This window comes from Acidobacteriota bacterium (genome assembly GCA_034211275.1).
GTDB lineage: Bacteria > Acidobacteriota > Thermoanaerobaculia > Multivoradales > JAHZIX01 > JAGQSE01.
Genome location: JAXHTF010000004.1, coordinates 1 through 57,472, shown reverse-complemented (window position 1 = coordinate 57,472; position 57,472 = coordinate 1). Strand labels below are relative to the sequence as shown.

At 64.9% G+C, this 57,472-nt stretch carries 48 protein-coding genes (1 of these 48 cut by a window edge); 19 read left to right on the top strand and 29 right to left on the bottom strand.

What is annotated here, in order from left to right:
- The 3 genes in view from SX243_01745 to SX243_01735 are tightly spaced (at most 9 nt apart) and all read left to right on the top strand, a layout consistent with a single transcriptional unit that may run on beyond the window.
- Positions 1-1,345: the 3' portion of a hypothetical protein gene (locus SX243_01745; protein MDY7091674.1), read on the top strand. 2,060 nt of this gene lie to the left of the window's left edge; 1,345 of the gene's 3,405 nt are visible here — the last part of the coding sequence; the start codon falls outside the window, past its left edge; it ends in the stop codon at positions 1,343-1,345.
- A 6-nt stretch (positions 1,346-1,351) separates the two neighbouring features.
- Complete coding sequence (locus tag SX243_01740) at positions 1,352-4,432, top strand: CHAT domain-containing protein (protein MDY7091673.1); 3,081 nt, start codon at positions 1,352-1,354, stop codon at positions 4,430-4,432.
- Between the two features lie 9 nt (positions 4,433-4,441).
- A complete protein-coding gene (locus tag SX243_01735; protein ID MDY7091672.1) occupies positions 4,442-4,699 on the top strand; it encodes a hypothetical protein in 258 nt (85 codons plus the stop codon).
- Between the two features lie 260 nt (positions 4,700-4,959).
- Here the strand turns inward: SX243_01735 and SX243_01730 are convergent, their stop codons facing one another.
- Positions 4,960-5,799: a class I SAM-dependent methyltransferase gene (locus SX243_01730; GenBank protein ID MDY7091671.1), complete on the bottom strand. Its 840-nt coding sequence runs from the start codon at positions 5,797-5,799 to the stop codon at positions 4,960-4,962.
- A 182-nt stretch (positions 5,800-5,981) separates the two neighbouring features.
- Positions 5,982-7,373, bottom strand: coding sequence for a transposase (locus tag SX243_01725; GenBank protein MDY7091670.1), 1,392 nt, complete (start codon positions 7,371-7,373; stop codon positions 5,982-5,984).
- A 573-nt stretch (positions 7,374-7,946) separates the two neighbouring features.
- Between SX243_01725 and SX243_01720 the strand changes: the two genes are divergently transcribed.
- Both SX243_01720 and SX243_01715 read left to right on the top strand, forming a co-directional pair.
- Positions 7,947-8,102, top strand: coding sequence for a hypothetical protein (locus tag SX243_01720; protein ID MDY7091669.1), 156 nt, complete (start codon positions 7,947-7,949; stop codon positions 8,100-8,102).
- 657 nt (positions 8,103-8,759) lie between these two features.
- Positions 8,760-11,000, top strand: coding sequence for a hypothetical protein (locus SX243_01715; protein MDY7091668.1), 2,241 nt, complete (start codon positions 8,760-8,762; stop codon positions 10,998-11,000).
- Positions 11,001-11,062: 62 nt separating this feature from the next.
- Here the strand turns inward: SX243_01715 and SX243_01710 are convergent, their stop codons facing one another.
- A complete protein-coding gene (locus SX243_01710; GenBank protein ID MDY7091667.1) occupies positions 11,063-13,681 on the bottom strand; it encodes a protein kinase in 2,619 nt (872 codons plus the stop codon).
- Between the two features lie 204 nt (positions 13,682-13,885).
- On the opposite strand from SX243_01710, the gene SX243_01705 reads away from it, so the two are divergent.
- Positions 13,886-14,743, top strand: a complete 858-nt coding sequence (locus SX243_01705; GenBank protein MDY7091666.1) for a sigma-70 family RNA polymerase sigma factor — start codon at positions 13,886-13,888, stop codon at positions 14,741-14,743.
- On the opposite strand, the gene SX243_01700 is transcribed toward SX243_01705, so the two are convergent.
- From SX243_01700 to SX243_01645, 12 genes are read right to left on the bottom strand one after another with little or no spacing between them, the layout of a single operon-like run.
- Positions 14,740-15,375 carry a hypothetical protein gene (locus SX243_01700; GenBank protein ID MDY7091665.1) on the bottom strand — a complete coding sequence of 212 codons (636 nt, stop codon included), beginning with the start codon at positions 15,373-15,375 and terminating at the stop codon, positions 14,740-14,742. The two genes, SX243_01705 and SX243_01700, sit on opposite strands and share 4 nt — an antisense overlap.
- A complete protein-coding gene (hypB, locus tag SX243_01695) occupies positions 15,372-16,121 on the bottom strand; it encodes a hydrogenase nickel incorporation protein HypB (GenBank protein MDY7091664.1) in 750 nt (249 codons plus the stop codon). Before hypB ends, SX243_01700 begins: the two co-directional genes overlap by 4 nt.
- Positions 16,114-16,461, bottom strand: a complete 348-nt coding sequence (locus tag SX243_01690; GenBank protein MDY7091663.1) for a hydrogenase maturation nickel metallochaperone HypA — start codon at positions 16,459-16,461, stop codon at positions 16,114-16,116. The genes hypB and SX243_01690 overlap by 8 nt, the downstream gene beginning before the upstream one ends.
- Positions 16,462-16,479: 18 nt before the next feature.
- The gene (hypE, locus tag SX243_01685; protein ID MDY7091662.1) at positions 16,480-17,535 is read right to left on the bottom strand and encodes a hydrogenase expression/formation protein HypE; all 1,056 of its coding nucleotides are present in this window, start codon (positions 17,533-17,535) and stop codon (positions 16,480-16,482) included.
- The gene (gene hypD, locus SX243_01680) at positions 17,532-18,743 is read right to left on the bottom strand and encodes a hydrogenase formation protein HypD (protein MDY7091661.1); all 1,212 of its coding nucleotides are present in this window, start codon (positions 18,741-18,743) and stop codon (positions 17,532-17,534) included. The genes hypE and hypD overlap by 4 nt, the downstream gene beginning before the upstream one ends.
- On the bottom strand, positions 18,740-19,027 hold the full coding sequence (locus SX243_01675) for a HypC/HybG/HupF family hydrogenase formation chaperone (protein MDY7091660.1): 288 nt from the start codon (positions 19,025-19,027) through the stop codon (positions 18,740-18,742). Before SX243_01675 ends, hypD begins: the two co-directional genes overlap by 4 nt.
- Entirely contained in the window at positions 19,018-21,447 is a 2,430-nt protein-coding gene (gene hypF, locus SX243_01670) for a carbamoyltransferase HypF (protein MDY7091659.1), read from the bottom strand. The genes SX243_01675 and hypF overlap by 10 nt, the downstream gene beginning before the upstream one ends.
- A complete protein-coding gene (locus SX243_01665; GenBank protein ID MDY7091658.1) occupies positions 21,444-21,797 on the bottom strand; it encodes a cytochrome c in 354 nt (117 codons plus the stop codon). Before SX243_01665 ends, hypF begins: the two co-directional genes overlap by 4 nt.
- Positions 21,772-22,386, bottom strand: a complete 615-nt coding sequence (locus SX243_01660; protein ID MDY7091657.1) for a hydrogenase maturation protease — start codon at positions 22,384-22,386, stop codon at positions 21,772-21,774. The genes SX243_01665 and SX243_01660 overlap by 26 nt, the downstream gene beginning before the upstream one ends.
- Complete coding sequence (gene cybH, locus SX243_01655; protein MDY7091656.1) at positions 22,383-23,165, bottom strand: Ni/Fe-hydrogenase, b-type cytochrome subunit; 783 nt, start codon at positions 23,163-23,165, stop codon at positions 22,383-22,385. The genes SX243_01660 and cybH overlap by 4 nt, the downstream gene beginning before the upstream one ends.
- Positions 23,162-24,874, bottom strand: a complete 1,713-nt coding sequence (locus SX243_01650) for a nickel-dependent hydrogenase large subunit (GenBank protein MDY7091655.1) — start codon at positions 24,872-24,874, stop codon at positions 23,162-23,164. Before SX243_01650 ends, cybH begins: the two co-directional genes overlap by 4 nt.
- Complete coding sequence (locus SX243_01645; GenBank protein MDY7091654.1) at positions 24,871-26,007, bottom strand: hydrogenase small subunit; 1,137 nt, start codon at positions 26,005-26,007, stop codon at positions 24,871-24,873. Before SX243_01645 ends, SX243_01650 begins: the two co-directional genes overlap by 4 nt.
- Before the next feature lie 340 nt (positions 26,008-26,347).
- Between SX243_01645 and SX243_01640 the strand changes: the two genes are divergently transcribed.
- Positions 26,348-28,573 (top strand): hypothetical protein, encoded by a 2,226-nt coding sequence (locus tag SX243_01640; protein ID MDY7091653.1) that lies wholly within the window; start codon positions 26,348-26,350, stop codon positions 28,571-28,573.
- A gap of 36 nt (positions 28,574-28,609) precedes the next feature.
- On the opposite strand, the gene SX243_01635 is transcribed toward SX243_01640, so the two are convergent.
- From SX243_01635 to SX243_01590, 10 genes are all read right to left on the bottom strand, one after another.
- On the bottom strand, positions 28,610-28,792 hold the full coding sequence (locus tag SX243_01635) for a hypothetical protein (protein ID MDY7091652.1): 183 nt from the start codon (positions 28,790-28,792) through the stop codon (positions 28,610-28,612).
- Positions 28,793-28,839: 47 nt separating this feature from the next.
- Positions 28,840-29,058, bottom strand: a complete 219-nt coding sequence (locus SX243_01630; GenBank protein MDY7091651.1) for a type II toxin-antitoxin system HicB family antitoxin — start codon at positions 29,056-29,058, stop codon at positions 28,840-28,842.
- On the bottom strand, positions 29,048-29,317 hold the full coding sequence (locus SX243_01625) for a type II toxin-antitoxin system HicA family toxin (GenBank protein ID MDY7091650.1): 270 nt from the start codon (positions 29,315-29,317) through the stop codon (positions 29,048-29,050). Before SX243_01625 ends, SX243_01630 begins: the two co-directional genes overlap by 11 nt.
- Positions 29,318-29,577: 260 nt before the next feature.
- The gene (locus tag SX243_01620) at positions 29,578-29,916 is read right to left on the bottom strand and encodes a hypothetical protein (protein ID MDY7091649.1); all 339 of its coding nucleotides are present in this window, start codon (positions 29,914-29,916) and stop codon (positions 29,578-29,580) included.
- A 98-nt stretch (positions 29,917-30,014) separates the two neighbouring features.
- A complete protein-coding gene (locus tag SX243_01615) occupies positions 30,015-30,596 on the bottom strand; it encodes a hypothetical protein (protein ID MDY7091648.1) in 582 nt (193 codons plus the stop codon).
- A gap of 169 nt (positions 30,597-30,765) precedes the next feature.
- Positions 30,766-31,158 carry a hypothetical protein gene (locus SX243_01610; protein ID MDY7091647.1) on the bottom strand — a complete coding sequence of 131 codons (393 nt, stop codon included), beginning with the start codon at positions 31,156-31,158 and terminating at the stop codon, positions 30,766-30,768.
- A 226-nt stretch (positions 31,159-31,384) separates the two neighbouring features.
- Positions 31,385-32,158 carry a hypothetical protein gene (locus SX243_01605; protein ID MDY7091646.1) on the bottom strand — a complete coding sequence of 258 codons (774 nt, stop codon included), beginning with the start codon at positions 32,156-32,158 and terminating at the stop codon, positions 31,385-31,387.
- Between the two features lie 956 nt (positions 32,159-33,114).
- Complete coding sequence (locus tag SX243_01600; protein MDY7091645.1) at positions 33,115-33,960, bottom strand: toll/interleukin-1 receptor domain-containing protein; 846 nt, start codon at positions 33,958-33,960, stop codon at positions 33,115-33,117.
- A 584-nt stretch (positions 33,961-34,544) separates the two neighbouring features.
- Positions 34,545-34,943, bottom strand: coding sequence for a PIN domain-containing protein (locus SX243_01595; protein ID MDY7091644.1), 399 nt, complete (start codon positions 34,941-34,943; stop codon positions 34,545-34,547).
- Positions 34,940-35,143, bottom strand: coding sequence for a type II toxin-antitoxin system VapB family antitoxin (locus SX243_01590; protein ID MDY7091643.1), 204 nt, complete (start codon positions 35,141-35,143; stop codon positions 34,940-34,942). The genes SX243_01595 and SX243_01590 overlap by 4 nt, the downstream gene beginning before the upstream one ends.
- Before the next feature lie 210 nt (positions 35,144-35,353).
- On the opposite strand from SX243_01590, the gene SX243_01585 reads away from it, so the two are divergent.
- Genes SX243_01585 through SX243_01555 form a run of 7 tightly spaced genes read left to right on the top strand, consistent with a single transcriptional unit; the run spans position 35,354 to position 42,864 of the window.
- A complete protein-coding gene (locus SX243_01585; GenBank protein MDY7091642.1) occupies positions 35,354-36,727 on the top strand; it encodes a V-type ATP synthase subunit B in 1,374 nt (457 codons plus the stop codon).
- Entirely contained in the window at positions 36,720-37,325 is a 606-nt protein-coding gene (locus SX243_01580; GenBank protein ID MDY7091641.1) for a V-type ATP synthase subunit D, read from the top strand. Before SX243_01585 ends, SX243_01580 begins: the two co-directional genes overlap by 8 nt.
- Entirely contained in the window at positions 37,322-39,124 is a 1,803-nt protein-coding gene (locus tag SX243_01575; GenBank protein MDY7091640.1) for a V-type ATP synthase subunit I, read from the top strand. Before SX243_01580 ends, SX243_01575 begins: the two co-directional genes overlap by 4 nt.
- Positions 39,112-39,564, top strand: a complete 453-nt coding sequence (locus tag SX243_01570; GenBank protein MDY7091639.1) for an ATP synthase subunit C — start codon at positions 39,112-39,114, stop codon at positions 39,562-39,564. Before SX243_01575 ends, SX243_01570 begins: the two co-directional genes overlap by 13 nt.
- A 12-nt stretch (positions 39,565-39,576) precedes the next feature.
- Positions 39,577-40,275 carry an ATPase gene (locus SX243_01565; protein MDY7091638.1) on the top strand — a complete coding sequence of 233 codons (699 nt, stop codon included), beginning with the start codon at positions 39,577-39,579 and terminating at the stop codon, positions 40,273-40,275.
- A gap of 22 nt (positions 40,276-40,297) precedes the next feature.
- Complete coding sequence (locus tag SX243_01560) at positions 40,298-40,972, top strand: DUF2764 family protein (GenBank protein ID MDY7091637.1); 675 nt, start codon at positions 40,298-40,300, stop codon at positions 40,970-40,972.
- A 53-nt stretch (positions 40,973-41,025) separates the two neighbouring features.
- Positions 41,026-42,864, top strand: a complete 1,839-nt coding sequence (locus SX243_01555; protein ID MDY7091636.1) for a V-type ATP synthase subunit A — start codon at positions 41,026-41,028, stop codon at positions 42,862-42,864.
- A 14-nt stretch (positions 42,865-42,878) separates the two neighbouring features.
- On the opposite strand, the gene SX243_01550 is transcribed toward SX243_01555, so the two are convergent.
- On the bottom strand, positions 42,879-43,247 hold the full coding sequence (locus SX243_01550; protein ID MDY7091635.1) for a cupin domain-containing protein: 369 nt from the start codon (positions 43,245-43,247) through the stop codon (positions 42,879-42,881).
- Between the two features lie 297 nt (positions 43,248-43,544).
- Here SX243_01550 and SX243_01545 point away from each other — a divergent pair, with 297 nt between their 5' ends.
- The 3 genes from SX243_01545 to SX243_01535 all read left to right on the top strand — a co-directional run bounded on the left by SX243_01545 (position 43,545) and on the right by SX243_01535 (position 53,043).
- Positions 43,545-48,236, top strand: a complete 4,692-nt coding sequence (locus tag SX243_01545) for a CHAT domain-containing protein (protein ID MDY7091634.1) — start codon at positions 43,545-43,547, stop codon at positions 48,234-48,236.
- A 177-nt stretch (positions 48,237-48,413) separates the two neighbouring features.
- Positions 48,414-52,028 carry a pyruvate:ferredoxin (flavodoxin) oxidoreductase gene (nifJ, locus tag SX243_01540; protein ID MDY7091633.1) on the top strand — a complete coding sequence of 1,205 codons (3,615 nt, stop codon included), beginning with the start codon at positions 48,414-48,416 and terminating at the stop codon, positions 52,026-52,028.
- 10 nt (positions 52,029-52,038) lie between these two features.
- Positions 52,039-53,043, top strand: a complete 1,005-nt coding sequence (locus SX243_01535; protein ID MDY7091632.1) for a dihydroorotate dehydrogenase-like protein — start codon at positions 52,039-52,041, stop codon at positions 53,041-53,043.
- Between the two features lie 23 nt (positions 53,044-53,066).
- Here the strand turns inward: SX243_01535 and SX243_01530 are convergent, their stop codons facing one another.
- The gene (locus SX243_01530) at positions 53,067-53,879 is read right to left on the bottom strand and encodes an alpha/beta fold hydrolase (GenBank protein MDY7091631.1); all 813 of its coding nucleotides are present in this window, start codon (positions 53,877-53,879) and stop codon (positions 53,067-53,069) included.
- A 26-nt stretch (positions 53,880-53,905) separates the two neighbouring features.
- Entirely contained in the window at positions 53,906-55,687 is a 1,782-nt protein-coding gene (locus SX243_01525) for a PQQ-binding-like beta-propeller repeat protein (GenBank protein MDY7091630.1), read from the bottom strand.
- 269 nt (positions 55,688-55,956) lie between these two features.
- Here SX243_01525 and SX243_01520 point away from each other — a divergent pair, with 269 nt between their 5' ends.
- On the top strand, positions 55,957-56,520 hold the full coding sequence (locus SX243_01520) for a hypothetical protein (GenBank protein MDY7091629.1): 564 nt from the start codon (positions 55,957-55,959) through the stop codon (positions 56,518-56,520).
- Positions 56,521-56,550: 30 nt separating this feature from the next.
- Here the strand turns inward: SX243_01520 and SX243_01515 are convergent, their stop codons facing one another.
- Positions 56,551-56,994 (bottom strand): hypothetical protein, encoded by a 444-nt coding sequence (locus SX243_01515; GenBank protein ID MDY7091628.1) that lies wholly within the window; start codon positions 56,992-56,994, stop codon positions 56,551-56,553.
- A gap of 116 nt (positions 56,995-57,110) precedes the next feature.
- Between SX243_01515 and SX243_01510 the strand changes: the two genes are divergently transcribed.
- Positions 57,111-57,470, top strand: coding sequence for an endonuclease domain-containing protein (locus SX243_01510; GenBank protein ID MDY7091627.1), 360 nt, complete (start codon positions 57,111-57,113; stop codon positions 57,468-57,470).
- Positions 57,471-57,472 lie beyond the last annotated feature (2 nt).

Below are 57,472 nucleotides of genomic sequence, written 5' to 3'. Positions count from 1 at the left end.
GGACGTCGGCGCCGAGGGGCTTCCCCTGGGGCGCTTCGAAGCGGGCCGCACCGCCAACGGATTCCAGGTCGGCTGGGCAGCCCGCGAGCTGGACGCCGGCCAGAGCCTGGCTCGCCGCCTGAGCCGCGCCGAAGATCTATCCCGCGCCCTGCGGAGAGACGCCGCCGTCGATTCGGCGGTGGAGCTCGAAAAAGGCGGCTTCGCCGTCCGGCTGAAGGGCACCGATGGCTGGCTTCGCCTGGTGCCCGAGACAACCCCAAGCCTCGACATCGCCTCCGGCTTTCAGGCCCGGGTGGCAGCTCCCGAAGGTGCCCAGCACACCTTGCAGCTAGCGTCCATCGAGCGGGCTCAGCTCCCTGAGCTCCTCGAGCAGGGCGAGCTTCTCCGCGCCGGCAAGGCCCTGGGACCGGACGGCGAGCTGCTCGACACGGCGCCCCCTCGTGGCCCCCCGACGGCGGTGGCGGAGCTCCCGCAGAGAGACTTCTCGACCACCCCGCAACAGCTGGAAGGGCAGCTGGAGAGCATCGACCGAGCTCTCGCCGAGGGCCGATCGGAGCACGCCCTGGAGGCCATCGACCGGCTCCTCTCCGTAGCGGGCGACCGCCCCTCCTTGAGACTGCGCCGCGGCCTCGCCCTCCTCGACCAACACCGCCTCCGCGAGGCCGCCGAGTCCGTCTCCTCCCGAGCCTGGCGCCACGACCCGGGAGTAGACAGCTTCTTCGACGAGATCAACCGCCGCATCGAGGATCCGCAGCTCAGCCCCCGGCAGCGTGACAGCGCCCGGCGCCTCGCCGAGTACGCTCACTTCAACCTCCGCCGCGCTCTCGGCACCGAGGTCTCTGAGGAGGCAGTGCTCGACGCCGCCGGGAACACCCTCCGACTCCGGATCAACATCCCTCGGGATCTCAGGGCCCAGAAACTCGATGCCGCCGAGCTCCAGGCCCTGGCGAAAGATTCCTCGCGGCAGAAGCCGGGGCTCTTCTACTTCCAAGACTCCCCCTACCTCCAAGACTCTCCCGGTCTCGCCAACCTCGACTGGGCCAGCTCCCCCGTACGAGCGCTTCACGAGATCTCTTCCGGCAGTGCCCTCGCCGACGTCTACCGCCTTCCCGCCAGCGACATCGGCCGCTACAACCCGGCTGAGATCTACGCCCCCGCCGTCTCCCCTGCTCCGCTGCGGCGAGTCGAGAGCGACGAGCCATCCGATTCTCTATGGAGCCTGGATAGCCAACTTCGCCCACCGATTCCGTCCTCAACTCCCGGCGAATGCCCCGATGCCGCCCCGGGCTGCGAGGAGAAGGACGCCCCGGCGGTGTACCTGGTCATCCCCCGGCCGGCGGCCTAGCAGGCCTTGGTCGAGCTGGACACAGCCTTCCGGCGAGCGGAAGCGCTGCGAGCCCAAGGTCGGCACCGGCGGGCGCTGGACGCGTACCGCGACCTGCTGGCGCACCGGCTGGCGGCGGTGGGCAGCGACAAGGAGCGGTTCACCAGCCTCGACCTGGTGCTGATGGAGCGGCTCGCGGAGCTGGCGGTGCTCTTCGGCGCCACCGAACCCGCCGAGGCGCTGCTCCACGGCATGGCCGAGCTCTGCCGGGACGCCGGCAACGTCTTCGGCGCCGATTGGGCCACCGCCAAGCGAATTCAGATCGTCCTCGCCGAGGGCCGGCTGCGGGACGCCGACGAGCTGCTGGGATACCTGGCTCCGACGGTAGGAGATCACCGGGAGGTGGAATTCACCGACGCCGGCCTCCGCCGCTGGGCTGCGGGCTGCCGCTTCGTCCATGCCGATCACCGCCAGGTGCTCCTGCCACTGGTGTGCCTGATCCTGGGCCAGCTGCTGGCGGCCCTGGGGCAGTACAGCGACAGCCTGATGATGCTCGATGCCGGCCTCGGGTTCATCACCGACGGCCATCCGGATCTGGCCCAACGCCTCCGCCGCCCCCTGCGCCTCGCCCGCGCCTCGGCGCTGCTCCAACAAGGAGAGCTATCCTCGGCAGCCCAAGAGCTCGAAGCGCTGGAGTCCGAGACTCTAGGAGACAAGCCGGAGCTCCGGGAGGAACCTGCCCAGGCAGTACGGCGCCGGGAGCTCGCCGCCCAGCTGGCCCTGCTCCAAGGGCGCTACGGCGTCGCTCGCCGCCGGCTCGAGGAAGTGCTCGACCTCTGCCGGCACGGCGACTTCACCGCCGCCCGCCTCACCGCTCAGCTCAACCTCGCCCGCGCCCTGGCGCTGCTCAACCACACCCACCAGGCGGAAGAGCTCCTCGCTGATCTTCCTGCCCAGGCCCGCGACCTCGGGTTTCCCGGGCTGGCGGCGCGGGCGGAGGCCCTGCTGCCCGTCGTCCGAGCCCGCCGCCAATCCCTGGTCCCCGAAGTCCGGGCCGGCAGCCTCGCCATCGCGCCGCCGGTGATCGAAAGCTGGCATCCCACCGCTCCTCCGGCGGCAGCGGCCGAGCCGGCCAAAATACAGCACGTGCCGCCCCCGGAGCTCCTCCAATCCGCCGACTTCCTCACCTGGTATGAAGACCGGGAGCTCGTCTTCCGCTGGACGCTGGCCCATGACCTGGGAACCGCCGCGGAGATGCTCCGCCAGCTGGACACCGTCTTCCGCTGCACCGATTCTTCCTTGATCCATGCCCGCCTCGACGCCGTCCACGGCCTCGTCGCCTACTATCTCGGCCACCTCGACGACGCCGAGGTCTGGCTGGAGAGGGCTCTCACGGGGCTCCGGGCAATGGGTACGCTGCCGGAGCTGTGGCAGACCCAGCGGGCTCTCAGCTGGTGTTGGGCTCGGCGGGGCCGTCCGGAGGAAGAGCAGCGGGCGCTGGCGCGGGAGAACGAGGCCCTGCTCCAGCACCTCGCCGGCTCCCTCCAAGGAGCGGACCGCGCCGTCTATCTGCTCAACAAATGGACCGCCGAGGAGGAAGCGCTGGCCCACCGCATCGACGCCCTCACCGCCCTCTGCGTCCAACCCCTCCAAGGCTCTTGGCCCCGGCGCCTTCTCGCCCGCTGGAAACGGCGCTGGCGCGAGCTCCACCGCCTCCACGAGCTCCTCGACGCCCTCGACCACCACAGCGACCTGCTGGCCCGGGAAGCGCTGGAAGGCGACGCTGCCCCTTCCAGCGACTCCAGCGACTCCAGCGAAGCGCCGCTGCATCCCGGCGAGTCGACGCAGAGCCGCACCAGGCTCTGGCGCCGCCTGCTCACCCACCCCCTCCGCACCATCACCGTGCGCTTTCTGGTGCTGCCGGATCGGGTGGTGACGATGAACCTCGGCTGGTGCCGTCTCGGCTTCGCGGTGGCGCCGGCCACCCGCATCCAGGTCCGCGAGCTGGTCGCCCGCTGGCACCGCTCCATGCTGGCCACTGCCCACACCCGCGATCTGGTCTTCGCGGGCAGCGACGCCGGTCTGGAGTCTGAAGGCTGGGATCCCGACCCGCAGGCCCCGGCGGACACCCCCGAATCCACCGCCACTGCGCTTGCCGAAACCCTCAGGCTCCCCGCTCTCCTCGACTCGCTCCCCCGGCGCACCCGCCGGCTGCGCCTGGTCCTCGACGACAGCCTCCACGGCTTCCCCTTCGCCGCCCTCCGCCACCGCGGCGCCTATCTGGTCGAGCGCTGGGCCCTCTCCACGGCCCTCTCCACAGCCCTCTCCACGGCCGTCTCCGCGGGTCCTTCTCTTGGCTTTTCGAGTGGGTTTTCCCCGGGGCTTTCTACGAATCGTTCTACCCCGCACGCCTCCGCCCCGCCGGGGAACCTCGCCGCCTCCTCCGGCAGCTCGCGGCAGCGCCCGAGGAGTCTCCGCGCCCTGCTGGTCGGCGTCTCCCGCGGCACCGCCGATCCCCCTCTCCCGCCCCTCCCCGGCGTCGCACAGGAAATCACCCTCCTCGAGCAGGATTTCCGAGCCCGCGGCTGGCCGGTCCACCAGCTCACCGACGCCCAAGCCGACCGCCGCACCGTGATCGATGCCCTAGGGCACTGCGACCTGGCCCACCTCGCCTGCCACGGCCTCTTCCGACCCGACCGCCCCGACGCCTCGGGCCTCTTCCTCATCCCCGGCGACGGCCGCAAGGCCCAGCTCCTCAGCCTCCGCGATCTCGCCCGCCTCGACCTCCGGCACCTCCGCCACATCACCCTCTCCGCCTGCTGGTCGGCGGACAATTACATCCTCCCCGGCCGCCGCATCCTCAGCCTCCCCGAAGTCCTCACCCGCGCCGGCACCACCAGCGTCCTCAGCCACCTCTGGCCCCTCGACGACACCACCGCCGTCCCCCTCATGCAACGCTTCTACCACCACCTCCGCACCCTGCCCCGGGACGAGGCGTTGCGGCGAACGCAGCTGGAATGTCTGCGGGAGCGGGAAACTGCGGATCCCTATTTCTGGGCTGGGTTGCGGCTGGGTGGGGAGGGGGGGGCGGCTTTCGGTACGGTTTAAAATGCAGTCATGACCGACAAAGAACGCCTACACAGCCTCGTAGAGAACCTCCCGGACTCGGAGGTTCATGCCGCACTTCGATTTGTGGAGTATCTCCAGCGGGAGGCTTCCGATCCCGTGTCCAAAGCGCTTCAGGAGGCTCCCTACGACGACGAACCCCTGACAGCCGAAGATCTCGCGGAGCTCAAGGCCGCCGAGCGGGATCTCCAAGAGGGCCGTGTGGTGTCTCACGATAAGGCCCGGCGTGACCTGCTCCGAGCCTCGTGACCTGGAATGACCAATAGAGCCGGGTGCGTTGCGGGCAGCTTCGAAGCTGGATCGGCCAACTCGGGAACGAATCTTCCACGGAGTTGAATCCTTCGCAGCCACCGGCCAGGGGGGACGTGAAGCGATTGAAGGGGCAGCTGGACGGTCTCTTTCGGCTCCGAATCGGCGACTGGAGAGTGCTCTTCTCCCAGGAAGGAAGCGTGTAGCGTGACGGTATTCACCTGACACTTCGGTGCAAATCCAAGGCGGTCAGCGCATCTCTAACCTGCCCTCTTAAATAGCCCCCTTATCCAGAACCCCTTTTTGCAAGCACCAAACCTATCGCGAGTCACAGGCACACCGCTATGTTTCTCAAGGCGCGTAATGCCGTACTCACCGATCTTTAGACATGAAAAGCCAAAACCCTCCAGGGCCTTCACCAACGACTCTCTGGTGAAAAAATGAATATGAGGAGTATCACGCCCAGGCAGATCCCAATAGAAGTGCTCCGTATTGGGAACCTCAACGAACAGGTAACCCGAAGGTCTCACCATCCCGCTCAAAACAGACAAGACGCCACCCAAATCAAGGACATGCTCAAGCCAATGACTAGCATGCACATAGTCAAAACGCTCATCCGTCTCAAACGGAAAATAGCTTGCAACCTTCTCAATACCTTGACGTCGATAATAATCCTCCCACTGGTCGCCCGTCTCGCAGACATGAAGGATTGGCAGCCCCCGGCACTTGCTTCTGAGCAACAGCGAAGCATAAGCTGCCCCTGCCCCAATCTCCAAGACTCTAACAATCGAATCGCAAGCCACTCTCTCCATCACAAAATCTACCTGATGAATAGCCCTCGGATTTTTCAAATACGCACTTTCACTACCTGCAGATAGTTCGATCGTAGATGACCTCTGGGACCAATACTCATCTTGGTAATACTCTCGCAGATCATCCTCCCCTGGAGGATTCGACATCTCCCCGTGCCCACAACTACCACAAATATTGACATACCCAGCAAACAGCTTCCTCCTTCCCGAAATCCTCTTCAGCCTTGCCATAAATCCCGGAATAGCAAAGTCAAAACATGAAAGAAGCTTCCTCACCAAACTCTTCACTCTCCAATCCAGCACATGCTCACCATACTTCTTCCTCAGTACTATTTCTGAGCCACAAACACAGCATTGCATCTCTCAGGCACTCGCTTTCTTATAGATCCCAACATCGCTACAACAAAACACGTCCACGACACCTGCAGCTTTGAATACACAGCAAACTGCCCGTGGCAGAAGTCCCTTCCTCAGGCTCCAGCAGCTTCCTGTAGCGGATTGCCCCAGCCCTGCGGAAGGGCCTGGAAAATCTGCCAGCAGGCGCCCAAAAGTCGGAGGAAGGCTCTCAAGGGCTTGATTGGGCTCCCAAAAGCCCTCGAAAGGGCCTCTGCCAAGGCCCGCAGGCCCCGGGGTGTTCCAGCGCCGAACGCCGCGCGCAGGACGAGTCCCAAATTGAAGGCGGCCACGTGTACGACAATCCGCTTGCGGATGTTCTCGCGCCCTCGAAGATAGATTCTTCGCAAGCCACCGGTTTCATAGCAATGAGCAGAGCTCCGTTCGACCCGCTCCGCCCGAAGCCGACCCAGGGTGCGCCCTCGGTTGCCCCGCATACGGCGTCGGTTCGCGTAGACCGCTTGCTGGAGATCAGTCCGGCCTCGCCAGCGACGGCGAGAGCGCTTGGGCTCTGCGATATAGCTCCGGATCCCCAATTTGCGATGCGAATCGATCACCGCATTGCTGTGATACCCACGGTCGGCGACCACTTCTTGCAACAGATCCTCTGTCGACAGCTCCGAGGTGTCGAGCTCTTCTTCCGGCAGATTCGTCAGGCGTTCCGACGCCTCTTCCAGCGTTTCTTCTTGGCTGCTGGTGTCGCCTCGATCAGCCGGTTGGACGGTGACAGCGACCACTGCACCCGTTTCCAGATCTACAGCATGCTCGGCTTTGTGGGCCAGATGCGTTCGACCGTCCTTCATTCGGGTGATCTTCGCGTCGGGATCGTCGGGGCTCTCCCAGTCCTTGTTCGAGGCTTTGTTTTTGCGCGTACGATCCTTGCGGGCCAACTCCCTCCGGCTCAGATCCACGGCGCCATCGGCCTCGGCCAACTGCTGCAAGTACTCCGGATAGCTCTCCCCCGAGTCGCGCCGCACGATGCTGCGCATCGCCGCGTTGGCCTCCAGCGTCGTGGCGTCCACTCCCAGGGTCTTGCCCCGCAGCAGTCCGGCCTTCAACAGCACCGCCAACACCCAATCGAAGACCTTCTGATGGGCCGTGGTGCTCAGCAGGCGGCGGGTGCGCGAAAGCGTCGAGTGGTCCGGCGTCGAGTCCGTCAGCTCGAAGCCGCAAAAGTGACGCAAGGACAGCGAGTCCGCCAGCCGCCGGGCAATTGCTCGCTCCGAGTCCAAGCCTTCGAAGTATCCGATCAGCAACAGCCGAAAGTAGACGCTCGGTGGCATCGACGGCCGCCCCATGGTCTCGGCATAGAACTCAGCTGCCACCTGCTCGACAAAGCCATCGAAGCCGTGCGTTTCCAACAACGAATTCAGCCGGGAGTAGAACGGATGCCCCGGTCCCTCGGCCAGCTGCGACGTCTCGATCCACAACGTCGCTTGCTGCCGCTTCTTGCGTCGTCCCATCGCCATCGCGCGGTCTCCTCTCGTGGTGGACTGAGGCTATCCGGCCAGGGCTCCTGCCTCAAGCTGGAGGGGACTTTCACCACGGGCAGCTAGACCTGATAACGACCCACACGTCACCTATAACAGGCTGGCAAAACGCCACCTACAGCCTCCTGCTCGGGCATCAATCTATTCGCAGCACACTGTCGTCTTGATGGTACGTGATTGAAGTAGCCAGCGTCAGGCATCACCTCCGCCCAATATGCAAGTCAGAGCCAAGCCTGTCGCGTAGTTTCTGTCTATCCAACATCCCCCACCGCCCAACCAACCCAGAAGCAGAGGCAGGCTCCAAAGATCCAGTCTAGTCGACAATCCTGTTGGCTGCCTTTCCAAGGAGCATCCCCGCGATATAGGCAAATAGCCCTCTGCTGTTCGCAAATGCACTGCCGCACAGGACGCCGCCGTCCTGCCTAAGTCGATCCGCAAACCCACACCCACCCCCAACTTTCCCCTCCCCCAACTAACACCCAGAGCCGATGCGGGGATCCAAGTAGATGACCGAAGCAATTTCACTCTCATCGACCAAGGAAGGAGCTCATCATGAGATCCAGTGCCCCTCCAGGCCATGCCATCGCCCAAGCCGCCAGCAAGGGCCGGCTGCGCAAGAACCTGTCTGTGGAAGGAAAGCATCAGGGCGAGAAAGTCCGCTTCACCCCGGCGGAGATGAAAGAGCTGGGGTCGATGGAAGAGCTCTAAGAGGGCCAGTTCGTCGGCCGGCTGGAGAACGATGCGGAAGGGGACGAGAGCGGGCTGCCGCCGGGGCAGTACAACCTTTTCCTCACCCGGGAGAAAGACCGCTGGCACCTCTACGCCGAAGCCGGCGGCGAGGTTCGCGGTGAAGCGGTGCGGGTGGAGGTGGAGCGGTACAAATGGGGGGCCCACAAGGTCGGCAAGCCGCAGTTCCGCGAGAAGGGGTGGTGCCTGATCGACATCTGCTTCCTGTCGGTCTGGGGCTACTGCTTGGTCGGGATCAAGTGGGGTTGTTTCTAATCCCCCCAGGGCGCCTCGCGCCCTCTCCGGCCTTCAACTCCACACCCCCGGCGGAGTACCTGCCGGGGGTGTTGGCGTTTGGGCTTCTAGTTGTCACTAAAACCGATCACCTGGCAACCCTTAAGTCAAATGCCAGACCAAGGGCCGCGGATACACCTATATCTCCATGTGCAATCTTGCCTTTTCAAGAATCAGGTTCCCCTCTCAGAAAATCACCACAATTCTCCGAGATCCCTCACAGGACACTGGGCTAGGTCTCCCCTAGCCTTTTCACGGTACTAGTGGCGCCGTTTGGGGCCGCTTCTTTGCTCCTGCAGGCTTTATCACAAGGAGCGCCCGCAACAACACAATGGGAGGAGAACCATGACTAGAAAAGACAAGGACGCTGGCAAGACCAAGAAAGATACCCCATCCGAAGCTAGAGGGCGACACTCTGCCAAAGATGACAAAGACAAATCATCGAAGCACCACAAGAATCACCGAAGAAAGGACCGCCTCAACAAGGACCTAGACATCAACGACTTATGGCTCTGCGTGCCTAAAAAGTGCAAAATGCTCAGCAAAGAAGATCTACCTGAGGCCTCTTCCAAAGAATGCTTCCTGGGCGGCCCTATAGGCCTAGAAAGATGGAAGAAACGCCGAGAAAGCCTCAGACAGAAATGCGACAAGGACCACGTGCTCCTTTACGGACAGGATGCCATCGATCATGCCAAGAAGGTCCATGAAAAAATCCATCGAAGAGCTCTTCGTTTTTCATATGTCCATGCCGTGGACATCGGATTTGCTGTCCTGGAGCGCAATAAGACTTTCGAGAATGCTCTCGCGATCCGCCTTCACGTCAACAAGAAGTTAGACCCCGATGAACTAAAGAGACTTGGTCTTCCGGACATGACCGATTGCCGCTGGGACCCAAATTTTCGCGAGCATCTCGAGGACAAGCTTAAGAAGCAGTTTTCCGACGACGCAGCTGACATCGACCCTCTTTACGCCCTCGCCAAAAGCCTTCAGGCGCCCGGGTCACAATTCCTCTTGGGCAGTGGCTCGCCAAGGCAGCATCCTTTGGCCGGATACGAGGACATCGAATACCGCCCAACTGTCAATAACTTGACACAAGAAAGTCTAACCAATCCTGATGGCGAGACTCCTCCAAAGATCAAGGAATGCTGTGCCGAAAGTGAAGAACCGAACGGTGATGTGGGATCGTCTGAGGACAAGAAGGAGTGTCGCGTACATATCTGCGGAGTTCCCCTGGACATGATTCAGGCTGAATACTTTCCCACCAGTGGAATCTTCGTAGAACCCCTTCAAACCAGTCAAGAAATGCGAGGTGAGGAACCCCTCCTGACGGGCCGGGACCGGATCAATACCCTAGTCGGAGGAGTCAGCATAGGCAACGAGGCAGGCCAAGCAGGCACTTTGGGTGCTGTTGCCTGGGATCGCACCGACGGCACCCCATGCCTCTTGAGCAACTACCACGTCCTCTCCGGCACATTGCCTTCCAGCGTCGGCCAACGCTGTTACCAGCCCGCTCTCTTCGATGGTGGATCCCAGGATGACGTGGTCGCCAATCTCAAGCGTTGGTTCCTCGATGAGGATGGGGATATGGGCATTGCAGAGCTGAGAACAAACCGCCCTTATGCCTCCGGCGAAATTCTCGGCATGTGGCACCCTATCGCCGGAACTCAAAAACCAGAGCTGAACTTAGTGATCAGGAAATTTGGTCGGACAACAGGATTCTCTCGAGGATTCATCGATGGCATTCATCTCGCGACTAATGTCGACTATGGAAATGGAGTGGTACGCTTCTTCAAAAATCAGATCCACATCGCCCCACTCTTCCGGGACCAACAGATTAGCCAGGTAGGAGACTCAGGTGCGCTAGTGCTTACCAGCAAGCGCCTAGACTGCATGGAGAGGAGGCTCAAAGAATACACAGCTGCTCTCCAACAACTATCTGAAGTCATTCGAATCTTGGAGCGCGATCCGAAGCTATGCGCACAAGGACGCAAACCGTCAGAATACGTCAACATGATTCTAACTATTCTCTGCAAGCTTCAAGAGAGCTGCAAACAGGATCACGAGAAGACACGCGACCACGACTGCCACGGATGCAACATTCGCTCCGCCTGCGAATTACTCCTCAATCGCTCAGAAGAGGAGGAAATCCACCAGTCAGAGACGAAGAATGAAACGCTTGACGCCACCATAAAAAGAGAGGCAATAAAGACCTTAAAGAGTCAACTGAGAGAAATAGGATTCGATGTCACAAAAGCTGTGAACAAGAAACAGCAAGGCAGGTACCGGCAGCGTCGGCGAGTCTACTACGCCGTCGGCATGCTCTTCGCCGGCGATACAGCGGGCTCACCGTTTGGAGAATTTGCCCTTGCCTCCGACATCGAGAAAGTTGTCGAGAAGCTCCAGATCTCACTCCAACCAGTCTTCGAACCGCGCAGTAGCTTCCGTAGGCTGCGGCAAGATCCGGAAGACTTGCGAGCTGGCAGGACGTTCCGCCAGCGTCTGGAGCCCGGGGACGAAAGGTCCGATGACCGGGGAACGGGCCCCCAACCGGACCCCGATCCACTGACTAGTGGCGGACAGGGATAAGTAAGCGGAGGATAGAAGATCTGCCGTCTTTCTCCTGTAGGTAAACACGACCGACGCGTTGCTTACAAAGTAGGGGGGAGACGGCGGGTCTGTGCTAGAACCTGCTGGTACTCGTCATCCTCGCGAAAGTCGATGAATGCCGCGTCATCCTCGAGTCGAGATAGTAATGCGCCCTCCTCGATGGCTCGACGGGCTCGGTCTAGCAGCGTTGATCGATCTCTTTGCACCGCAGAAATTCGGGCTGCATAGAGCCAAATCAGATGAGATCTGGGCGCCTGCTCGAGCAGCCTCTGGATTTCCTGCTCTGCTTCCTCGAAGCGGCCCAACTTGGCCAGACAAGCCGCACGCCTACCGAGGAGATCCAGCTTGACATCTGCCGACTCTGCCCAACGGTCAAATATTTCTAGAGCCTTCTGGAACCAAATCTTCGCCTCTTCAACCCTGCCCATTTCAAGAAGCGTGTCCCCGAGCCCTACTGCCGGGTTGGGCGATGGGTCCGGTTCATTGAGGTTCAACCGATGAGCCTCCTCGAAGAACCGCAACGCATCTTCCCACCGTCGAAGGCCATAGAAGGCAAAACCCAGATTGGAAGCTACGGCTCGATCCTGCACCTTCCTGTACAGAGCTTCAAGCTTAATCTTGGCATCCTTGAAACGGCCCATTTTCAAATAGAGGACTCCGAGATCATTGAGCGCCGTCGTCTGCTCAGCATCAATGGTCAGCAGATCCTCGTATACTGCTGCTGCACGGTCTGGCTGTCGAGCATATTGATACAGCTGAGCTAGCTTCAAGCGGCAGCGAATGTGTCCGGCTCCCTGCTCAATCCCTGTTTCCAAGACTTCAACCCACCTCAGTTCGGGCTCCTTCTGAAGAAAAAGGGCTTCGGCGAGCATCACGTAGGCCAGGTCACAGTCTCCAGATACCTTGGAACACTCTCGCTCTAGCCCCAAAGCCTTTTGAGCTGCCTCCAACGCTTCGGGAATCCTCTTCTCAGTCAACCGCAATCGAGCTAGGGCAGCCCATGCCAATGGGTAGGAGAAAGGATCATATTCGAGAACGCGCGTTATCAGAGTCTCTGCTTCGATTCGCTCCAGCTCTCTTTGGCGCCGCGCGTAAAGATCGGCCTTGAAGAAGGCTAGGAAAGACAATACCTCTGGATGATTTGGCGCGAGGTTTCTTGCGAGACGGAGCTGTCGACTAACCCGCTCCAGCGTAGCCGTATCGTCCCCTGAAAGCCAGTCGGTGCGCGCCTGGACCAGATGGGCCGCAGGTTTATGAGGAAGGGGTTGCGAACGGACAGGTACCGAAATGTCTCCGGCTTGGGGCGGTGGGCCAGGCATCGGAACGGCAGACCAGAATAACCAGTAATAGAGGAACGAAAGCCCTCCGATCACCGCTACCACACCTAGTACGGCGGCCCACCTGCTGCTGTGCTTTGTTCCACTGCGTGGTTTATCGACCTTGGCTGTAGGGAGCCAGGCGCGAGAGTGACTGGTTGACGAGACCCCCACCAGCGCCTCCTCCAACTCCCCCGCCCCCTGGAACCGCTCCCCCGGCTCCTTCGCCATTGCCTTGCAAACGACCCGCCGCACCGCCTCTGGAATGGGCTGTCCGGTTGCGTCCTCCAGGGGTTCAGGGTCTTTGGACAGAATCGAGTGGACCACTGCCTGGTCGAAGTCGCCGTCGAAGGGGCGGCGGCCGGTGAGGAGCTCGAAGAGGACGACGCCAAGGGACCAGATGTCGCTGCGGTGATCGACGGGCTCACCGCGACTTTGTTCGGGGGATTTGTAAGCCGGAGTCCCCAACGATGCACCGGTGCGGGTGAGGTCGGTGCCGCCGAGAAGCTTGGCAATACCGAAATCGGAGATTTTGGGGGTGCCGTGCTCGTCTAGGAGGATATTCGCCGGCTTGATGTCGCGGTGGATGATGTCCCGGCGGTGAGCGGCGGCGAGGCCGGAGGCGAGCTGGCGACCGATTTCTACCGCTTCGTGGACCGGCACCGGCCCGTGAGCCAACCGCTGCTTGAGGCTGCCGCCGGCGTAGAACGGCATCACGATGTATTGCTGCCCGCCGACGGTGGCACCGATGTCGTGGACCGCGGCGAGGTGGGGGTGGTCGAGGGAGGCGGCGAGGCTCGCTTCGCGCTGGAACCGTTGGTTGGCCGATAGGTCGCGGGTCAGTTCTTGGGCGAGAAATTTGATCGCCACGGAGCGGTCCAGGCGACAGTCCCGCGCTCGGAACACCACGCCCATGGAACCATGGCCGAGCTCCTCCTCGATCTCGTAGTGATCGATGCGGGCTCCCACCGCCGGCAGTGCCGAGCCCTGGAGCCTCAGCACCTCCTGCAGCAGGCGATAGCCCTTGCGCGGCACGGTCTGGATGAAGACCGGATTCTTGGCCGAGTCGCCAAGGGCTCGGCGCAGATCCCAAATGGCGTGACTGATCACCTCGTCGCCCACGAAGACCGACTCGCCCCACACCCGCCGGAGCAGCTTCTTTTTCGACACCACCCGCGGAGCGTCCGCCGCCAGGCACACCAACACCGCCATGGAGCGGGCTTCCACTTGCTCCACGGTGTCGCCGTGCTCGAGCTCGTTGCGCTGAGGTCGCACCCACCATTCTCCGACCTTGAAGTCGGGTTCCATGGAGCCGCTCAGCGTGACCGGAGAATCGTGAACCATCCCATCGTCTTCGGAACTCATAGTGACCCCAAGGATTTATTGAATGGATAGTTGATCTTAGCAGCCTATTTCAGACCTCCTGAGAGTCTCTCAGAGTTTCCTCACAGCTCTCAGAGTTCTGCTACAGGACCCGGCCGGCAGGCTCTTCCTAGTCTTCAGCATCGCCACGGAAGTCCCGTGGAGAGGAGAAGAAGGGGGAGCCAGATGATGGATCGTGAAGAAGCGGAAAAACTCTTCTTGGAACGCCTGTCTTGGATCGAAGCGGTGATCCGCAAGACCGCTCAGCGCCGTGGGGTGGGATTGGATGAGATCGAGGAGCTGCGTTCCCGCGCGTTCCTCCACCTCATCGAGGAGGACTACCGGGTGATCCGGGAGTACCGAGGCAAGAGCCGCCTGTCGACCTATCTAGCCACGGTGATTCAACGCCTGTTCATCGACTATTGCTATCGCCGCCACGGCCGCTGGCGGCCTTCGACCGAGGCGCAACGACTGGGAGACATAGCTATGAGCCTCGAGACTCTGGTCTATCGAGACGGCTATTCGTTCGGCGAAGCGCGAAGGATCATCCTCACCGAAGTCGGCTCACGAGTGTCTGGGCGAGAAATCGACGAAACCTGGCTCCGTCTGCCGGCCCGACTCTCCGGGCGCCAGTTCTGCGAGCTTGCCGTAGACCAGCTACCGGCCGCCAGCAGCTCAGAGTCACGAGCGTGTTTGGCGGAGTTAGAGAAATGTCGCGACCAATTGCTCGAGCACTTGCAGGAGATTCTGAGGCAGCTCAGCACCGAGGAGCGTGTCGTGCTCAGGCTTCGTTTTCTGAAGGGCCTGACCGTCCAGAGCATCGGCAAAATGCTAGAACAAGACCCCAGAACCCTATACCGGTGCTGTAACCGGGTGCTGGTACGTCTTCGCCATTGCTTGACCGACGCCGGCCTGGAGTGGGATCAAGTCAAGAGGCTCCTCGGCCAGCCGGATCTCCTTCTCGATCTCGAACGAGATCTCCGGTGGCCGGAACGACTGCCCGCCACCGGAGCCTCGTCGGACCAGCGAGCTCAAGCCCGCTAAATCCCCAACACCATCACCCCCAACCCAACCAGCGCCACCGTCCCGCCGGCCAGCACGTCGGCCCAGCGGCTGAGGAAGGGGGTGCGCCAGGTTTGGAGGCCGCGGTGGGCGGGGGCGACGAGGGCGGTCATGGTGGTGAGGGTGGCGGCGGCGTAGGTCAGGGCGACGGTGGCGACGGCGGTGGGGCCGAGGGTGGCGGCGGCGAAGACCAGGGGGATGAGGGCGACGCAGGGGTCGAGGGCGAAGATCACCAAGAGGCCGCCGGTGGTGAGGGCGGAGGGGTCGTCCTCGGCGGCTTCTTGGAGCCGGCGGGAGGCGACGGTGCGCCAGCGCCAGGCGGCGTAGGTGAGGCCGCCGGCGATGAGCAGCAGGCCGGCGGCGGTGGTCAGGCCGGTGCCGAAGGCGGCGAGGGTTTCGGCGCCGAGCCAGAAGCCACCGAGGGCCAGCAGCGCGGTGGCGGCGAGGTGGCCGAGGCCGCAGAGGAGGGTGACCCGCAGGGTGCGGCCGGTGGACCAGCGGCGGGCGCGGCCGACGGCGGCGAAGGGCACCCAATGATCCGGGGCCAGGGAGTGCAGCGCCCCCAGGGACAGGGCGGCTAGAACGAGACCGGTGAGGGTGGTTTCGGCGGTCATGGGGAATCCTCCTGGGCAACGGCCGGCGCCTCCACGGACGGCGGCCTGAGATGATGGGTCTCCAGCCAGTTGAGCCAACGCTGCATGCCCTCGCCGGTGAAGGCGGAGAGGGCGACGATGTCCGGGTCGGGCATGACCCGGGCCAGGTTGTCGATGATGTTCTCGAGGTTGACCCCGGGCAGATGGGGGAGCAGGTCGATCTTCGACAACACCACCAGATCCGCTTTGCGGAACATCACCGGATACTTGAGCGGCTTGTCCTCCCCTTCCGTCACCGAGAGGACCACCACGTTGGCCTTCTGCCCCAGGTCGTAGATGGCCGGGCAGACGAGATTGCCGACGTTCTCGATGAACAGGAAGTCACTGCGCTGTGCCACCTCCGGTTGCTGATGCTCTAGCTGGTGCATGGCCTCGTGCACCAGCCGGGCATCCAGATGGCAGGCGGAGCCGGTGGTGATGGACACCGACGGGATGCCGGCGGCGCGCAGGCGCTCTGCGTCGCGCTCGGTGGCCAGGTCGCCGCTCATCGCCGCCAGCTCGAAACGGCCGGCGAAGGCACGAGCGGTGGCCTCCAGCAGGGCGGTCTTACCGCAGCCCGGGGAGCCCATGAGATTGATGGCCACCACGCCGTCGCGCTGAAAGTGCTCGCGATTGTGCTGCGCCCGATGATCGTTGTTCGCCAGGATGCTCTCTTGGAGCTCCACCGGCACCACTTCCGGGTCGCCGCAGCCACAGGTCTCACACATCCGGTACCTCCATTTCGATCCGATCCAAGATGATTTCGTCCCCCGCCTGCAAGCGCGCCGGCAGGCCGCAATCCGGACAGCGCAGAAACTGCCCCCGGGGCACCGCCTTGCCGCAGCGGGGGCAGGCCCAGCAGGCCGCCACCGCCTCCACCTCCAGCTCGGCGGCCTGGCACAGGCTGCCCTTGCGGAAGAGGTCGAAGGCAGACTCCAACAGCGGCACCTCGACCCCGGAGAGCTCTCCGATGCGCACCCGCAGCTTGTGCACCGAGGTCGCCCCCCGGGTGTGCGCCACCTCCTCGACGCGGTCGAGGAGGGATTGAACGATGGAGTACTCGTGCACGGCGGGTTCTCCGATCGCTCAACAAATCCTCGGCAGCGGCTCACCTTCCGGCTCCGCGAGCAGCCGGCGGCCGATACCCGTATCGAGGATCACCGAGCCCGGGCGTTCGGCGACGCAGCGGCCGATGACCGCCGCGCGCTGGCCCAGGGGATGACGGCGCAGGGCTTCCAGCACCCGATCCTCGGCCCCGGCCCTCACCGCCAGCACCGCCTTGCCCTCGTTGGCCACGTGCAGGGGGTCGATACCCAGCAGCTCCGCCGCGGCGCGGGCGGGGTCGCTCACCGGCACCGCCGGCTCCTCCACCTCGATGCCCACGGAGCTGCGTCCCGCCAGCTCGTAGAGGGTGCTGGCGACGCCGCCGCGGGTTGGATCCTTGAGCGCCACCACCGCCTCGCCACCGGCCTCCAGGGCGGCCCGCACCAGGCCGTTGATGGGGGCCACGTCGGAGCGCAGATCGCCCTCCAGGCCCAGCTCCTCCCGCGCCGCCAGCACCGCCAGGCCGTGGTCGCCGACGGTGCCGGTGACCAGCAGGCGGTCGCCGGGGCGCAGGCCCGAGTTGCCCACCACCCGCCGGGTGAGAGCCACGCCGGTGGTGTTGAGCACCAGGCCGTCTAGCTCCCCCTTGCCCATGACCTTGGTGTCGCCGGTGACCACCGTCGCCCCGGCCTGCCGGCAGGTGTCCCGCACCGAGGCCTGGACCCGCTCCAGGTCGGCGCGGCGGAAGCCTTCCTCGACGATCACCGCCGAGGTCAGGGCCAGCACCTCCGTCGCTCCCATCATGGCCAGGTCGTTGACCGTGCCGGAGACCGCCAGGCGGCCGATGTCGCCGCCGGGGAAGAAGATGGGATGGATGACGTGGGAGTCGGTGGTGAGTACCAGCCAGCGGCCGTCCCCCAGGGGCAGGGCGGCGCCATCGTCCAGGCTCTCCAGGCCGATACTGGGGTTTTCGGCAGCGTCGCCCGGCGCGGCGAAACCGGCGGTGAAGACGCCCTCGATGAGCCGGCGCATGGCGCTGCCGCCGGCGCCGTGCTTGAGGCCGATGACTTCTTCCAGGGGCGGATGGGAGTAGGTCATGCCGCACCCACCTGGGGCCGGCCGCCGTAGAGCTGCCAGATCTTGCAGGTCCCCTCGCTGGAGACCATGCAGGCCCCTACCGGGCTGTCGGGACGGCATTGCTGGCCGAAGAGGGGACAGTCGGTGGGAGCGGCGATGCCGGCCATGATGTCGCCGCAGATGCATTGGGCCGCCAGCTCCCGGGCGGCTTCCCCGGAGGCTCGGCCGGCAGCTTCCCCGGGGACCTTCCGCGCCCACAGCGCCGGCAAGTCGATGGTAAAGCGCGTGCGGGCGTCCACCGGCGCCCATTCATCCCGCAGGATGAGGTTGCCGCTGGGAATCTCGGCGATGCCCCGCCAGACGCCGCCGGAGGTGCGGAAGACCCGCCAGAGCTGCTCCTGGGCGTTGCGGTTGCCCTCCCGGGTGACGCAGCGGGGGTAAAGGTTTTCGACCGTCGCCTCCCCGTCGCGGATCAGCTCCAGCACCCGCAGCAGGGCGGCGAGGATGTCCAGGGGCTCGAAGCCCGCCACCACCACCGGCACTCCCTGGCGCTCCACCACCGGCTCGAAGACCTCCCAGCCGGTGATGGTGGCGGCGTGACCGGCGGCCAGGTAGCCATCGATGCGGCTGCCGGGCATCTGGGCCACCAGATCCATGGCTGGCGGGATGTATTTGTGCGCCGCGAGGACAGAGAAATTGGCCGGCAGCTCCTCGTCCCGGGCGAGGATCGCCGCGGCGGTGGTGACGGCAGTGGTCTCGAAGCCGGAAGCGAAGAAGACCAGCTCCTCGCTGGCGGGCAGGCCACGGGCCAGGGTCACCGCCTGGGCGATGCTGTAGACCACGTGCACCTTGCCGCCCTCCGCCTGGGCGTCGGCGAGGGAGCGGGAGGAACCGGGAACCCGCAGCATGTCGCCGTAGGTGGCGACGTGGACTCCCTGGAGGGCCAGGGCCACCGCTTCGTCCACCTCCGGGCTGTCGGTGACGCACACCGGGCAGCCGGGCCCCATGAGCACCTCCACTTTCTCCGGCAGCAGGGAACGCAGGCCGAAGCGGGCGATGGCCTGCTCGTGGCTGCCGCAGACGTGCATGACAGTAACGGTGGGAGCTTCGATCTCTTCCGCTACTTCCCGGATGCGCCGCCCCAGGGCCCGGGCGCGCTGGGGATCGCGGAATTGCAGCCGGCGGGCGGCGGCGTCGAGGCGCTGATCGTTGAGATGGGCCTCGCTCATGACGGCACCTCCCCGCCGGCGGCCATCTCCCCGCGCACGTCCTCCGCCATCATGTCCTCCTCCTCCGCCGCCGCCAGCAGCAGCTCATAGAGCTCCAGGGTCTCCTGGATCTCCTCCTCGGGAATCCTCCGGATGGCGTAGCCGGCGTGGTTGAGGACGTAGTCCCCCACCGCCACCGGCTGGTCCACCAGGTCCAGCCGCACTTGGCGCTGGAGGCCGAAGAAGTCGACCTGGGCCACCGCCCCCTCGAGCTCGAGAATCTTGCCGGGCACTCCTAGGCACATGAGCGTCTCCTGGTGAAGGCGTCCGCGATCACCGCTTGCCCCAGGGCCAAACCGCCGTCCCCGGCGGGCACCTGGGAGTGCACCAGCACGGGATGGTTGGCGAGAGCCCGATGGAGGGCGAGAGCACCGCGGACGCGTCGAGTGAGCAGAGCGTTCTGGAAACAGCCGCCGGTGAGCACCACCGGCAGCTCGCCGGCGATTTCCCCAGCCCGGTGGAGGGCGTGGACTCCGGCGGCGGCAAGGGTGTTGTGGAAGCGAGCGGCGAGGAGGGACCGGTGGGTCCCCGCCAGCAGCTCGCCCACCAGCTGGCGCACCGCCGGCCGCAGGTCGATCTCCCACGGCTCGTGGCCGCGCTCCAGCCGCCAGGGGTAGACGCCGGCCTCGGAGGCGTCGGCGCAACTCTCCACCATCATCGCCAGCTGACCTTCGTAAGCAGCCTCGGGATGGGCGAAGAGGAGGGCGCCGACGGCGTCGAAGAGGCGGCCCACGCCGTGGGCCGGCGGCGCGTGAACCCGGCGGCGGATCATCTTGCCCACCACCTGCCACGCAGCCTCGGGGACCTTCCCCAAGACCGCCAGACGCTCCACCGGCGGCGAGCCGTCGAAGGCGTCGTCCACCAGCGCCAGAGCCAGCCGCCAAACCTCCCGCACCGCCAGGTCGCCGCCGGCCAGGGGCAGCGGCCGGAAGGTAGCGAGGCGGCGGCAGTGGTGGCGGTCCGCCCACAGCAGCTCGCCGCCCCAGGCGGTGCCGCCCGGGCCGTTGCCGCCCGGGCCGTAGCCGACACCGTCCCAAGCGAGAGCCAAAGCCGGGCCGTCCGCACCATGCTCCGCCAGAGCGCTAACCACGTGGGCGTGGTGATGCTGCACCTCCACCACCCTCCCCGGCCGCGAGCGGCCATAGCGGCTGGAGAGATACTCAGGGTGGAGGTCCACCGCCGTCACCTCCGGGCGCACCTGCAGCAGGCGCTCCAGGTGCGCCACCGACTCCTCCAGACGCTCCAGCCCCTCCAGGGACTCCAGGTCTCCCACGTGGGGCCCCAAGTAGGCGGCGTCGCCGACGCCGATGCAGAAGGTGTTCTTGAGCTGGCCGCCACAGGCCAGCACCGGCCGGGCCAAAGGCCGGCGGAGGGTGATGGGCCGCGGCACGTAACCCCGGGACCGCCGCAGCAGCAGGGGCGCTCCGTCCACCACCCGCGCCACCGAGTCGTCGCAGGGAGCGGCGATGTCCCGATCGTGGAGCAGGAAGAAATCCGCCACCGACGCCAGGCGATTCAGGGCCTCGTCGTTGCGGTAAATCATCGGCTCGCCGGAGCCGTTGCCGGAGGTCATCACCAGGGGGCCGCAGCCCTGCTCCGCAGCAGCCTCCAGGAGCAGATGATGGAGCGGCGTGTAGGCGAGCATCAAGCCTACCTGGGAGAGATCGGGAGCTACCTCCGGGGCCAGCGGCCGTGCTCCTCTCTTCTGCTCTCGGCGCTCCACCAACACGATGGGCCGCTGGGGGGACGCCAGCAGCGCCTCCTCCGCCTCGCTCAGCCGGGCGTAGCGCCGCGCGGTCTCCAGGTCCGGCACCATCACCGCCAGGGGCTTGGCCTCGCGGCCCTTGCGTCGCCGCAGCCGCTGCACCGCCGGCGAAGACGCAGCGTCGCAGGCAAGGTGGAAGCCTCCCAACCCCTTCACCGCCACGATGCGCCCCGCCGCCAGCTCCTCCCCGGCGCGGTCCAAGGGATCGGTGCACAAGACGGCGGCACCGTCCGCCGTCGTCAGCCACAGCCGCGGGCCGCATTGCGGGCAAGCGTTGGGCTGGGCGTGGAAGCGGCGGTCTTCCGGATCCTCGTACTCCCGGCGGCATTGGGGACAGAGCTCGAAGGAGCTCATGGTGGTCAGCGGCCGGTCGTAGGGAACGCCGGTGGCGAGGGTGAAGCGGGGCCCGCAGTGGGTGCAGTTGGTGAAGGGATAGCGGTAGCGCCGATCCTCGGAGGCCATCGCCTCGTCCAGGCATTGGGGGCAGGTGCCCAGATCGGCGGGGATGGACAGCCGGCGACCTTCCCGGAGGCCTGCTGCCCCCTCGGCGCTGGCGACGATGACGAAATCTCCAGGATCTCCCGAAGGCTGCTCCGCCGCAGGTTGTTCGGCGGCTACGCTGCGCCAGCGGCAGGAGGTCACCTCCGAGGGCGGCGGCGGGGCCTGCAAGCGGCGGGTAAAACGCTCCAAAGCCTCCTCGCTGCCGAAAGCCTCGATGGTGACTCCGGAAGTGTCGTTGCGCACCCAGCCCGCCAGGCCTTCCTCCCGGGCGAGACGATAGACCCAAGGTCGAAAGCCCACTCCCTGCACCGCCCCTCGGAGGACGAAGCGGCGCCCCTGGAGCTCGCCGGTACCACCGAGCCTTCGGGCTCTCGGCAACTTCGGAGCGACGGCGGTCATGGTTCCTCCTCGTCGGCCTTCGGGCTGACGGAGAGCAAGTAGGCGGTGAGATCCCAGATCTGCTCGTCGCGCAGAAAGCCCCAGGCGGGCATGGAGGTACCGGGGCGACCGTTGTGGATCACGTCGAAGATCTCCTCCGGGGTGACGCGCCGGCGCCAGGCGGGATTGGTGAAGTCCTGGGGCTGGGCCGAGAGGGCCTGGCGGCGCAGCCCCTTGCCGTCGGCGGCGACGCCGTGGCAGAAGGCACACTGCTCCAGGTAGAGCGCCCGGCCGCGCTCCTGGGCGCGCTCCGAACGCAGCCGTGGAGGCAGGTCCGAGGCGTTGTCACAGGCGCTCAGCCAAGCGGTCACGCTCAGCGCTCCAAGCAACAGTAGGGACCTCAGAAGAACACGGCGCTGGGCGATCTTGGCTCGTAGCATCATGGGCTCTCCCTTCCCGCTCCTCCCGCGGCGGCAGAGGAAACCCCAAAGCCGCCGCTTCCGCCGCCACCCGCCGCACCAGCCCGGGCAAGGCCGCCGTCACCTCGGGAGACCGCTCCAGCCCCAGGTCGAGGCGGGCGGGAACCACTCCCAGGAGCACCATCACCTGGGGATAGGCGTCGATGAGCCGCAGGCCGTCGAGGAGATCCGACACCCCGACCTGGTGCACCGAGAGGCGCTCCCGCACCGCCGGCGCCACCTCCTCTCCGGCGAGGCGTACCGCCGCCCCGGGAGCGTCGCCGGTGCGCACGGCGTCCACCAGGATCACCCGTGGTGCCTCCGCCAGATAGCCCAGCAGTGAGAGCCCCAGGGTGCCGCCGTCGAGGGCCTGCACCCCCTCCGGCAACCGATAGTCCCGGTGCAGCCGCAGCACCGCTTCGACGCCCAGGCCGTCGTCGGCGCAGAGCACGTTGCCCAGCCCGAGGATCAACAGCTGCGGCGCGGGGAGGGTGATGCTCAAGATTTCTCCTCCTCCTCGTCCTCCGGGGTCGGCTCGCGGAATTTGTAGCCGGAGAAGATGGAATCCATGGTGCCGGTCTTCTCCACCGCCGCCATCAGCCAGGCGCTATAGACGTGATGCACCGCAAAGCCCAGCAGCAGCCACATCACCGCGTGGTGAATCCAGCGCGCCGTCTGGGCGCCGCCGAGCCACGGCAGCAATCCGCCGAAGATGCGCATCCACGAGTCGACGTGGGCACTCATGCCGTAGAGCGCCAGGCCCGTGACGATGGCCGTCAGATAGAGCACGAAGACCAGGCTGTAGGCCAGCCCCGCCAGCGGGTTGTGACCGCGGGTGTCCGGCGGCTTGGTATGAAGGAATATGTAGAAGGTGAAGGTCTCCACCAGCTTTTTGCGCCGCTCTCGGCTCACCGGGATGAATTGATCCCAGCGCGAGTAGCGGTTGCCCAGAAACATCCACAGAATGCGGCTGAGCACCGAGAGGGTGAAGACGATGGCGAAGTAGGAGTGCACCGCCTTCACCGTGCCCATGACGAAGCTGTAGCGCGCCTCGCCGGGAACCACGATGAAGGGGTTGCCGATGTAGAAGCCGGTGGCCGAGAGCACCACGATGGAGATGGCGATGAGCCAGTGGGTGATGCGCACCGGCAGCTGCCAGGTGTAGTAGCGGCGCAGGGCTGGCCGAGCCTGGGTGGCGGAAGCCGCGGTCCGGCCGGCGGAGGCCGGCGTCGGCGCCAGGGGCACCGAGCCGGCGGGACCGGTAGCGGTGGGAGCGCTCATATCGGATTCACCTTGACCTTGGAGAGCTCACGGCGGCGGGAATCCACCACGTGCACGCCACAGGCCATGCAGGGATCGAAGGAGTGCACCGTGCGCAGGATCTCGATGGGCTGCTCCGGATCCGCCACCGGCGTTCCCAACAGCGCTTCCTCGTAGGGGCCGCGCTGGCCGTCGGCGTCCCGTGGTCCGGCGTTCCAGGTGCTCGGGACGATGCATTGGTAGTTCTCGATCTGGCCGTCCACGATGTGCACCCAATGGCCCAGGGAGCCGCGAGGCGCCTCGTGAAAACCGGCCCCGGTGCAGTCCTTGGGCCAGGACGCGGGCTCCCACTTGGAGTTGTCGTGGATGCGCAGCTCGCCGCGGCCCATGTTGTCCTCCAGCTCGCCGACCCAATCCCCCAGCCGTTCGACCAGCAGCTGGGTCTCGAGGCCCCGAGCGGCCACCCGGCCGAGGGTGGAGAAGAGCGCCGGTGCGCCGACCTCCAGCTGGCCCAGGGTGGTGTCCACCAGCTGCCGCACCCGCGGCTGCTCCCGGGCGTAGGCCACCAGGGTGCGGGCCAGGGGCCCCACTTCCATGGCCTTGCCGTCGTAGCGGGGGGATTTGAGCCAGCTGTACTTGCCGTCGGTGTGGAGGCGCTGGTAGGGCGGCTCCGGCCCCGTGTAGTTGGGCTCCGTCTCTCCCTCGAAGGGATGCAGAGCCTGCCCGTCGCCGCCGGAGTAGGAATACCAGGAGTGGGTTACCTGCTCGGTGATCTTGGCCGGATCCACCGGCTGCACGCCGGCCAGATCGCCGCCGTAGATCACTCCCGAAGGCATGAAGAGGGGGGCCTGGGGGCCGTCCCCTTCGGGATAGTCACCGTAGACCAGGAAGTTGCGCGGCCCGGCGCCGTAGCCCGCCCAGGGCTTGTAGAAAGAAGCCACCGCCAGCAGGTCGGGAATGTAGACCTGGGAGACGAAGCGCTCGGCCTGGGCGATGAGCTTGCGCATGTGGTTGATGGAGTCGATATTGATCGCCGCCTGGCTGTCCGGATCCACCGGCGTCGCCATGCCGCCCACCAGGAAGCTCTGCAGGTGGGGGTTCTTGCCGCCCAGAATGGCGTGGATCTTGATGAACTCCCGCTGCCAATCCAGCGCCTCCAGGTAGTGGGCCACCGCCAGCAGATTGGCCGCCGCCGGCAGCTCGTAGGCCGGATGACCCCAATAGGCGTTGGCGAAGGGACCCAGCTGCCCCTGGTCGACGAAGGTCTGGACGCGGTCCTTGACCCCGCGGAAGTATTTGGCGCTGGACAGAGGCCAGTCGGAGATGTTCTGCGCCAGCTGAGCGGTCTCCGCCGGATCCGCGCTCAGCGCCGCCACCACGTCCACCCAGTCCAGGGCGTGGAGGTGGTAGAAGTGGATGACGTGGTCGTGGACCATCTGGGCGGCCATCACCAGGTTGCGCAGCAGCCGCGCGTTGGGCGGCGGCTCGGCGCCGATGGCGTTCTCCACCGCCCGGATGGAGGCGATGGCGTGGACCGTGGTGCACACGCCGCAGATGCGCTGGCAAAATGCCCAGGCATCCCGCGGGTCCCGGCCCTTCAAAATGATCTCGATGCCCCGGAACATGGTGGACGACGACCAGGCGTCCTGCACCCGGCCGTTCTCCACCTGGGCTTCGATGCGTAGATGCCCCTCGATGCGGGTGACGGGGTCGACCACAACGTGGGTCATGACTCTTCTCCTTTCTCCGCTGCAGCGTCGGAGACCGGTTCGGCGTCAGCCTTGTGGGCGCGCTTGGCGGCCATGGTGCGGCCGATCTGCACCAGCCCGTGGCCGGCAAAGGCGGCGCCGACGCCGGCGGTGGCCCACAGACCGATGCGGTCGATGTTGGACTGCACGCCGAAACCGGGAACCCCGCTGAGGTGAGCGTAGAAGGGGGTCATCTTGTCCCAGAAGTCCGGCTCGGCGCAGCCGATGCACGGATGCCCGCAGCCGATGGGCCAATTGGTCCCCTCGTTCCAGCCGATGTTGGGACAGTTCTGATAGGTCACCGGACCCTTGCAGCCCACCTTGTACAGGCAGTACCCCTGGCGGTGCCCCAGATCGCCCCATTGCTCCACGTACTGCCCCGCGTCGTAATGGGCGCGGCGCTCGCAGTTGTCGTGGATGCTCTTGCCGTAGGCGAAGAGGGGCCGGCCGTAGTGGTCCAGGGGCGGCCAGCGGTCGTAGGTCAGGTAGTAGACGATGAGGGCGGCGAGGTTCTCGCCGTTGGCCGGGCAGGCGGGCAGGTTGACCACCGTGTCGAGCTCCGGCAGGGCGTCCTTGACTCCCAAGGCGCCGGTGGGGTTGGGCGCTGCCGCCGGAATCCCGCCGTAGGCGGCGCAGGTGCCGATGGCGATGGTCGCCGCAGCATGACCGCAAACCTCCCGGGCGATGTCCAGCGCCGAGCGGCCGCCGACGGTGCAATAGGCGCCGTTGGCCCCGGTGGGGATGGAGCCTTCCACCACCGCCAGATACTGGCCCGCATACTCCTCCACCACCCCATGCAGATTCGCCTCCGCCTGATGACCGGCGGCGGCCATGATGGTCTCGTGGTAGTCCACGGAGAGAACGTCGAGAATGATGTCGGCTACGCTGGGCCGGCTGGCCCGGAGGAAGGATTCGGTGTTGCCCGCGCAGTCCTGAAATTCGAGCCACACCAGAATGGGCTTGCGGGTGTTCTCCAAAGCCTGGGCCATTTGGGCCCCAACGGATTTGGGCAAGGCCAGAGCTCCAGCCATGATCCCGCAAAAGCGAAGAAAGTCGCGGCGAGAGACACCTTTCCGGCGTAACTCGTCGAGGATCCAGGGGCGTTCTTGAGCCATGGGCGTTCCCTCCTGATTTTTTCCGAGTATGCCTTTCGAAGCAGAAGGTCAAAACATCCGCGGGGGTGTTTTGGAATACGCCGGGGGGTAGTGACTCCCCTACCTCTCGGGGTAGGACGAGCGGCGGCAAAGCTCTGCCGCTGCGGCCGAAGCTACGGCCTGATCCACAGCTTGCAGATAGGCTGGCGAAGGAACAGTCTTCTACGAGAGCCGAGCAAGCGAATGGGGAAAAGCTCAGGATAGGACCGTCTCATCCCTACGAGATCCCGAGCTCTCCCCCGAGATCTGTACAGCTGCTTGTTCGAATCAGAGTCCTGAAACTGAGCCAACGAGGTCACCCATGAAACAGCCGATGTCGTCCTGGGCCGTTGTCGTCTCTCACCTGTTCTTGGCGCGGGTCCCCATCCTCGGTCTTTTCGCCTTGATCGCCCTCGGATTCTTCGGCCTTTGCGGCCCTTCGACGCTCACCAACATGATGCTGATGGGAAATCTCAAGCAGCTCGCCCTGAGCGCCTTCTTCGCCTGCCTCTTTGCCAGTCTCTGCGGCCTGCTGCTCCTGACCATTTGGAAGCTGGCGGAGATTCGCTTCCAGGTCCGTCCCCTGAAGCTCCCTAGCTGGCTCGACAATGCCACCGCCTATCGTGGGTTTGTCGCTCAGCCAGCGGCGCTCATCCTGATCGCCGCACTCGGCCTCCAGAACACCCCGGAGGAGGATGGCTTCTGCTACTGGTACGCGGCCCTCGCCATCGCCGCTGGAATCCTCGCCGCCGCTCTGGTGATCGTCCTCATCGAGAAAGTCCGCGGCTTCTTCGTCCGGAAGCTCCTGCCCTCTCTGCAACGGAGGGTGAAGCGCCCCCTCACCCGGCCCTTGCGTGTCTTCGGGCCGGGATTCTACGACGAGGGTCAGCAGGGGCTACAGCCGGGCCAAGCTCTGGCTTTCACGACGCTGGGAATCTTGATTTCCTTCTACATCGGTGGCTATTTCGGCCTTGAGCCTTCGCTCGAAGAATCCCCTCAGCTAGCGCCGACCCTGGTCTATATCCTCGGCTGGTTCATGCTTCTGGTCTCCTTCTTCAGCGGTGTCAGTTTCTATCTCGACCGCTACCGCGTTCCGGTGCTCTTGGGTCTCCTCGCGGGCCTGATCATTCTGGGATTTGTTGCTCCCAAGGACCACTACTTCAGCGTCAAACAGCTGGAGACCGACCCACCGGAAGCTGTTCAAGCCTTACAAGCCCGTTTGGACTTGCAGCGACAAGGCCTGAGAGACGAGAAGCCGGTGCTCACGGTAGTGGCGGCCTCCGGGGGTGGTATTCAGGCTGCGGCCTGGACCGCGCAGGTCCTCACCGGGCTTCAGGAGCGCTTCGGCGAAGATTTCACCCGTTCCATCTACTTGGTCAGCTCGGTTTCCGGCGGCAGCGCCGGCCTCTTCCACTATCTCCACGGCTTCGATCCCGAGCAGGCGGCCCCCGACCGAGAAACCCTCGCCTCCATCCGCGAGGCCGCCAAGGCGAGCAGCCTCGAAGCCACCGCCTGGGGCTTGATTTACCCGGATTTCCTCCGCGCCTTCTTTCCATTCTTCGTCAAGAAGCACAAGGATCGAGCCTGGGCCATGGAGCGGGCCTGGCTAAGAAACGCCAAGCAGCAAAAACTCCTGCCGGAGGACCTCGGGGAGAACGGCCCCTGGCTCTCGGACTGGATGAAGGGAACGCGCGAGGGCTGGCTTCCCTCGGTGGTCTTCAACTCCACGATCGTCGAGGATGGGCGACAGCTCCAGCTCGCGACTTTCGACGTAGCGAAGCTGCGAGCCGACAATGGACCGAAGGACCAAGACCTGTTTGAACCCCCTCGTGGAACCGCTCCTCGCTCGCTGACCGATGTCTCTGGGAACCTTCTCGACCTTCCTACCGTCACCGCCGCCCGGTTGTCCTCCACCTTCCCGTTTGTTACTCCCGTGGCCCGTCCGCAATGGGACGATAAGGGCAACGAGAAACTACGACTCGCACGCTTCCACGCTGCCGACGGGGGCTACTTCGACAACCAGGGCGTCGTCAGCGCCATCGAATGGATCCTGGCAATGAACGAGGAGGAGGTGCTCGACCAGTTCTCCAAGATCGTGTTCATCCAGGTCAACGCCTTCCCGGAGCCGTGCGAAAGCTCTGGCCAGAGTAGAGAGGCAGGACTGCTCAGCTGGCTCGAGTCCACCACCGCCCCGGCGCGCACCCTCGAGAAGGTCAGAACCTCCTCGCAACTTTGGCGCAACAGCCTCGAGCTCCAGGCCCTCATCGGCACGATCTCCGATGACTCCGAGGACTTCGAGAACGAGAACTCCCGGCCCAGCAAAGTGCTTCCCGTCGTGATCCAGCCACCCCAGGACTGTAAAGGTCCCGGCGCCAATCCACCTCTGTCCTGGTACCTGTCCGAAAAGGACAAGAAATGGATCGAGAAAACCTGGGAAGAGCTCGAGATGCGCTTCACCAAGAGTGAAAAGTACCCTGCGTTCGAAGAGCTAGAAAAGCTTTTCCAGCCCACCTCACCAACAGCCCCGAAACAGGACAACGCCGCCTGAGAGTCCGTGGTGAAAGCGGTCGCCGGGTGGCCAACCTCAAGAAGAGACCGGCACCGCCTCCGCCAGCAGCTCGAAGTGGCGATCCCGGTGCAGCAGGGCAAGATCGTGGTGGCGGGCGCAGGCGGCGATGAGGAGATCGGTGCTGGGGAGGGTCAGGCCGTGGCTGCGGGGTTGGGTCGGGGGGTCGCAAGGCAGTGGCCAATGTCTCTTGCCCTGCACCGGGCGGCGCGCGCCGCCCGGTGCAGGCGCTTGGTTGAGCGCGGAGCCTAAGCGAACATGAGTCTTCCACGGGGTTCCGGGATCGGCCGCCCGAGCTCCTCAGCGGTTTCGATCCACTCGGCGATAATGACTTGCACGTTCGCGAGCGCCGCTTCGTAGGTCTGGCCGTCCGCCGCACAGCCCGGAAGCTCCGGCACCTCGGCGATGAAGGCGTCATCCTCATCGCTCCAATAGATGATGACTTCGTATCGAGGCTTACCGCTCATCATTTCCTCCAGCGAGACGGTATTTCAGGATGACATCCCGGACCTGGCGAACCTGGTAGGCCTTGGCCTTGGCCTTGGCTCCTTTGGGCTGCAGGTTCAAGATCTCCGGAATGCCCTCCATCGTGAAGATGTGGTGGCTGCCTTTGGTCCGCTCGTCAAAACCCAGATTCCGGAGGAGGGAGCAGAGCCGCTGAAACGGGACATTGGCATCGGCGGTCCCGCGGAGGATCTGGTCGAGAAGCTTCTTCCGCGCGGACATGAGCCTAAGTCTACAGCAGTCAAGCTAGCAGCCCGTGGCAGAAGTCGAGCCGCGCTGCGAGCGGCCCTTTTCCGCCGAATCTTCGTTCGAAAACCTCGCCGATACTCGCATCGCCTGCGGTTTTCCGGCCTTGATTCGGCGAAAAATTGCTCGCTCTCGCTGGCGTCTGACTCTTGCCACGGGCTGCTAGGGGCGCCCAACGTTGATGCCCCCACCGGAGGCGCCAGCTGGCCGGTCCAGGGGCTGGATTGAACGACAGCTCACGAGCTTGCCTCGCGCTTTCTCTTGGCTTCGTGGTCCATGAAAAAGGTGAATTTTCCTTGCACCACCTCGAAGAACTGTCCTCGCTCCAGTTCACGACGAGAGTATCGAGTGAGGTGCTCCCGAACTACGGCATCTGGCACTTGCTCAATCGGCACCGGCCGCGCTTGCGGATAGACGAGTTGACCCATCTCGAGGGGTGACATCGTGGCAATCTGCGCCCTCGCCAAGACATCGAGAGCTACATCCAAGACCGGATCTACTTCCGATAGTACCGGATCAATTCCCGAGCGATGTCGCCCTCGCGCTTCCCAATCCAACATTCTATTTCGCTTCATTCACCTTCCTGTCGTTCAACGGCCTTGGGCTGAGCGGGGCGCGCAGCGTGCCCGCTCTAGCGAGTTGCTATGCGCAGCAACCAGGATTTCATCAGACCTCACTGAGCCTGCTGCCTTCCGAGACCAAGAAGTGCTGCAATTAGCGCCCCAGAGTACAGAAATAGAAGGGTTTCATAGCCAAACTGCGCGTCGAACAGGAACAACTTTCCTCTAACCACCTTCACTACCCATAAGCCAATATGCTCTAGAGCAACAACCATGAAAGGCGCAGCAAAGTGCACCAACTTTTTCTTCGACACGAGAGCCATGACTATGAAGCCCAAGCCAGCGGTTAGCGTCACAAGCGTTAGATTCACAGCCAGCCACTCCCAAGTGATAGCTTGGAAGTACATCCCCTCATAGACCACAAACGCCAGAATAACTGCTCCATACAAGACATACAGCCATGCGAAAAGCGACCATACCCAATCAAGCCCCTTCGCTTCGCTCCTCGCGTATCGCGCCAGGAGTACCGCAAAGATGAATATGACTACGATGAGCGCAACATGGCTCTTAACACCTTCCCCAGACAAGGCTGCGTCTCGAAAGAATGCACCGTAAATGAATGAAGCTATGGTTATCAGGTCAGCAACGAAAGCCATTCCAGCTATGAACCCTGAGAACTGCCTTAGCTTACTCATTTTACTAGGTTTCCTCTCAACAACATCCGCTCGGTGCCCGTGGCATAAGGCATCCGCTGCAAGGCTGTGGCCTGCGGCTGAGGAATCTGCGCAGAACGGTGTGGCTGCTAAGCGGTGGCGCTAGTCACCAGCTTCAGCAGCGTGGTTCTGCGGCGCTTCAAGTTAGTAGTCACGTCTCATCCTCGGCGATTCGTTTTGGGTTCAATACCGCCTCAACGAACTCTTCGGGAGGTTTATAGTTATGCTTCGTCACGTAGTGATGAACCATCGTTGGCGCGGAGTACCACACTCCGTTCTGGCCGAGCACGCGAATCTGGCCGTTGCCGATTGTCGACCAAGGTGGATTCACGTTTGAATCTTGTGGACAAAATTCGCAGTCGTGAAAGCCACGGTGCAGGAGAATCGGCCTTGCACAGATTTCTTCAAGGGCCTGATGGAATTCTGGGAAGGTCTGTCCGGTGGGATATGGGCGCTCTTCACCAAGCCAGCCAACGTTCAATACACCGCTCTCTTCTTCGCCCGCAGTGTACGTGTGAGTTGTCAAATCTCTAAAATATGTCATGGTCTAGCCTTATTGGGAGGTGGCTCTTAGTCGCATCGGAGAGCAAGCCGCAGAACGGATTGCGCATCAGGGGCGCCCCTTCAGCCAGCTGTTGATGGCCAGCGAAGTCACCAGCCCACGACCACTACGGCCGATGGATACGGCTGTGGCGTCCCTTTGCATGCGCCTTGTTCTGCGGCTCTTCTTCACGGCACTACCTCCCTCTTCTGAGAATTACTTTAGACGATTAAATCAGTTCACCAGGCGGTTTGATCGTCTTCCATACCCTGACAGCTTCCTTGATTATCGGCAGCTCGGCGGCTTTCACGATTGGTATTCGCAGGGGCGAGCTATCTCTCAGAGCGTAGTTGAAGAAGCTCTCTTGCTTGAGGTGCCCAGTAACGAATGTGATGACTAGGACCCGTGCTAAAAGAAATTGATAAACCCGATGCCCTTTCATTCTACCCTGACTGGGTGGTGGCATGTTACGTAGGTCTTCGTCATCCAGGATGTACAGGATGACAGGGTACTCACACTCTTCACCAGGATTCTGATTCAGAATCATTCCTCTGATGGACTCTTCGTGAGGGCCTAGGCGGACATCCCCATACGTTTGCAGGCTTGATACGCTAGCTCGCCACAAGATAGACAGGAGTAACAGTTTGAGGCTAGCGTAATCGTGACCTTCAAGGATAAGCTGTTGATCTCCCTGACTGTCAGTACACTCGGTGAGCTTCAGCCTTGAGCCCGGTTGCTCTCCCGAGAGAGTCCGCCACGTCGCTAGAGATTTCTGCTCAAAGCTTCTATTAAGATACTGCTCGCAATCGACGCAAAGTAGTTGTTCGCGGATTCCTTTTTGGGGGAAGCCGAGTTGGACTCCTTCATCTGTACTAGTTGCAGAGAGCATTCGCCGTGGCTTCTCATCGTAGAGAGGTTTATAGATAAACTCGGGCACAATGTGGGAGTCCGCCAGATCTTTGGCTTCGCGGCACAGCTTGCAGAAATCAGATCCATCTTTCATGCCGGCCTAGCTGGTCCTCTTAGCCGCAGAACGTTTCAAGCCAAGCGGCGGCGCCAGCCGTCCGTTTGGGCGCAGGGATATGCGACATCGATCCTCGGAGAGGATACCATCGGCACTTACGGCATTCTCAGCCATGGAAGGCCCGCTTCTTTCAGGAGGGCCTGGGCAGCATCGCGTCCGCCAAGCGAATCTGAGAGATGGTGTTGTATGCCTACTGCATGTGTCAGATTTAGGCATCCCGAAAGCCAGCTTACGTAGAGCGACTTGCCCATGGACTCCGCCGCCGCCGCGGAACCCCAGAGACTACGAAGAGAATTCCATTGCCGGATCACACTGCCCAGAACTTCCTCTGCTCGCCGACCGTCCCAAACAGATTCCGTTGAAATCTGCACTGTCCGACTGATAGCAGTGTTCCAAGCGCTGCCTAGCCGGCTTACAAGGGCCCTTACCACCTCATCGGCGTTGACCACAAATATCTGCTCGCGCTCCAGGCAAACTACGCAGATGTAGACAGGCATTGGAGTCGCTCCCCAATAGGTGAGGTGATCCACACTGAACCTAAAACCGAACTTTTCCCCTCGGCGCGTTGGAAGGGACCTATCTGTGCCCTTGACTTGCAGGAATGCAAAGCACGGCCCTTCCCCGTCAGATGGTAGGTGCTGCACTAGAAAGTCAAATCCATAGTCGACGTTGCATGGGTTTACGATCCACCCTTGCTTTAGAAAAGCGCTAGCCACAAGGTTCTCGGCTAGGTCGCCTGCCTGATGTGATCGAGGTCGTTTCATTGGTCTATCTGAAAGTCGTACTCACACCGACACAGGTTCGCATATCGGGCGGCCGCTCAGCGCCCATCGGAGCCGCGCAGCGGCGGAGAGGTGCGCTGCAGCGGCGGGGTTCGGCGGCTCCTTTACTGCCGTAGCAGAAGTGAGCAATCTAGTCATGGCCCAACATCTTCCTCATTGTCTGCCCGTCGAGAACCGCTCCGCAATTAGCTGGGCTATCTCTAGGACGCTCATTGGAGGGCTCGGAAGCGCGACCTTGTCTGCGAGCGATGGGCTGAACTGCAGAACATCATCTACAGTGACACCAAGCCAAATAGGCAGAATGATTCTGTCAGCAGCCATCTCACGACTTAGGAGGCCATCAAGTTCATAGAGCGGCCACTTCTTCCGAAAATAATTCCTTGACAGGATGACCACACCGAAAGTCGCGTGCTTTAGGCCAGCATCTATCTCACGTCTAAGGCTGTCGCCAATTTTCAGAACAGTGCGATCAAACCAGACCTTGATAGATTGCTCTGCTAACTTATCAACTAGCAACTGCGCGAACTCCCTGTCTTCGCTTGCATAAGAGATGAATAGGTCATACGGCTTTTCGGCAACTGCTCCCTCTCCTCTGCTGTCCGCTTGTTTAGTGTTTGTTTCTAGAACAGCTAAATTCCGCTCAAGCTTTGAGAAATCCCACACCTCTAGTCTTCCATTGGATACGAGGTAGAACAGTGGTTTCTTGGGGTTAAACCCTGCATTCAGCTCAGGTGCGGGGACGTTGCGCGTATCTCCAGCGATGCTACTTAGCCTGGTACCAGGCTTTACCCATCTGAGATCGAGCTTTCCCTCCTCGCTGGTGCGTTTGTCAAAGAGCAATCGACCGTCACGAGAAACCAAGCTACCCACTGTCTGGAAAGGATCTACATCGTTCGACTGATCCCAGAAAATTTCGTGCCCGTTCCGTTCTTCGAGGAGTTTGCCTGTTTCTGCGTGCCGGAGGCACTCTTGATACTCCACCCAGAATTCATCACTCACCTCACCGCCAGCGACAAAGCCGCCTCGGTGACAAAGCACCTGGCCATCGGGAGACCAACTCCGACCGAGATACCCGGGGAAACCCCAATAACTTTCAGGCTCCAATTCACTCAAGGGTAACAACCAGAGTCGCTCACAGCCGTAGGGAGCCCTGAAGTATTCTTTCACGACGCTCACTGATCAACCGATTTCATCAATTGGCCTTTCAAGGCCGCCGAACATTAAATTCAACGGCCTCCGCCACAATCCGCTTATTGGACTCGCACGGCCACTTATTCAAGGCTCGCTCCCCTTCCAAGATGCTCTTTTTCTTCATCATAGGCTGCCTGTGGAGTTAGGGTCAATCTTCGAGCCTGTCCAATAAGCCGGCCGCCACAAGGTTTGTCGCGTAGTTCTCCCTTATCCGACAAGCTTCACCGCTGAGGCATGGGGGAGGAGTTGGCGTCTAACCGGGATCTTGGGCCGGTTCGCGGTCTCGCCAGCTGCCTATTGGACACGAAATGCTGTCGGATAGGCAGATAGCTGCCTGTTCGCATAGGCGCTGTCGTATAGGCGCCTGCGCCTGAGAGCCAGTCCGCCTGATTTCAGGACGAAATCGGCACCGCTTCCGCCAGGAGCTCGAAGTGCCGATCCCGGTGCAGCAGGTCGAGATCGTGATGGCGGGCGCAGGCGGCGATGAGGAGGTCGGTGCTGGGGAGGGTCAAGCCGTGGCTGCGGGACTGAATCGCAAGCTCGCAAGCCAGCCGCCAGACTTCGGGGCCGGTCTCGACGACCTGCAGGGTTTGTTCGAGGCTCGAAAGCCACTTGCGCTCCTCGTCGCCGCGCACACCGTTCCAGAGCTCGAGGCGCACCAGGTCACAGAGCCTCGCACGGTCTTCGCGCAAGGCTTTGCCGACGGACTCGCGCACCACCTCGTCGCCGCGCACCCGCATCGCCTCGATCCACGCCGAAGTATCGATGAGAACGCCTCGACGCTCGGTCATTTGCTCTCCCGTAGCTTCTTCAGCTCCGCCGGAGAGATGACCTTCGCGAAGCTACCTAGCTCCCCAGCGAGCTGTTCAAGCCGCTGACGGCGGTTGAAATCCACCACGGCGGTGACCACCGCCTCCCGCTTGGTGCGGGCTCCGGTCCACCGAATGGCTTCTTCGAGCTCCTCCTGAGGAATATCAATCGTAGTTTTCATGCATCCGATCCTATCACTGGACGGAATCTTCCCGACGACTTCTAATTCCGGAATCCACCCCGATGCTGCATCTGACGGCGAAATCTGAAACTATCTACAGAGCTGGAGTACCATCGAGAAAGACCATCGCATCCTGAGCCTCTGGAGGCTGATCCCTGCGCTTCGCCTGCTACCCGGGACATCCTTGAACATCGCCGAGAAAGTCACGCCATGACCGGATCCCTACTCGTCTATTCCAAGGTCCTCGCCATCGTCGGCGACATCATCAAGGTGTCGGTGCCGGAGTCGTCCGCCGGCAGCGCTCCCGCTGTGCGGCTGGGGGATCTGGCGCTGGTGGAAAGTCCCGGATCGGCGCCGTCCACCGCGCAGGTGATCCGCATCGACGGTGACGTGGTGTCGCTGCAGGTCTTCTCCGGCACCAAGGGTTTGACCACCGGTGCCCGCACCCGCTTCCTGGGCCACGCCATGCGGGCCCCCTACTCCCAGAACATCCTGGGCCGCATCTTCGACGGCGCCGGCGAGCCCATCGACGGCGGGCCGGATCTGTCCCAGGGGCCCCAGACGGAGATCGACGGACCCACCGTCAACCCGGTCAAGCGCGTGCTGGCGTCCAACATGATCCGCACCGACGTGCCCATGATCGACGTCTTCAACTGCCTGGTGGAGAGCCAGAAGATCCCCATCTTCTCCATCGCCGGCGAGCCCTACAACCGCTTCCTGGCGCGCATCGGCATCCAGGCCGACGCCGACATCGTGGTCTTCGGCGGCCTCGGATTGGTCTTCGACGACTACCACTTCTTCCGCACCGCCTTCGAGGACGCCGGCGTCGGCGCCCGCACGGTGATGTTCGTCAACCTGGCCTCGGACCCCATCGTCGAACGCACCCTGGCGCCGGATCTGGCGCTGGCGGTGGCGGAGCGCTTTGCCGTCGAGGAGGGCAAGCGGGTGCTGGTGCTGCTCACCGACATGACCGCTTACGCCGACGCCTTGAAGGAGCTGGGCATCGCCCTCGAGCAGGTGCCCTCCAACCGGGGCTACATGGGCGACCTCTACTCCCAACTGGCGCGGCGCTACGAGAAGGCCTGCGACTTCAAGGGCGCCGGCTCGGTGACTCTGCTCACCGTCACCACCATGCCCGGCAACGACGTCACCCACCCGGTGCCGGACAACACCGGCTACATCACCGAGGGGCAGCTCTACCTCCACGACGGCATGATCGACCCCTTCGGCTCGCTGTCGCGGCTCAAGCAGCACGTCATCGGCAAGGTCACCCGGGAGGATCATGGACAGGTGATGAACACCATGATCCGCTTCTTCTCCAGCGCCCGGGACGCCGAGCAGAAGCAGGCCATGGCCTTCGAGCTCTCGCCCTTCGACCACAAGCTGCTCAAATTCGGCCGCCTGTTCCGCAGCCGCTTCATGGACATCGCCGTCTCCCAGCCCTTGGAAGAGGCCCTGGACGATTGCTGGCGCACCCTCGCCGAGTGCTTCGAGCCCCATGAGCTGCTGATGAAGCAGTCGATGATCGACAAGTACTATCCACAGGACAGCGAGGCCCAGGAAAGCGCGGAGGCCCATGGCTAGACTCGCCCTCAGCAAGAGCTCGCTGCTCAAGGAGCGGCGGCAGCTGGCCAACTTCGAACGCTTTCTGCCATCGCTGGATCTGAAGCGCAAGCAGCTGATGATCGAGCGCGGCAAGGCGCGCACCGCCTACGCGGCCCGGCGCCGGGAGCTGGAAGAGCTGCAGGCGGAGGTGGAGGACAAGCTCCCCATGCTCGCCAACCACGAGGTGGAGCTGGACGGCCTGGTGCAAATCGAGAACGTGCGGCGCAGCGAGGAGAACGTGGTGGGAACCCGCCTGCCGCGCATCGACGAGGTGGAAGTCGCAGTGCGTCCCTACGCCTTCCTGGGCCGTCCCCACTGGGTGGACAACCTGGTACGGCTGCTGCGCGCCTACCTCGAGGCGAGGCTGCAGGAGCGGGTGGCGGAGCAGCGGGTGAAAATCCTCGAGCACGCGGTGCAGCGCATCACGCAGCGGGTCAATCTCTTCGAAAAGGTGCTCATCCCGCGCACCCGGGAGAATATCCAGCGCATCGAGATCTACCTCGCCGACGAGCAGCGCAGCGCCGTGGTGCGGGCCAAGATCGCCAAGCGCAAGAACCTGGAGCGAGCTCAAGCATGAGCGTCGTCGCCCTCAAGAAGGTCACCGTCTTCGGGTTGGCGGGAGAAAAGGACCAGCTCCTCTCCCACCTCCAGGATCTGGGCATCCTGCACCCGGTGCGGCTGGCGCCGAAGCTCAATCGGCCGGAAGAGGAGACGGTGGAGTACCCGCGCCAGACCTACCAGGCGTTGCGCTATCTGTTGGCCACTCCCATCAAGCGCCGTTCGGTCACCGACCCTACCGGCTTCGACCGCACCGCGGTGGTCAGCGCCGCCCAGGCCAACCGGCGCCGGCGGCGGGAGGTCCAGGATCGCATCGATCAGCTGCGGGTGCGCCTCCGCGCCGTCGAGCCCTGGGGCGATTTCGAGCTGCCGCCGCTGGACGAGCTGGCCGGCCAGCGGCTGTGGTTCTACCTCATGCCCCGGCGGCGCCTGCGGCAGATCCCCGAAGACTTGGTCTGGCAAGTGGTGCAGATGGACCACCGGGTGGCGCGGGTGGTGGTGGTGTCCAAGGGCCTGCCCGCGGGAGTCCCCGGCGAGCGTTCCCGGGTGGGCACCCGCTCCCTCTCGGAGCTGCGGCGGGCGCTGGAGCTAGCGGAGAGCGAGCTCGAGGATCTCGACGGCGAGCGCTGGAGCCTGACCCGCTGGATCGGCCTGATCCAGACCAACCTGGCACGGGCGGAGGACGAAGCCTCCCGCCGCCACACCGCCGCCCAATCCCTCGACGCCGGCGAGATCTTCGCCGTCCAGGGCTGGGTCCCGGCCACCGAAGTGGCACGGGTGGAAGAGCTGCTGGAAGCCGAGGGGGCGGCGGCCACCTTCGCCGATCCGGAGCCCGACGAGGAGCCGCCGACGCTGCTGGAGAATTGGGACCGGGTTTCCGGCGGTGAGGATCTGGTGGGTTTCTACCAGCTCCCGGGCTACCGCGACTGGGATCCATCGGCGGTGATCTTCCTCTCCTTCGCTCTCTTCTTCGCCATGATCCTGGCGGACGCCGGCTACGCCGCCGTGCTCTCCCTGCTGCTCATCGCCTTCTGGCGGCGACTGGGCAAGAGCATCGCCGGGCAGCGCATGCGAGCACTGTCCGCCGCCATCTGCGTCGCCTCCTTGGCCTATGGAGCCCTGGTGGGCAGCTACTTCGGGGTCACGCCGGCGGAGGGCTCCTGGCTGGGACGGCTCAAGCTCCTGGATGTCTCCGATTTCAGCACCATGATGAAGCTGTCCATCGGCGTCGGCACCCTGCACCTGATTCTCGCCAACGCCCTCACCGCGTGGCACCGATGGCGCAGCCGCAAGCCGAAAGCGGCCCTCACTCCGGTGGGCTGGATCACCATGATGGCCGGCGGCCTCACCACCTACCTCGGCGGCTACGGCACCGCCATCGGTGATCTGGGACTGACCCTGGTGGCAGCGGGCGCCGGCATCGTCCTGCTCTTCACCGGCCGGCCGGTGAAGGGGCTCAAGGATCTGCCCTGGCGCCTTCTCGACGGCCTCAAGGAGCTCACCGGCTTCTCCAAGGCTTTCGGCGACATCCTCAGCTACCTCCGCCTCTTCGCCCTCGGTCTGGCCAGCGCGTCGTTGGCCCAGACCTTCAACCAGCTGGCGGAGCAAGCCCAGGGCTCGGGGGCAGGGATCGCCCTGCTCTTCGGCCTGCTCATTCTGATCCTCGGACACAGCCTGAACCTCGTCCTCGCCCTCATCGGCGGCGTGGTCCACGGCTTGAGATTGAATTTCATCGAGATGTACAACTGGAGCGTCTACGGTGAAGGACAGCCCTTCAGGGCTTTCCGCAAGAAGGAGAAAGCAACATGGAAACAGTGAGCCTAATTCTCGGCTGGGCCGGCATCCTCAGCCCGCTGATGCTGGGCGCCATCGGCTCCATCGTCGGCTGCACCATCGCCGGCCAGGCGGCCTGTGGAGCTCTGCTGGAGGTCGAGAGCGGTTACGGCCGCTACATCGGTCTCTCGGCGCTGCCGTCCTCTCAAACCATTTACGGCATCGTGGTGATGTTCGCCCTCAATCGCCCGGTGACGCCGGAGAACGGCCCGGGGCTCTTCGCCATCGGCTGCCTCACCGCTCTGGCGTTGATGATGTCGGCGTTCCGCCAGGGCGACTGCATCGCATCCGCCATCACCGCCTCCAAGTCCAAGCCCGAGGTCTTCGGCCTGTCCATCGCGCCGGCGGCCATCGTCGAAGGGTTCTCCGTCTTCGCCTTCGTCTTCGCCCTGGTCCTCGCCGGCGGCCTGCCGGCGGCACCCTAAGGAGACACGATCATGAGTGAGCGAAGCACCCTGGACACCGCTGAGGTCACCTCCTCCGGCGTTGAAACGCTCATCGAGCGGCTGCGCCAGGAAGGGGTCGGCGCCGGCCGTGCCGAAGGCGACCAGATCGTCCAGAACGCCCAGAACCAGGCGGAAGAGATCCTCCGCAAGGCCCGCCACCAGGCGGAAGAGCTGGTAGCCCAGGCGCGCCGGGAGGCGGAGCAGGCCACCAGCGCCGGCGAGGACGCCCTGCGCATGGCGGCCCGGGACACCGTGCTCAAGATGCGCGAGGAACTGGGGCAAAAGCTCGAGAGCCGGGTGCGCCGCCTGGTCACCGAGGAGCTGGAAGATCGCCAGCTGATGGCCCAGCTGATCCTCGAAGTGGTCTCCCGGGCGGTGGCGGACAGCGGCGTCGCGTCGGCGCGCAAGGTGGAGATCGATCTGCCGGAAGAAGTGCTGGACCCGGCGCAGCTGCGGGAATCGCCCCAGGAGCTCAGCGGTCCCTTGAGCGACCTGGCCAAACAGGTGGCCACCGCGTCCTTCCGCGAGGGGGTCAGCTTCGAAAGGCTCGGCCCCGGCGGGCAAGGCATTCGCGTGCGGCTGGTGGACGAGAGCATCGAGGTGGACCTCAGCGACGCCGCCATCGCCGAGCTGCTGCTGCAACACCTCAAACCCCGCTTCCGGGCGGTGATGGAAGGCGTCGCCCAATAGGGGCGGGCACCCCGAGGTTCTCATGGCTCGATCCCGTCGCTACTACCAGCTCATGGCCAGCCTGCCGCCGTTGCTGCCGCTCTTCGAGTCGGAGCAGACCCCCATCTCCCGGCTGCGGCTGGAGGAACGCCTGGGCATGCTGACGGCGGAGGACCGGGCGGAGCTCTCCGCCATCACCTCCCTCACCCACTGGCACCGGCTGGCGCCGGATGCCGACGACGCCCACCTGGTGGCTCTGGCCCACCGGGTGGTGCCGGCGATCGGCAATGCCGAGCTGCGGGAGATTCTTACCTGGCGGCTGGAGCTGCGCTCCGTGGTAGCGGCCCTGCGGCGACGCCAGGCCGGCCGGCCGGCGCCGACCGCTGGCGAGCTGTGGGGCTACGGCCGTTGGGTGCGCACGGTGGAGGCCCATTGGAGCCACCCGGACTTCCAGCTGGCGGGGCCGCTCCCCTGGGTGCCGGAGGTCCGCCAGCTGATGGAGCAAGACCAACCCTATGAGCTCGAGCGCGCCCTGCTGGGGGTCTCCTGGCGGCATCACCGGCTGGCGGCGGAAGGGCATTATTTCGATTTCGAGGCGGTGGTGCTCTACGTCCTGCGCTGGGACCTGGTCCACCGCTGGCTGATGTACGACGGTCAGCGCGCCCGGCAGCGCTTCGAGGAGATGGCGGAAACAGCCCTCGAGGAATGGATCGCCTGAGCCCGAGAAAGACCGAACCCGAGGAAGATCGAATCCGAGGAAGGAACTTAGAGATGGCAGAGCGGACAGCACAGGCTGAGACTCAGTCCCAGGCCCGGGCCCGGGTGGTGGCGGTGCAGAACGACCTCATCACCCTCGAAGCGGCGGAAGAAGGCCAGCTGATGAAGAACGAGGTGATCTACGTCTGCCCCCGGGGTACCGACGAGCAGCTCAAGGGCGAGGTCCTGCGGGTGCGCGGTCGCACCGCCGATGCCCAGATCTTCGAGGAGACCCGCGGTGTCTCCGTGGGCGACCCGGTGGAGCAAACCGGTGAGCTGCTCTCCGCCCAGCTCGGACCGGGGCTGCTGGCCAACGTCTACGACGGCCTGCAGAACCCTCTGCACACCATCGCCGGTGATCACGGTTTCTTCCTGCCCAAGGGAGTCAAGGTCTCGGCCCTCGATCCTCAGGCCCGCTGGGCCTTCTCCCCCAAGGTCAAAGAGGGCGATCGCCTCGACGCCAGCGGCGTGCTGGGAAGCGTCCACGAGGGCCGCTTCGAGCACAAGATCATGGTGCCCTTCGACGAGCCCGGCCCGGTGGAAGTGACCTGGATCCAGGCCGGAACCTTCACCGTCGACACCGCCGTCGCCCGCATCCGGGACGCCTCCGGCAACGAGCGCGAGGTGACCATGACCCAAAGCTGGCCGGTGCGCAAAGCGTTGCCCCAGAACCTGCTGCGGCGCCGGTTGGCGGAACGCCTCTATCCCTCCGAGCCGCTGATCACCACCCAGCGCCTCATCGACACCTTCTTCCCCATCGCCCGCGGCGGCACCGCCTGCATCCCCGGCCCCTTCGGCGCCGGCAAGACGGTGCTCCAGCACCTCCTCTCCCGCTACTCCGCCGCCGACATCGTCATCGTGGTGGGCTGCGGCGAGCGCGCCGGCGAGATCGTCGAGATCCTCACCGAATTCCCCGAGCTCAGCGATCCCCGCACCGGCGGCTCGCTGATGGACCGCACGGTGATCATCGCCAACACCTCGTCCATGCCGGTGGCGGCCCGGGAGGCTTCCATCTATCTGGGCATCACCCTCGGCGAGTACTATCGCCAGATGGGCTACAGCGTGCTGCTGCTGGCGGATTCCACCTCCCGCTGGGCCCAGGCCCTGCGCGAGACCTCCGGCCGGCTGGAGGAGATCCCCGGCGAGGAGGCCTTCCCCGCCTACCTCGATTCCGCCATCCGCGGCCTCTACGAGCGCGCCGGCGTGCTCCAGACCCAAGACGGCTCCGTCGGCAGCCTGACCATCATCGGCAACGTCTCCCCCGCCGGCGGCAACTTCGAGGAGCCGGTGACCCAGAGCACCCTGGCGACGGTGAAGACCTTCCTCGGCCTCTCCGCCGCCCGCGCCTACAAGCGCTACTATCCGGCGGTGGATCCGCTGATCTCCTGGTCGCGCTATCTGGAGCAGCTGGCGGCGTGGTTCGATCAGAACGTCGCCCAGGGTTGGACCGGCCGCGTCGCGGAGCTCTCCCGGCTGCTCAAACGCGGCGACGAGATCGAGCAGATGATGCAGGTCACCGGCGAGGAAGGCATCACTCTGACGGACTTCGTCACCCAGCAGAAGGCTCTGCTGGTGGACATGGTCTATCTCCAGCAGGACGCCTTCGATTCCGTCGACGCCACCACCTCGCTGGAGCGCCAGAAAGCTTCCTTCGCTCTGGTCTACGACCTGGCGAGCCGAGACTACGACTTCGCCGACAAAGAAGCAGCCCGCACTTTCTTTACTCGCCTCACGGGGTTGTACAAGAACCTCAACTACGCGCGGGAAGACTCACCCCAATACGCCGACTACCGCCGGCAGATCGAAGAGCTCGCCCAAGGCGTCACCCGCCGGCCCGCGGCGGTGTCGGCCTGAGGGGCCCTAGCCACCTAAATCACCCGCCGCGGCGCCGCCGTCGCCGGGTCGCCGGTGTTGGGGGTGTCGGCGCGCTCGATGAGTAGGAGGTGGGTTTCCTCCTGCGCCACCGGCCGGTGCTCGACGCCTCGGGGCACGACGTAGAGCTCCCCAGGGCCGAGCTCCACCTCCGACTCCACGCCCTCCCCGTCCCGCAGCTGAATCCTCAGCCGCCCCTGGAGCACCAGGAAGAAGTCGTCGGTGTCGTCGTGGTGATGCCAGACGAACTCTCCTTGTACCTTGGCCACCTTCAGCTCGTGACCGTTGAGCTCCCCGACGATGCGCGGCTGCCAAAGCTCGGTGAACATCGCCAGCTTGTCAGCCAAATTGACCGCTTCCCTCATACCGTTACCCCAATTCTTTCCCGACTCTCCAGCAGTCAGAGCCCGCGCCCATGACCCGCCGCAGACGTGTTTTGCGCTAAGAAAATTGTCATACCAAGACCGGCCAGAGGCAACCTTTGGATGTCTTTCGTGTCTTCAAGAGCTATCAGAAACTGGTAGCCAGCCTCCAACGGACGCTCCTGCGAGACCAACCTCTTGTTCACCGCGAGCTCAAAACTACCGACTCTCGCTGTAGCCATCATCCCTTTTCTGTGCTCCGGCTGCCCATCGTCCACCGACCTCCATCGGGAGAAGCCTATGACCGCAGAAACCCAGCCCATCACCGCCGGCCAGACCGTAGACCGAAAGATTGCCGGCGGGAATCTCCACCCGTGGACCTGGACCGTGGCCGCCGACCAGGTGGCGCATTTAGAAGTCCAGCAGTTGGGCATCGACGTCATGGTTCGGCTCTATGTCGGAAAAGAGGAGACGGCGGAGCTGGAGGTGGACGGCTTCGACGGCGCCTGGGGCACCGAACGGCTGTCGGTCTGCCCGCAAGCCGACACCGAGTATCGAGTGGAGATCGAGCCCCTCAGTGCCAAAGCGCCCCAAGCCGCTTATCGGCTGACCTCAACGACGCCCAGGCCCGCGACCCTCGAGGATCGAGCCCGAGCCCAAGCGGAGCGCCACTTCGACGCCGCCGAGCGCATCCGCCGGCGAGGAGACAAGGCCTCCAAGAGACTCGCCATCCCTGCCTACCAGGAAGCTCTGGACCTGTTTCGGGAGACCTCTCATCTCCGCGGCCGGCTCGATACTCTGCGCCGGCTAGGCTGGCTCCGCGGGAATCTCGGCGAGACCGCAAAGGCTCGCCAGCGCTTCGATGAGCTGCTCGAGCTCGCCCGCAGCTCCGACTCCCAACTGGAGGAAGGCAACGCTCTCAACCTGCTGGGAGAGCTGGACTACAAGAACCACGACCTCGACGCCGCCCGCCAACGCTTCACCGAGGCCCTGGCCGTCGCCGACGAGATCGACGACCCGGCCCTGCGGGGCCGCTCCCTCAACAACCTGGCCTCGCTGCTCTACCTGCAGGAAGACCAGACCGGTGCCATCGCGGGCTTCCAGGAAGTCGCCGCGCTTTGGCAAAGGCTCGGCCGCCATCAAAGCCGCGCCAGGGTCTTGGTCAATCTCAGCTACGCCCTCGAACGCCAAGGCAAGTTCCCCGAAGCCATCGACGCAGCGCGGGAAGCCGAGAGGCTCTTCGACCAGGGCAACGATCCCCAGCGCCGAGCCGACGCCTTGCTACAACTGGCCGGTATCTATCAGGCCATGGGGCGGCCTGAGGACGCCGCCGACGCCCTGACCCTAGCTCTGGAGACTCCGACTGCGGAGCTCGATACCTCTACCCAGCTCAAGCTTGCGGGACTCCTGGGCCTGATCCAGGTACAGATGGACGAGCTGGAGTCGGCGGCCCACCGATTCCAATGGACCCTGGAGGAAGCGAGCCGTCACGGGCGCTCTCTCCACGAGGCCATGGCGGCCCTCAACCTCTCGGCCCTGCGCCAGCGCCAGGGCGACACCGAGGAGAGCCTGAAGCTGATCCAACGCGCCCGCAAGCTCTTCGCCGCGCAGGAGGATCACCGCCACCTCGCCGCCTGCAGCTTCATCGAAGCTCTCAGCCTGCGCCAGCAAGGGAATCTGCAGCGCGCCCTCGAACAGCTGGAGGCGGCGGTGGAAAAGGTGGAAGAGCTCCGTCTGCAGCAGGCGGGCTGGGGCCTGCGCATGGCCTTCTTCGAGACCCGGCAGAGCTACTACGACGAGCTCCTGGATCTGCTCTACGAGCTCTACCGCCAGACCCGCGACCCCCGATATGCCGAGCAAGCCCTCGCCGCCGGGGAGCGCCGCCGAGCCCGCAGTCTGCTGGACGCCCTGGCGGAAGGAGACCTGGGCTACCGCGGCAACGCCGCTCTCTTGGACCGGGAACAGCGCCTGACTCGCAACCTGGCGACCTTGAACACGGAGCTGCGGCTGGCCGACGATCCCGACCGGCCGAAGCTTGAACAGCGCCAGCGCCAGGTGCTGCTGGAGTTGGAGACCACTCGGGCGGAGATCCGCCGATCCAGCCCTCAATATGCCGATCTCACCCGCCCCGAGCCCCTCCCGGTGGAAGACATCCGGCAGCAGGTCCTGGACTCCGACACGGTGCTCCTGGTCTACACCCTGGGAGAGAAGCGCAGCCTGCTCTTCCTGGTGGATCGGGCTCAACCCTTGCGGGTCTTCCCACTGCCCCCGCGGCAGCGCATCCAGACGGCCGTAGACGCTGGACGGGAGGCGCTGCAAAGCCTCAACCGGGGCCGCCGGGCTCAGAATCATCGCGCCCTCCAAGAGCTCTCGGACCTGGTGCTGGGTCCCATCGCCGAGCGCCTCGACGGCCGCCGCCTGGCGGTGGTCGCCGACGGCGCCCTGGAGACCATCCCCTTCGCCGCTCTCCCCGAGCCTTCGCTCCCCGGCACCGACGAGCCCCAACCCTGGCTGCTGGAGCGGCGGGAAGTGGTCCACCTGCCTTCCGCCAGCGCCCTGGCAGCGTTGCGTTCCGAAACCAGCAGCCGCCCCCAGCCGACCTATCAGATCGCCGTCTTCGCCAATCCCAAATTCTCCCCCGACGGCCAGGGAGGGGACTCCGCCACCGGTTCCCCCACCTTGGAACGGAGCGGCATACGCCAAGGACAAAGCTTGGGCGAGGCCCTCCAGCCTCTCCCCTACACCAAGACCGAAGCCGATGCCATTCGCCCCCTCTTCAACCCCGACCGCAGCCGTTTTCTGCTCTCCACCGACGCCGACCGCGCCGCCTTCGAGGATCCGCTGCTGGAGCAATTCGCCATCCTGCACCTGGCCACCCACGGCTTCCTCGATCCGGTGAACCCGGAGCTCTCCGGCCTGGCCCTGGCCATGGTGGACGAAGACGGCCAGCCGGAGGACGGCCTGATCCGCGCCCACGAGCTCTACTCCCGACGCTTCAGCGCCGAGCTGGTGGTGCTCAGCGCCTGCCAGACCGGCCTCGGGCGAGAAGTGCGCGGTGAAGGAGTGGTGGGCCTGCCCCGGGGCTTTCTCTACTCCGGCGTGCCGCGGGTGGTGATGAGCCTGTGGAACGTCGCCGACTCCAGCACCGCGGAGCTGATGGAGAGCTTCTACCACGAGCTGGAGAAGGGCTTCTCCGCCTCCGCCGCGCTGCGCCGCGCCCAGCTCGCCATGCTGCGCTCCGACAACGAAGCCCACCGCCAGCCCTACCACTGGGCTCCCTTCGTCTTCCTCGGCGACTGGACGCAAAAGGGCTCTATTCGGGTGGGCAAGGGATTCGAGGAAGAAGGGGACGGCACGGTCGAGATCCGCGACCCCAACAAGGGGGAAGGGTACGACAAGGAGGGAGAGATCCCCGATGCCTCCATCCACAGCACCGCTGCTGCCACCAGTCAGGGCCACGAAGGAGAGGCGAGCCCCCAGGCCCGCATCCCGGACCGCTCCCCTCCACCCTTCTCGGCAGAGGTGGCGAGCCGGCTCCTCCGCGGCGTCCCGAGCCGGGATGAGATCCGGCGTCGCGAGCCCCTGAAACCGCCGGCACACTTCGTCAACGGCGTCGACGGCGAGAACAGCGCTCTACTGACCTCAGAGGTGGATCTACAGTGGAACGATCCGCAGATCGGTTCTCGGGAACGGCGGCGGCTGCAGCATTGGTGGGAAAACCTGGACCGCCTCCGGCTGCCGGAGTACGGCGTCGACCCCGACAGCCTGGCCGAGTCCGGCTGGGGGGTGATCTTCGGTCCCGACGTCACCCAGGACGACCGCGATGCCCTCAAGGATCTGTTGAAAAAACGCCAGAAGCAGGCCGGGGACCTCTACCAAGAGATCACCCTGGCCGAGCCCACCGACGCCCTCAGCTTCCTCGAGCCGAAGGGTGTAGCTTTCGGGCCGGTGGATCCGAAAAAGCTCCCCTACTACCTCCTCCTCGTAGGGGATCCGGACCGCCTGCCCTTTCTTTTTCAGTACCAGATGGACGTGCAATTCGCCATCGGCCGACTGCATTTCGACCAGCCCGACGACTACCGCCGCTACGCCGCCGGAGTACTGCGGGCGGAGGAGCTGCGGGACCTGGAGCGGCCGGCGGTGCTCTGGGGCACGGACATCCCGAAGGACGAGAACACCCAATGGATGATCCACGGTCTGGTGGACCCCCTGGCGGCGGAACTGGATCATTGGCGCTCGACCAGGAAGCGGGGGCTCTACGACGTCCACCGTACCGTCGACGGCCGCAAGGCGACGCTGCAGCAGCTGCTCCAGGAAGCTCCGCCGGCCCTGCTCTTCACCGCCTCCCACGGCGTGGTCTTCGGCGCCGGCTCTCCGCACCAGCGGGACTACCACGGCTCTCTGCTCTGCGAGGACTGGCGGCCGAAATCGCCCATCCGCCCGGCTGTCTTCTTCAGCTCCCAGGATCTCGCCCCGAGCACCGATCTCGGCGGGCTCATCTCCTTTCACTTCGCCTGCTACAGCACCGGCTGCAGCCGCCGCGACGCTCTGGAGCAGAACGCCTTCGGCCAGGGCCTGCGCCTGGCCTCCAAAGCCTTCGTCTCCCGGCTTTCCCAGCAGCTCCTCAAGCAGGGAGCCCAGGCGGTGGTGGGCCACGTGGACCGCGCCTGGAAGACCTCCTTCACCTGGAGCCAGGAGGGCGACCAGACCCGGGTCTTCACCTCGGTGCTGCGCCAGCTCCTCGACGGCTACCGGCTGGGCTTCGCCACCGAATGGATCCACAACCGCTACGCCGAATGCGCCAGCCATCTCTACCCGCTGCTGCGCTCTAAAGCCTTGCCGGAAAGCCGCGGAGCAGAGAAGCTCCAAGACCTCCTCAAAGCCACCCTCGACGCCCGCAACTACCTGGTCATCGGCGACCCGGCGGTGCGGCTGGTGGGGGCGGAGGCTCGCCAAGAGCTGCGCTACGAGGAAGCCATGAAGAGAGGCTGAACAGCTCCCCGCCAAGAGCTCCTCCCCTCCCTCCAGCAGTCCCTTCACCCCGCCGACTCCTCCAGTCCTCAGACTGCTCCGCCAACAGAGCCTGCCCCCCAACCACCCCAGCGGGTGGCGCCAGTCGTGGCAGGAGACAGTACGCTGAGAAAAGAGTTTTCCGGAAGGAGGCGCGGGATGAGTCAGCCCCGTAGGGTCACCGTGGACGGCAACGAGGCCGTGGCAGAGGTGGTGTACCGGACCCACGAGGTCATCGCCATCTACCCCATCACTCCGGCTTCGCCCATGGGCGAGTTAGCGGACGCCTGGGCCGGCAAGGGGCGGGAGAATTTGTGGAGGGACGTGCCCGAAGTGGTGGAAATGCAGGCCGAAGGCGGCGCCGCGGGAGCGGTCCACGGGGCCCTCCAGGGCGGCGCCCTGACCACCACCTTCACCGCCTCCCAAGGCCTGCTCCTGATGATCCCCAACCTCTACAAGATCGCCGGGGAGCTGACCCCCTGCGCGCTGCACGTGGCGGCGCGCTCGGTGGCCACCCACGCGCTGTCCATCTTCGGCGACCACTCCGACGTCATGGCGGCACGCCAGACCGGGTTTGCCCTCCTCGCCTCCGGCTCCCCCCAGGAAGCCCAGGACCTGGCCCTGGTGGCCCAGGCCGCCAGCCTGGAAAGCCGGGTGCCCTTCCTGCACTTCTTCGATGGCTTCCGCACCTCCCACGAGATCGCCAAGATCGAGGTCCTCACCGACGACGACCTGCGGGCGTTGCTCGATCCCGAGGCCGTCGAGGCCCACCGGCGGCGGGCGCTGACCCCGGATCGGCCGGTGCTGCGCGGCACCGCCCAGAACCCCGACGCCTTCTTCCAGGCCCGGGAGGCGGCCAACCGCTTCTATCGGGCGACGCCGGAGATCGTCCAAGGAGTCCTGGACCGCTTCGCCGAGCGCACCGGCCGCGCCTACCACCTCTTCGACTACCACGGCCATCCCGAGGCCGAGCGAGTGGTAGTGCTCATGGGCTCCGGCGCCGAGACCGCCCACGAAACCATCGACTGGCTGATGCAGCGGGGCCAGAAGGTGGGAGTGCTCAAGGTGCGGCTCTACCGTCCCTTCGACGCCCAGGCGCTGATCGCCGCGCTGCCGGCCTCGGTGCGCACCCTCGGCGTCCTCGACCGCACCAAGGAACCCGGCGCCCCCGGCGAGCCCCTGTATCTGGACGTGGCCGCCGCGGTGCAGCGTGCCAGCGCCGACGGTGAGGCCCCGTGGACCACGCCGCCGCGGGTGGTGGGCGGGCGCTACGGCCTCTCCTCCAAGGAGTTCTCGCCGGCGGCGGTGAAGGCGGTCTTCGACCACCTCGCCGAAGACCAGCCCCGCCACGACTTCACCGTCGGCATCGTCGACGACGTCACCCACCTCTCGCTGCCCATCGACCCGGACTTCGACATCGAGCCCGACGACACGGTGCGGGCGGTCTTCTTCGGGCTGGGCTCCGACGGCACCGTCGGCGCCAACAAGAACACCATCAAGATCATCGGCGAGGAGACCGACCACTACGCCCAGGGCTACTTCGTCTACGACTCCAAGAAGGCCGGCGCCGTCACCGTCTCCCATCTGCGTTTCGGTCCCCGCCCCATTCGCTCCACCTACCTGGTGGCCAGCGCCAACTTCGTCGGCTGCCACCAATTCCGCCTCCTCGACCGCATGGACGTGCTCGAACGGGCCGCTCCCGGGGCCGTCTTCCTGCTCAACTCGCCCTATGACGCCGACCGCGTTTGGGAGCATCTGAGCCGCGAAGTGCAGGAGCAGATCGTCGCCAAGGAGCTGCGCTTCTATGTCGTCGACGCCTACCAGGTGGCCCGGGAAGGCGGGCTCGGCGGGCGCATCAACACCATCATGCAGACTTGCTTCTTCGCCCTCACCGACGTGCTGCCCCGGGAGCAGGCCATCGACCAGATCAAGCAAGCCATCGAGAAAACCTACGGCAAGCGCGGCCCGGAAGTGGTGCGGCGCAACTTTGCGGTGGTGGACCAGGCCCTGGCCCATCTGCAGCAGGTCTCCTACCCGAAAACCGCCGACTCCCAGCGCCGCAAGCCGCCGCTGGTCGCCACCGAGGCTCCGGACTTCGTCCAGCGGGTCACCGCGGTGCTGCTGGCGGGCAAGGGCGACTCGCTGCCGGTCTCCGCCTTCCCGGTGGACGGCACCTGGCCCACCGCCACCAGTCAGTGGGAGAAGCGCACCATCGCCCAGGAGGTCCCGCGCTGGGATCCAGAGGTATGCATCCAATGCAACCAATGCGTCCTCGCCTGCCCCCACGCCGCCATCCGCGCCAAGGTCTACGAGCCCGAGGCGCTGGAGAGCGGTGATCCGCCGGCGGACTTCCTCAGCACCGACTACCGCGCACCGGACCTCCGCGGCCTCGCCTACACGCTGCAGGTGGCGCCCCAGGACTGCACCGGCTGCCATCTCTGCGTCGAGGTCTGCCCGGCCAAGAACAAAGCCAACCCCCGGCGCAAGGCGATCAATATGGAGCCGCTGACGCCGGTGCTCGAGGAAGAGAAGGCGAAGTACCGCTTCTTCCTCGACCTGCCGGAGATCGACCGCTCGCGGATCCAGCGCCTCGACGCCAAAGGCAGTCAGTTCCTGCGCCCACTCTTCGAATACTCCGGCGCCTGCGCCGGCTGCGGAGAAACGCCCTATCTCAAGCTGCTGAGCCAACTCTTCGGCGACCGGCTGTTGATCGCCAACGCCACCGGCTGCTCGTCCATCTACGGCGGCAACCTACCCACCACACCATGGGCGGTGAACGACGACGGCCGGGGCCCGGCGTGGTCCAACTCGTTGTTCGAGGACAACGCCGAGTTCGGTCTCGGGCTGCGGCTGGCGGTGGATCAGCTGGAGCAGCAGGCCCGCGGCTGGGTCCGGCGGCTGGCGCCGGAGATCGGCGACGAGCTGACCTCCGCCCTGCTCACCGCCGACCAGAGCGACGAGCAGGGCATCGAGGCCCAGCGCCGGCGGGTGGCGCAGCTGCGCCGGCGCCTCGAAGAGCTCGACGGCAGCGGTGGCCCCCACAGCGACGATCGCCGCCGGCTCCTCGGCCTCGCCGAGCACCTGGTGCGCAAGAGCGTCTGGCTGGTAGGCGGCGACGGTTGGGCCTACGACATCGGCTACGGCGGCCTCGACCACGTGCTGGCCCTGGGGCGGGACACCAACGTCCTGGTCCTCGACACCGAGGTCTACTCCAACACCGGAGGCCAGCAAAGCAAGGCCACCCCCCTGGGCGCGGCGGCGAAATTCGCCGCCACCGGCCGCGAGTTGCCGAAGAAAGACCTGGGGCTGGAGATGATGAGCTACGGCCACGTCTACGTCGCCCGGGTGGCCTTCGGCGGCAAAATGAACCAAACCGTCGAGGCGTTCCGCGAGGCCGAAGCCTATCCGGGACCGTCGCTGATCATCGCCTACAGCCCGTGCATCGCCCACGGCTACGACCTGGCCCACAACGCCGAGCAGCAGAAGAAGGCGGTGACCACCGGCGTCTGGCCCCTCTACCGCTTCGACCCCCGGCGCGCCGCCGACGGCAAGCCGCCGCTCAAGCTCGACTCCGGCCCGCCCAAGGGCCGGGTGGCGGACTACATGGCCGCCGAGACCCGCTTCCGGATGGTGGAGAAGATCGACCCGCAGCGCTACCGGCGCTTCCTGCGCCAGGCCCAGGAGCAGGTCGAGCAGCGCTACGCCGTCTACCAGCAGCTGGCGGGCATCACCATCCCCCAATTCGTCGCGGAAACGCCGGAGGACGCCTCCTGAGGAGAGCACCATGGATCTGAGCACCACCTATCTCGGCTTCGAGCTCCCCCACCCCTTCCTCCCCGGCGCCTCGCCGCTGGTGGACGACCTGGACGCGGTGCGCCGGCTGGAGGATTGCGGCGCCGCCGCCATCGTCATGCACTCGCTCTTCGAAGAGCAGATCGTCGGCGAGGAGATGGCCACCGTGCGCGCCCTCGACGAGCCCGCCGAATCCTTCGCCGAGGCCCTCTCCTACCTGCCGTCGCCGGAGACCTTCGCCCTTGGGCCCCAGGAGTATCTGGAGCAGCTGCAGCGGATCAAGGAGTCGGTGTCGGTCCCGGTCATCGCCTCCCTCAACGGCACCAGCCGGGGCGGCTGGCTGGAGTATGCTCGGCTGATCCGCCAGGCCGGCGCCGACGGCCTCGAGCTCAACGTCTACGAGCTGGTCACCGATCCGCTGGAGAGCGGCGGGGACGTGGAGCACCGCACCCTCGAAATGCTGGAGGCGGTGCGCGAGGCGGTGGGAGACCTGCCGCTGGCGGTCAAGCTCTCGCCGTTCTACACCGCCCCGCTGCACTTCGCCCGCCGCCTCGACCAGGCCGGCGCCGACGGCCTGGTGCTCTTCAACCGTCTCTACCAGGCGGACCTGGACATCGAAGAGCTGGAAGTCCAGCGCACCCTGCACCTCTCCGACTCCTCGGAGCTGCTGCTGCGGCTGCGCTGGCTGGCGATCCTCGACGGCCAGGTCGACGCCTCGCTGGCGGTCACCGGCGGTGTCCACCGCGTCGAGGATGCGGTCAAGGCGCTGATGTGCGGCGCCCACGCGGTGCAGCTGGTCTCCACTCTCCTCGAGCACGGCCCGGAACGCCTCGCCCTGCTGCGCCAGCAGCTCGAAGATTGGCTCATCGATCACGAATACGAGTCCCTCGAACAGCTGCGGGGCTCCATGAGCCTCGCCCGCTGCCCCGATCCCCACGCCTACGAACGGGCCAACTACCTCCACCTGCTCCAGAGCTGGCGGCGTACGGGGTGGTGAGATCGTAGCGGCGGCTGACTTCTTCAGCAGGCTCCTAGAAACTCTTCAACCACCTCCCGCAGCCACTGCGGCTCCTCCGCCACCAGGGCGTGGCCGGCGGTGGGGTGGGTAGTGACGGTGGCCTGCGGGATGGCCTCGGCGAGGGCGCGGCAGTGCTCGGGAGGCATGACCCGATCCGCCTCGGTGAGAACGACCCGGGTCGGGCAAGCGATGTTGGGCAGGTGGGGCCGCAGATCGAAGCCTTCGATGGCGGCGAGGATTCCCACCAGGCCACGGAACCAGGCCTCCGGCATCTTTCCCAGCGCCTGGCGCCGGGCCGCCAGCTCTTCCGCCTTGCGCTCGCGATAGGCGGGAGAAAAGACTCGTTCCTCCAAGCGCTGGAGAAACGGCTGGCGATCTCCTCCTTCCAGAATCGACTGGACGATGCCGGCCATAGACCGCGTCTCCGCGTCCATCGCCTCCGTAGCGTGATCCGCAATGGTGACCGCGGTGAACGAACGCACCCGCTGGGGATGCAGCGCCGCCAACATCACCCCGACAGCGCCACCGAAGGAGGTGCCCAGGACGTGGACGGAGGGGAGCCCGAGATGATCGAGGAGCCGCACCACGTCGGCGGCGTGGACCGCCAGGTCCGCCGGCGCCTCCCCCGGTGACCGCAGCTGACCGCGGAAGTCGCAGCCCACCACCTGGAAGCTCTCCCGCAGCGGCGCCGCCAGGGGCTCCCAGGCCAGGTAGGTCATCATGCCGCCGTTGAGCAGCAGCAACGGTGGCCCCTCGCCGCTCGCGGCGTGAGCCAAGATCGAGCCTTCGTCGGCAGCCTCTCCCTGCTCAGCCATCCTCTGCTCCCTTCCTCTGCTGATTCTCAGGGGGTGTGGCTGGGGAGCTCCGCCGCCGCTACTTCCGCCACCTTATTGGACGAGGTCTTCCCGGACTTCATCGGCAGCCGGAAGGCCGCCATCTCCTCGCCGTTGCGCACGTAGAGCACGCCGTCGGCGATCACCGGATGATTCCACGTCTTGCCCTCGATGGCGGCGATGCGGGCGACCTCCGTGTAGGCCCCGGGAGCGGCCTCCACCAGCGCCACGTCCCCGCGGTCGGAGATCACCAGGAGCAGATCCTGCTCCGGCAGCAACAACATCTGGCCGTTACCGTAGCGCCCCCCCTTCCACGCCCGCTCCCCATCCTCGACGCCGATGCAGGTGAGGATGCGGCCGTCGAAGCCGTAGACATGCCCCCCGTGGACCACGAAGTCGTTGTAATACGGCTTGAGTCGCCGGGTGGTCCACACTTCTGCGACGCTCCAGCTGCCGGCATCCTTCGTGGGCGCCAGACGCCGCGTCCCCAAGCCAAAGCTGGTGCCGACGAGCACCGTGTCGTCCTCCAGCACCCAGGGCTGGGTCACCCGAGCGCCGCCACCGGCGGGCCACTCGTGGCGCCACAGCACCGAGCCGTCCGCCGGCGCCAGGCTGGTCACCCCGTCCCCAGTGACGATGAGCAGCTGGCGCACACCGTGGAGGGTCGCCAGGTGCACCGAGCTGTAGCTCAGGGCCCCCGCCGGCGCGAACCACCGCGGCTCCCCACTGAGCTCGTCGTAGGCCACCACCGCCTTGCCGTCCGGGGCGCCGGTGTGCACCACGACCAATCCATCCACCACCAGCGGCGAGCTGGAAAAGCCCCACTCGGGGGTCTTGGCGCCGGTGTCCTCCGCCACGTCGCGGCGCCACAGCCGGGATCCGTCGAGAGCGTTGAGGGCGTTGAGAATGCCCGTGGCCCCCAGGGCGTAGACCCGCCCCCGATGCACCGTCGGCGTCGCCCGCGGGCCGGTACCGGCCATGGGCTCCCAGAAGCGCGCCGGATCTTCGTGGATCCACACCGGCTCGCCGGTGGACGCCCGATAGCAGGAAACCGCTTCCTGCTCTCCCCGCTGCTCCTGGGTGTAGAGCAGATCTCCCGCCACCGCGAAGGACGACCATCCCGGCCCCACCGGCCGGCTCCACAGCTCCTCCGGCGGCGAGGCGCTCCAATCCGTGGCCAGCGCGACGCCGGGCACCACGCTGTTGCGCTGCGCGCCTCGGAAGCCGGGCCACACGGCTTCACCGATCTCCGCCTGAGGGGGCGCCAGCACCTCTTCCGACGCCACCGCCTCCAGCAGCTCCTCCTCCGGCGTCTCGGCCCAGCGCCAGGCGAAATCCCAGCTCATGTCCCCGTGAATGCCCTCGGCCCGTACCAAGACCCAACTGCCGATGGCGACCAGCACCACCGCCACCAAGGACCAACGCCGCGGGCTTGCCGCCCACCTCTGGGTCAGGGCCGCCCAAAGAACAAAGGCCAGGCAGAGGATGGGAAACCCGTAGACGACGATGGCCATGGGCGTCGATGGATGAGCCAGTATGAAGGTCAGCACCGGCACGACCACCAGGACCAAGAGCCCGAGCCACCGGTCGCCCTTGGGAGCGCGACTGGCGAAGAGCCACCACACCAGAATCCCCACCAGGCCCACGAGGGGTCCGATCATCATGCCGAAGAATTGCACCATCGTCGCCGGCGCCACCATGCCGCTGCCGTGGGTGATGATCCACGCCAACGCCACCAGCACCCAGCCGGGCCACAGCCTCAATCCGCGCGTCGCTTGCTCCTGCGCCATGTTTCGAGCTCCTTTCGCCGTAGGGCGTTCGCCGCCGGGAGGATTGTATCGGGCCTGTCGGACTCGCCCCGCGCCGAGTGTGAAAAACTTCTTGTGACGTCCGTCTCAATAGCTGCGAACCGCCGGAGCCACGCCGTGACTCCCCTGGCTGAACCGTTTCGGCCCATCGAGTGTCTCTATCCGTGGGACCCTCCGTCCGCCGGACCTCACGGCATCCCCGTCACCCCGGAACCTGCTGCTCTCGATCAGCCAACACCCAGGAGAACGCCATGAGTATTAGCTTCATGACCAACGTCGCCGTAGCCCATTCCGTCGCCCGCTCCGGCGCTCATTCCGGCAAGAGGGGCTCTGAAGTCCCGAAAACCCGCAGCTTGGCTGCCGTGTCCCACAGCGCCCAGGGCGCCGCCGGTCAGACCCCGGAGATCAACAAGGCCCTGGACGTCATCATGGCCTACATCCCCACCGAGATCCTCACCGTCTATGTGCCGGTCCTGGCCATGTTGGAGACCACCGCCGGAAAAGTCGTCGGCTTCCAGGGCTTCCTCATCGCCACCCCCATCGTGGTCTGGCTGCTCTTCGCCGCCAAGCTCCGTACGGCGTCGGGCACACTCCCCCTCAACCCCAAGGCCTGGCCCTGGTGGGAGATGGTCGCCGCCACCCTCGCGTTCTTCGTCTGGGCCTGCGCCCTCGACGACAACGCTGTGCCTCTAGCTATCAACGAGAGCCTCGCCGGCATCCTGGTTCTCATCTCCGCCCCGGCTCTCGGCCTGCTGGCTCCCATCTTCCGCTCCCCCACCGCTCCAGCGCTACCGGGATCCGAGCCCGAGGCGTGATCTAGCTCAGGAAGTCACTCGAACCAGTGGTCAGGTCAGAACCCCCCGCCGCTGCATGGCGCGGGCGTAGAACCACAGCCCCAGGGCGACGAGAAAGATCACCGCGGTGAAGATGAGGGGGAACGCTCCTCCCATGACCTCGAGTCCGTTGGAGAGCAGGAAGTTGTGGATGGTGGTGATGACCATGGAGACGAGGGAGACGAGAAACACCGGCGTCGCCCAACTCTTGCGGATCAAGAGCAGCACCGACCCCAGCACTCCACCCCACACCGCCAGCGCCCAGAAAGAAACCACCCATGCCGGGAAGCTGTAGAAATACTCCAGCTGCTCCGGCGTGAAGTTGCTCATGTAGGCCTCGTTTTGGGTCTGGGTCATCAGGTAGTCGTAGGCGCCAAAGGCATTCCACAGCAAGGCGAGAATGCCGACGACCCACAGATGCCAGGGCGTGGACGGACGAGGGGCTGCTTCAGTCATGGTGTCCTCCTGAGGTCACGGTGACGGAGTTGGGAAACTGGCTTTTGGAGGGATTGTATCGCGGGGGGAGGGCTTGCGGGCACTCGGAGGTGAGGGCTGTCGCTACAATAGCCTCCATGTCCCCCGACGGACTCCGCCACCAACTCACCGCCCGCGCCCGCGACCTGCGCCAGGAAGCCACGGCCGCCGAACAAGCCCTCTGGGACCTCCTCCGCAACCGCACATTCCGCGGCCTCAAATTTCGTCGCCAAGCCCCGATCAAGGGCTACATCGCCGACTTCTACTGCGCCGAGCAACGGTTGGTGATCGAGCTCGATGGGGGTGTGCACGAAAGGAAAGAGCAGAAGCTCCGAGATGCCGATCGCGACGTGGATTTGGAGGTTCACGGATACCGCGTGCTGCGCTTCCGGAACGAGGCGGTGCTGCAGCGGCCGGAGGAGGTACTGCAGGCTCTTGGAGACTGGCTGGACGGCTGACT

Bases quoted from the DNA above. Each gene is read 5' to 3' on its own strand.
- SX243_01560 (MDY7091637.1), top strand. From the start codon at position 40,298: ATGGCTCGATCCCGTCGCTACTACCAGCTCATGGCCAGCCTGCCGCCG.
- SX243_01595 (MDY7091644.1), bottom strand. From the start codon at position 34,943: ATGACCGAGCGTCGAGGCGTTCTCATCGATACTTCGGCGTGGATCGAG.
- SX243_01735 (MDY7091672.1), top strand. From the start codon at position 4,442: ATGACCGACAAAGAACGCCTACACAGCCTCGTAGAGAACCTCCCGGAC.
- SX243_01630 (MDY7091651.1), bottom strand. From the start codon at position 29,058: ATGAGCGGTAAGCCTCGATACGAAGTCATCATCTATTGGAGCGATGAG.
- SX243_01550 (MDY7091635.1), bottom strand. From the start codon at position 43,247: ATGAGGGAAGCGGTCAATTTGGCTGACAAGCTGGCGATGTTCACCGAG.
- SX243_01675 (MDY7091660.1), bottom strand. From the start codon at position 19,027: ATGTGCCTAGGAGTGCCCGGCAAGATTCTCGAGCTCGAGGGGGCGGTG.
- SX243_01565 (MDY7091638.1), top strand. From the start codon at position 39,577: ATGAGTGAGCGAAGCACCCTGGACACCGCTGAGGTCACCTCCTCCGGC.
- SX243_01530 (MDY7091631.1), bottom strand. From the start codon at position 53,879: ATGGCTGAGCAGGGAGAGGCTGCCGACGAAGGCTCGATCTTGGCTCAC.
- cybH (MDY7091656.1), bottom strand. From the start codon at position 23,165: ATGAGCGCTCCCACCGCTACCGGTCCCGCCGGCTCGGTGCCCCTGGCG.
- hypF (MDY7091659.1), bottom strand. From the start codon at position 21,447: ATGACCGCCGTCGCTCCGAAGTTGCCGAGAGCCCGAAGGCTCGGTGGT.
- SX243_01615 (MDY7091648.1), bottom strand. From the start codon at position 30,596: ATGAGTAAGCTAAGGCAGTTCTCAGGGTTCATAGCTGGAATGGCTTTC.
- SX243_01545 (MDY7091634.1), top strand. From the start codon at position 43,545: ATGACCGCAGAAACCCAGCCCATCACCGCCGGCCAGACCGTAGACCGA.
- SX243_01510 (MDY7091627.1), top strand. From the start codon at position 57,111: ATGTCCCCCGACGGACTCCGCCACCAACTCACCGCCCGCGCCCGCGAC.
- SX243_01620 (MDY7091649.1), bottom strand. From the start codon at position 29,916: ATGAAGCGAAATAGAATGTTGGATTGGGAAGCGCGAGGGCGACATCGC.
- SX243_01710 (MDY7091667.1), bottom strand. From the start codon at position 13,681: ATGGTTCACGATTCTCCGGTCACGCTGAGCGGCTCCATGGAACCCGAC.
- SX243_01610 (MDY7091647.1), bottom strand. From the start codon at position 31,158: ATGACATATTTTAGAGATTTGACAACTCACACGTACACTGCGGGCGAA.
- SX243_01640 (MDY7091653.1), top strand. From the start codon at position 26,348: ATGAAACAGCCGATGTCGTCCTGGGCCGTTGTCGTCTCTCACCTGTTC.
- SX243_01700 (MDY7091665.1), bottom strand. From the start codon at position 15,375: ATGACCGCCGAAACCACCCTCACCGGTCTCGTTCTAGCCGCCCTGTCC.
- hypD (MDY7091661.1), bottom strand. From the start codon at position 18,743: ATGAGCGAGGCCCATCTCAACGATCAGCGCCTCGACGCCGCCGCCCGC.
- SX243_01555 (MDY7091636.1), top strand. From the start codon at position 41,026: ATGGCAGAGCGGACAGCACAGGCTGAGACTCAGTCCCAGGCCCGGGCC.
- SX243_01705 (MDY7091666.1), top strand. From the start codon at position 13,886: ATGATGGATCGTGAAGAAGCGGAAAAACTCTTCTTGGAACGCCTGTCT.
- SX243_01535 (MDY7091632.1), top strand. From the start codon at position 52,039: ATGGATCTGAGCACCACCTATCTCGGCTTCGAGCTCCCCCACCCCTTC.
- SX243_01515 (MDY7091628.1), bottom strand. From the start codon at position 56,994: ATGACTGAAGCAGCCCCTCGTCCGTCCACGCCCTGGCATCTGTGGGTC.
- hypB (MDY7091664.1), bottom strand. From the start codon at position 16,121: ATGTGTGAGACCTGTGGCTGCGGCGACCCGGAAGTGGTGCCGGTGGAG.
- hypE (MDY7091662.1), bottom strand. From the start codon at position 17,535: ATGACCTACTCCCATCCGCCCCTGGAAGAAGTCATCGGCCTCAAGCAC.
- SX243_01520 (MDY7091629.1), top strand. From the start codon at position 55,957: ATGAGTATTAGCTTCATGACCAACGTCGCCGTAGCCCATTCCGTCGCC.
- SX243_01570 (MDY7091639.1), top strand. From the start codon at position 39,112: ATGGAAACAGTGAGCCTAATTCTCGGCTGGGCCGGCATCCTCAGCCCG.
- SX243_01725 (MDY7091670.1), bottom strand. From the start codon at position 7,373: ATGGCGATGGGACGACGCAAGAAGCGGCAGCAAGCGACGTTGTGGATC.
- SX243_01715 (MDY7091668.1), top strand. From the start codon at position 8,760: ATGACTAGAAAAGACAAGGACGCTGGCAAGACCAAGAAAGATACCCCA.
- SX243_01650 (MDY7091655.1), bottom strand. From the start codon at position 24,874: ATGACCCACGTTGTGGTCGACCCCGTCACCCGCATCGAGGGGCATCTA.
- SX243_01720 (MDY7091669.1), top strand. From the start codon at position 7,947: ATGAGATCCAGTGCCCCTCCAGGCCATGCCATCGCCCAAGCCGCCAGC.
- SX243_01645 (MDY7091654.1), bottom strand. From the start codon at position 26,007: ATGGCTCAAGAACGCCCCTGGATCCTCGACGAGTTACGCCGGAAAGGT.
- SX243_01575 (MDY7091640.1), top strand. From the start codon at position 37,322: ATGAGCGTCGTCGCCCTCAAGAAGGTCACCGTCTTCGGGTTGGCGGGA.
- SX243_01585 (MDY7091642.1), top strand. From the start codon at position 35,354: ATGACCGGATCCCTACTCGTCTATTCCAAGGTCCTCGCCATCGTCGGC.
- nifJ (MDY7091633.1), top strand. From the start codon at position 48,414: ATGAGTCAGCCCCGTAGGGTCACCGTGGACGGCAACGAGGCCGTGGCA.
- SX243_01590 (MDY7091643.1), bottom strand. From the start codon at position 35,143: ATGAAAACTACGATTGATATTCCTCAGGAGGAGCTCGAAGAAGCCATT.
- SX243_01525 (MDY7091630.1), bottom strand. From the start codon at position 55,687: ATGGCGCAGGAGCAAGCGACGCGCGGATTGAGGCTGTGGCCCGGCTGG.
- SX243_01580 (MDY7091641.1), top strand. From the start codon at position 36,720: ATGGCTAGACTCGCCCTCAGCAAGAGCTCGCTGCTCAAGGAGCGGCGG.
- SX243_01625 (MDY7091650.1), bottom strand. From the start codon at position 29,317: ATGTCCGCGCGGAAGAAGCTTCTCGACCAGATCCTCCGCGGGACCGCC.
- SX243_01605 (MDY7091646.1), bottom strand. From the start codon at position 32,158: ATGAAAGATGGATCTGATTTCTGCAAGCTGTGCCGCGAAGCCAAAGAT.